Source organism: Roseovarius halophilus (ex Wu et al. 2025), from assembly GCF_047086965.1.
Genome location: NZ_JBKOTX010000004.1, coordinates 1 through 55306, shown reverse-complemented (window position 1 = coordinate 55306; position 55306 = coordinate 1). Strand labels below are relative to the sequence as shown.

The window sequence follows — 55306 nt, the reverse complement described above, 5'->3', positions numbered from 1 at the left end:
AGCGCGCCGGGGTCACACGCGCGGCCACGGCATTGAGGAATTTCGGACCCTCGTCCTGCGCAAGCTGGGCCGCCCCGTCCGAGATGCCGCGCATCTCGTCGTCCAGCCACTCGGCATCGGCCTTTGCGAAGTCGGACAGGACGAAGCCGGACACCTTGTTCTTGTCGCCGGGATGCCCGACGCCCAGCCTTACCCTGTCGTAATGTGGCCCGATGTGCTGGTGGATCGAGCGCAGCCCGTTGTGGCCCGCGTGCCCGCCCCCTGATTTCAGGCGCACCTTGCCCGGTGCCAGGTCGATCTCGTCGTGGAACACCACCACGTCTATGCTGTCGAGCTTGTAGAAGCGCATCGCCTCACCGACGGACTGGCCCGAAAGGTTCATGAAGGTCTGCGGTTTGAGCAGGATCACCTTTTCCGTGGCCAGCCGCCCCTCGGTCAGCTGGGCCCGAAACTTGGATCGCCAGGGCGCGAAGCCATGATCCTCGGCGATCCGGTCCACGGCCATGAAGCCGATGTTGTGACGGTTGCGCGCGTATTTCGCGCCGGGGTTTCCGAGGCCGACAAAAAGTTTCATGGCTGTCCTATAACGCGAGCTGCGCCCCATGCACAATTCAAACGAAGCGCACCTGAAACGCGCGGCGCGTCGGCGTGCAGCCGCCGCTAAAGTCGAACGGGGTCCTGCTTGGCCAGACCGTCGAAGCGCATCAGCGTACCGACGAGTGCCTCCATCCGGTCCACGGGGATCATGTTCGGCCCGTCAGAGGGGGCGGTGTCCGGGGCCTCGTGCGTTTCGATGAAGACGCCCGCCACGCCCAGGCTGACCGCGGCGCGCGCCATCACCGGGGCGAATTCACGCTGGCCGCCGCTGCTGCCGCCTTGCCCACCGGGCTGCTGCACCGAATGCGTCGCGTCCATGATCACCGGGTACCCGGTCGCCGCCATTTGGGGCAGGGCCCGCATGTCAGCCACCAGCGTGTTGTAGCCGAAGGAGGTGCCGCGTTCGGTCAACAGGACCCGGTCGTTGCCGGTGCTTTCGATCTTGGAGATCACATTGGGCATGTCCCACGGCGCCAGGAACTGCCCTTTCTTGACGTTGACCGCCGCCCCGGTTTCGCCGGCGGCCAGCAACAGGTCGGTCTGGCGACACAGGAAAGCGGGAATCTGCAGGATATCCGAAACCTCGGCCACGGGTGCGCATTGGGCTTCGGAATGGATATCGGTCAGGACCGGGCATCCGATCCTGTCCTTGACCGCCTCAAGCACGCGCAGGCCTTCGTCGAGGCCGAGGCCCCGCTTGCCGCCCAGGGAGGTTCGGTTCGCCTTGTCGTAGCTTGCCTTGAAGACATACTGCGCGCCGTGCGTTGCGCAAATCTGCGCCATGCGCTCGGCGATCATGAGGGCGTGGGACTCGCTTTCGAGCTGGCACGGCCCGGCAATGACCGTGAGCGGGAGATCGTTGGAGACCGTGAGGGCACCGATGGAGACGTCTTTCATCAGGAGCTGACCTGTTCGCGAAGGATGGAGGCGGTAAGCGAGATCATCAGGTAGATGCCCGAGAAGATCAGGAAGGACAACAGCGTGTTCTCGAAGGCGCGCGGATAGGTCGCTTCGTCCGGGGCCACGGGGGTGACCGAGACCGACAGGAAACGCACCTGACGGTTGGCCTCGATGCGGGCCTGGTCCATCGCGGCCTGTGCGGCGGTGACTCGCTCGATGGCGAAGGCGTAGTTTTCCTCGGCTTCGCGCAGTTTGGCGACGACCTCGGCCTGGCTCGGGCCGCCGTTGTCGCCCTGGGACAACTGGCTGCGCAGGTCGTCGATCTGGTTTCTGATCCGGTCGAGCTCGCCCTGCACGGCCGAGACCCGGGCCTGCTTGGGGCGCGCGTTGGATTGCAGGCTGGCCAGTTCGATCCGCTTCTCGTCCAGCCGCATTTCCAGCGCGCTGATCCGCTGCTGCAGCGCGGATACCGCGCTGGCAGGGTCCACGACCTCGGCCTCGCGCTGGATGCGCGTGAGGTTGCTCAGGGCCTCTTGCCGGTCGGCCTCGGCGGCCTCGTAGTTGGCGATGGCGTCGGCCATCTGGTCCGCGCGCATGCGCTGGGTCAGGTCATCGACACGGTCTTCGGTGTAGCGGATCAGCGCCTCGGAGAATTCCTGGCTGGTCTCCGGGTCGGCGGCGATGACCTCGAGGTTGACGACGCCCTCGGTGGGGTCATAGCCGACCTTTACGTGATCCTGGTAAAGATCATAGGCGTCCTCGTTCGTGGCGTCCGGCTCAAGCCGCTGGATCGCGTCGATTTCGGAGGTCTGGAAATGCGCCTTGAAGCCGTGATCCGCGTCCAGGCGCAACATGGCCTCGCGCGAGGTCAGGAAAGCTTGGGCGTTGACGGCCTCGGACTGTGTGGCAAGCCCGGTGCCCTGGAAAAGCCCGCCGAAACCGGAGCTGCCCTGGGCCTCGGCCTGCTGGATGACGAACTCCGAGTGGGTCGCATACATCGGCGTCGCGATGACGAAGAAATACCAGCCCATGGCAAGGGTCGGCAGCAAGACGAAGGCCGCCAGTCGGGCAAATAGCGCGAACAGCTTGCGGCGGCGGCGCCGGGCGATGTCGCGCTGCATCGCGCGAATCTCGCCCGCGCGCTGGTCCAGGCCCGAGGGTGCCTCCTTTTCGGATGCCGGCAGGTTGGATTTCTGCGAGACGGTCTGCGGCAAGCGCACACCGTCCGGCGCCGACCAGGCCCTGCCTTCGGCGGTCTTGTCCGTCGGCTTGTTCCCCGGCGTGACCAGTTCGAGCACGTTGTTGCGCTGGAAGGGGTCGATGCCGCGTTTGCGCAACTGCCGGACTGCATCAAAATCCGAGGTGACGGCCAGCCCGCATTTGTGGGCGACGCGCCGGGCCATGCGCAGTTGGCGGCCGGTGATGTCCTCCTGCCGGATCTTGTCGATGTCGGTTTCTGCCGCCGCGTCCGGGGAACCTGCGGCATCGGTCGCGGCCGATCCGGTGTCGGGGGGCGCCTGCCGGTCGGCACCCTGCTGCGGTCCGGCCGCCTGGTCGGGCGTGTCCGGCAGCGCCTGGGACGCCAGCGGCGCATCGCGGTGGATGCGATATTTCTTAGCCCTCGACTTGGTAGTCATAAAGCTGCTTCGCTTCTTCCAGAGTATCGAACATATGCAGTCGGCCATCGCGCAACACCGCCGCGGCGCTTGCGAATTTTTCCAGTGTTTCGGGCTGGTGGGACACGATGACCACCGTCGTGGTGGCCAGGCGCTCGCGCAGGATCTCGCCGGCCTTGCGGTTGAACTCGGCATCAGTGGAGCCGGGCATGCCTTCGTCGATGAGGTATATATCGAAATCCAGCGCCAGCATCAGCGAAAACGTGAACCGCGCTTTCATTCCCGACGAGTAGGTCCCCACCGGCATGTCGTAATATTCCGCGATCCCGGCCAGCCAGCGGGTGAAAGCCTCGATGTAGTCCGGGTCCAACCCGTAGAGCCGGGCAATGTAGCGCGCGTTCTCGCGCGCGGTGTGCCGGCCCACGACGCCGCCCATAAAGCCCAGGGGAAACGAGATCCGGCAGGTCCGGCGCACCTCGCCCTCGTCGGGTTTTTCCAGCCCGGCCATCATGTTGATCACCGTGGTCTTGCCGGTGCCGTTGGGGGCCAGAATCCCGAGCGACCGGCCCAGGTCGACCCGGAACGAGGCCCGGTCGAGGATGACCTTGCGTTGCGTCCCCGTCCAGAAGGACTTGCTGACGTTGTCGAATTCCAGCATCGACGCCTCGTTACCTGCGGCAGGCGCGGGGCAATCCGCGCGCGTCCGCGACTCTGCAGTGTGGCCACGCATGGGTCACTCTGGCGACACTATGTCGGATCGGTGAAGGGAATGACAACGGTTATCGCTCCGGTGCAGAACTGCGACGGTGCGGGACGCCCAGCGAAGAGAGGTGCGCGATGGACGAGACGACCGAGATCGACAGGGCCCATGCGGCCATGCAGGCGGCCCCCGAGGACGACACGGCCCGGCTGCGATTCTATGAACGGCTGGCAGATGGAGAGCTTTTCGTGCTGTTGCAGGAGGAGGCGGTGCAAGAGGCGGTCTCGCCCGAACTTGTCGAGGTCGAGGGGCAGTCCCATGTGCTGGTCTTCGACCGGATCGAGCGGCTCTCGGCCTTTGCCCGGGGCCCTGCGCCCTATGCGGGCCTGACCGGGCGCGATCTGGCCGTCATGCTGGCCGGGCAGGGCACGGGGCTGGCGCTGAACCTCGATGTGGCGCCCTCGGCCATGCTGATCGGGCCGGAGGGCCTGGACTGGCTGGCCCGCACGCTGGACGCGGCGCCGCAGCAGATCGAGGCGCGGCTGCGCGAGCTGACAGCCCCGACCGATCTGCCCAAGGGCCTGTTGCAGGCGCTGGACCGCAAGCTGGCCCGCGCTGCCGGCCTTGCCGACTGCGCCTACCTCGCCGGCGCGGTGCAGGAGGATGGCACGCGGGGCCTGCTGCTGGCCTTCGTCGGCACGGCGCCGGGGGCCGAGGCCGCCCTGGCGCGGGCCGTGGGCGAGGCGCTGACCTTCTCGGGGCTGGAGACGGGCGGCATCGACGTTACGCACCTTGAGGCAGATACCGAGATGTCGGCGCGCATCGCGCGGGTCGGCCTGCGATTCGATCTGCCGCAACCCGAGGCCCGCCCGGTGCCGGGCGCAGATCCCGGCATGGACCCGGACAAGCCGCCGAAACTGCGCTGACCCGGCGGAGTGGCTGCGCCACGCCGGTTTGTCTCGGCCCCGCCTGCGGCGTCGCCTCGGGATTGGTGAGGGCGGCGACTGTGGGACGCCTGTCAGTAGCCGTTTCCGCGATCCACGAGGTGCAGGAAGGGTGCGCCCGCCTCGCCGCGGCGGATGTTCTCGGCGATGACCTTGGCGGCGGTGGCCGGGCGGGTCGCCGAGGCGATATGCGGCGTCACCGTGACCTTCGGGTGCGCCCAGAAGGGGTGCTCGACCGGAAGGGGTTCGGTGTCGAAGACATCGAGCGTGGCATGGCCCATGTGGCTGTCCAGCGCCTCCAGCAGTGCCTGATCGTCGATCAGCGGCCCCCGCCCGGGGTTCAGCAGCGCGGCGCCCGGCGCCGGAAGGGCCAGCCGTTCGGCTGTCATGATGTGCCGGGTCTGCGCCGTCAGGGGCAACAGCAGCACGATGATCTGTGCGTCGCGCAGGGCCGTCTCGAGGGCGTCCTGCCCCGACAGGACCGAGACGCCCGAGATCTCTCGCTCGCGTCGGGCCCAGCCGCGCACCGGAAAGCCCAAGTTGGCCAGCGTGGTGGCGCAGGCGGCCCCGAGCGCGCCGAGGCCCAGCACGGTGACGGGCCGGTCCGCGGCCAGGGGGGGGACCTCGTTGCGCCAGATGCCGTCCTGGCCCATGATGTGTCGGTCCATCCCGAGGTGGTGGCGCAGGACATGGCCGGTGACCCATTCCACCATGCCGCGGGTCAGGCCGGGATCGACCATGCGCGCCAGCGGCTGCGTCAGGGTGGAATTGCCTGTCAGGTTCTCGACCCCCGCCCAGATGTTCTGGACCAGTTTGCAGCGGGTATAGGGGCCGTAATCCTGCACGTCCCCGTCGGGGGCCGTGACGATGTAGTCGACCGTCTCGGCGTCAGGGGCGCGCGAGAGGTCGGCCGTCAGCCCCTCTGCGGCCAGGGCGGCGGGCAGCACCTGCTCATATGCGGGCCAGGCGTCGGCCCCGGCAGCAAAAAGAACCCGGATCATGGTCTACCTCGGTTTGTGGACATGGGCCGATTGCACCAGCCCGAAGCCCATCATCAGCACGAGCATGGCCGAACCGCCGTAGCTGACCAGCGGCAGGGGCACGCCGACCACCGGCGCCAGCCCCGTTACCATGGCCATGTTGACCGCGAAATAGAGAAAGAAGGTCACCGCCACGCCCAGCGTCAGCAGCGCGGCGAAGCGGTCCTTGTTGGTCATGGCCGATGTGATGCAGAAGAGCAGGATCAGAGCATAGAGCAGCAGTAGCGTCGAGGCACCCAGAAAACCGAATTCCTCGGCCAGGGTGGTGAAGATGAAATCGGTGTGTTTCTCGGGCAGGAAGTTCAACCGGCTTTGCGTGCCCTGCATGTAGCCGCGCCCTGTCCAGCCGCCCGACCCCAGGGCGATCTTGGCCTGCATGATGTGATAGCCCGCGCCAAGAGGGTCCTGACTGGGGTCGAGGAAGGTATCGATCCGGGCATACTGATAGTCCTTGAGCAGTTGCCAAGGTGTCCCGCGTGAGACCAGCGCCGTGGTAACAAGGCCGATTCCCGCCGCGATGACGCTGGCGAAATAGGCCCAGTGGACGCCCGCCAAGAAAAGCACAGCGCCCCCGCCCATGACCAGCAGCAGCGTGGTGCCCAGGTCGGGTTGGCGCAGCACCAGCGCGGCGGGCAGGGCGATCATGATCAGCGGTATCGCGATCGAGACCGGGCGGCTGACCTTGTTGAGCGGCAGCCAGTCGTAATAGGCCGCCAGCAGCATGACCAAGGCGATTTTCATCAGTTCCGAGGGTTGCAGGTCCATTGGGCCGAGGTCCAGCCAGCGCTGCGAGCCGTTGCGTTCGACCCCGATGACTTCGACCAGGCCCAGCAGGATCAGCGAGACGCCATAGGCGACCAGCGCCATGTTGCGCCAGAACCAGATCGGCACCAGACCGATCCCGATCATGAGCACAATGCCGAGGCCGAAGCGCTGCATCTGCGACTCGGCCCAGGGCTGCATGCTGCCCCCGGCCACGGAATAGAGCGTCAGGAACCCGGTTCCGCAGACCGCCGAGACAAGGAAGATGATCGGCCAGTTGAGGTAGAGCAGCTTGCGCAGCCCTGTGGGGACATATTTGACCTGATATTCGAGATAACTCATGCCGCGAGCCTCAGGCCCGGTCCGCGCTGCGGCCGGGGCGGATGTCGCGCAGGTTGAGATCGCGCTGTTGCTGTTCGATGCGGCGATGGTCGGCGGTGGGATAGGACGACAGCGGTGGTGTGCCCCCGTGCAGCGCCTGGAGCATGATGTCGCGGGCGACCGGGGCGGCGGCGGTGGACCCGCCCCCGCCATGCTCCACGACCACGGCAACAGCGTATCTGGGGGTCTCGTAGGGCGCGAACGAGACGAAAAGCGCGTGGTCCCGGCGATGCCAGGGCAGGTCCTCGTTGCGCGATACGCCGCGGGCGCGTTCCTCGGCAGTGATCCGGCGGACCTGGCTGGTGCCGGTCTTGGCGGCCTGGCGCATGTCCTCGGCGACGATCCGGGTGCGGTAGGCCGTCCCGCGCCGGTGGTTCGAGACATCGTACATCGCCGCGCGGACGCGGCGCAGGTGATTTTCGTTCAGGCCCAGCGACTCGCCGCCGCCCGAGGGTTGCTCGACCCCGCCGATCGACTGCACCAGCCGTGGCGTGATCGCCCGCCCGGTGGCAATGCGCGCGGTCATCACCGCCAGTTGCAGCGGCGAAGCCAGCACGTAGCCCTGACCGATCGCGGCATTGACCGTGTCACCGATGCGCCAGGATTCGCCCCGCCGGGTGCGCTTCCATTGCTTGTCGGGGGCGATGCCCGGCGTGATCGCGGACATGGGCAGCTCGTGGCGCTGGCCAAGGCCCAGCCGCCGGGCCATGGCCGCGATCTTGTCGATCCCGACACGCTGGGCGACCTCATAGTAGTAGACGTCGCAACTCTGTTTGAGGCTCTCGTGCAGGTTCATGTTGCCGTGCCCGCCGCGTTTCCAACAGTGAAAACGAAGGTCCGAGACATCGAGGTGGCCCAGACAGCGCACGGTTTCCTCGGGGTCGATCACGCCGTCCTCCAGGGCGGCCAGCGCCACGACCATCTTGAAGGTGGAGCCGGGTGGATAGGCCCCCTGCACGGTCTTGGCCGCCAGCGGGCGGCGGTGGCTGCGCGGGTCCAGCCCGCGTTCGTTCAGCGCGTCCCAGTCGGCCTGAGATATCCCGCGCACGAACATGTTGGGATCGAACGCAGGCGCCGAGCCGATCGCGTCGATATCGCCCTTTTCCAGGTCGAGCACGACCGCCGCCGCGCTTTCGCCGCGCAACCGTTCCTGTACGTAGTTTTGCAACCGCGCGTCGACGGTCAGCTGCACATCCGCGCCCGGCTCACCCTCGGTGCGGTTGAGTTCGCGCATGATGCGGCCGGAGGCGTTCTTCTCGACCTCGAGCGTGCCGGCCTTTCCGCGCAGGACCCGTTCGAGCTTGTTCTCGACCATGGTCTTGCCGATCTGGAACCGCGGCATGCGCAACAGCGGGTCCTGGTCGTCGATCCGGTCCAGGTCGTAGTCGCTGACCGGGCCGACGTAGCCCACCACATGGGCCGTGTCCTCGGCCTGGGGGTAAAGGCGGCTCAGGCCCAGTTCGGCGCGCACGCCGGGAAGGGCCGGGGCATTGACGACAACGCGGCTGACATGGCGCCAGGCCACGCGCTCGGCCACGGTGACTGGGATGTCGCCGCGCACCTTGTCCAGTTCGGCGCGGGCGCGCGCCCGCTGAACCTCGGTCACCGGGATCAGCCGGGCCAGCTTGGCCAGAACGGTGTCCAGGTCCCCGGCGTCTTCGCGGGTGATGGTGATGTTGTAGAACTGTTCGTTCTCGGCCAGCACGACGCCATTGACATCGAAGATCAGCCCGCGGTCCGGGGGCAGAAGCTCGATATCGATGCGATTCTGCTCGGCCAGGCTGCGGTAAGTGTCGCCGTGGTCCACCTGGAGCGAACGCATGCGCCAGCCCAGCATGCCGATGACGCCCATCTGGGCACCGCCCAGCAGCAGCGCCCGCCGCGAGATGCGGCGCAGGCTGGTTTCGGTTTCCTTCGCTCCGCGCTTCATAGCCGGTTCCCGAATGAGTCGACTTCACCCTGGGCGGGGCGGCTGACGCCGAACAGCAGATGCGACAGGAGCGCCACGAGGGGGTAGGCCATAATGGTAAGCATCATTTGCGTCACTGTCAGCCCGAATGGGGCCTGCGGCACGCCCGTAAGCGACAGAACAAGCCTGTAGGCCAGCGTGATCGCCACGATTCCGGCGGTGACCCCGGCCCATTCCAGTGGAAAGGGCACCACCCGCAGCGACCGTGCGCGCGCCCGCAACACCTCGGTCAGGATCAACACCAGCGCGGTCCAGAGACCGGGCGGCCTGTGCAACAGCATGTCTGACAACAGAAACACGGCGGCAATCAGCACGGCCGGCACGTGGTCGGGCCGCCGCGCGGCCCAGGCCAGGGTTATGAGCAGCACGAAATCGGGGCTGCCCCAGCGCCGCGGCATGGTCTCCATCGGAAGCAGCTGAAGGAACAGGATTGCGGCGCATAGCAGGGCATAAAGCCCGCGCCCGAGCCAGATCCGGCGGCGCGAGCCCTCAGCCATCGCCGGGCGCCTCTGCCCCGGTGCGGTCTCCGGCGATCTCGGCGGGGGCGGGCTGGGCCTGGGGCTCTGGCGGGTCCACGGGGGCGATCAAGGCGCCGTTGGCGTCGATTCGCTCGGCCTTCTGGCTGCGCAGCACGCGCAGGAACTCCAGCCGCTCGAAATCGGCTGCCAGGCGCAGGCGCAGGCGGCGGTCGGTGCCGCGCACGACCTGCCCCACAAGGATGTCGGCCGGGAAAAGCCCGCCATCGCCCGAGGTCACCACCCGGTCGCCGGGGCGGGTGCTGTCGGGGTCCTCGATGAAGTCTAGCGGCGGCGTGATGGTGTTGTCGCCGGCCAGGACCGCGCGTTGTCCCGACGGCTGGATAGTGACCGGAATGCGGCTGGAGGTGTCTGTCAGCAGCAGCACTCGGCTGCTGTCCTGGCCAACGCCCGAGATGCGGCCGGCCAGGCCGATGCCGTCCATCACCGGCCAGCCGTCGAGAATGCCGTCGTGCGCGCCCACATTCAGCAGCACCGATTGCCGGAACGGCGAGCCGCTGTCGGCCAGCACTACGCCGGTCACCCAGGTCAGTTCGGGGTCCAGCCGTACGTTGTTGAGGTCGCGCAGCACCGCGTTTTCCTGTTCCAGCTGCAGCGCCGCCTCGCGCCAGGCCTTCATGTCTTGCAGTTCGCGGCGAAGGTCGCGGTTCTGCTCGGCCAACCGCTGGTAGGACTGGAAGTCCGACACCAGGTTGGCCACCCCGGTCACGGGCGCCATGGCCCACTCGAACGAGGGCACGACGCGGTCGATGATCTCCGCGCGCACCCGCTCCACGCGGGGGCTGTCGATCCGCCACAGCAGGAACAGACCCAGCAGCAACAGCACCAGCACCCCGATCAGCAGGCGCCGAACCGGGCTGACGTAGTCTTCGGACCGGGCTCTGTCCCTGGCCATGGGGCGTCATCCCCCGTTGAGCGATCAGCTTTCGTAGTCGATCACGTGGCGAAGCTGTTTTTCGTATTCCAGTGCCTTGCCGGTGCCAAGCGCGACGCAGGTGAGGCTCTCGTCGGCGACCGACACGGCAAGGCCGGTCTGTTCGCGCAGGGCGAGGTCCAGATGGCCCATCAGCGCGCCGCCCCCGGTCAGCATCACGCCGCGGTCGACGATGTCGGCGGCCAGGTCGGGCGGGGTGGCCTCCAGCGCGGTCATCACCGCCTCGCAGATCTGCTGGACCGGTTCGGCCAACGCCTCGGCCACCTGGGCCTGACTGATCTCGGTTTCCTTGGGCACGCCGTTGAGCAGGTCGCGGCCGCGGATCTGCATGGACTGGCCGCGCCCGTCGTCGGGCATCCGCGCGGTGCCGATCGAGGTCTTGATGCGTTCGGCGGTGCTGTCGCCGATCAGCAGATTGTGCTGGCGCCGCAGGTAGTTGATGATGGATTCATCCATTCGGTCCCCGCCGACCCGGACCGAGCGCGCATAGACGATGTCGCCCAGCGACAGGACCGCGACCTCGGTGGTGCCGCCGCCGATGTCGACGACCATGTTGCCGGTGGGATCGGTGATCGGCATCCCCGACCCGATGGCCGCGGCAATGGGTTCGGCGATCAGACCCGCGCGCCGGGCGCCCGCCGACAGCACCGACTGGCGGATGGCGCGCTTTTCCACCGGGGTCGCGCCGTGGGGCACGCAGACGATGATCTTGGGCTTGGAGAAGGTCGAGCGCTTGTGCACCTTGCGGATGAAGTACTTGATCATCTCCTCGGCGGTGTCGAAATCGGCGATCACGCCCTCGCGCATTGGGCGGATGGCCTCGATGGAGCCGGGCGTGCGCCCCAGCATGAGCTTGGCGTCCTCGCCCACGGCCAATACCTTCTTGACGCCGTTCTTGACGTGATAGGCTACCACTGATGGCTCGGACAGGATGACGCCGCGGCCCTTTACGTAGACGAGCGTGTTCGCCGTCCCGAGGTCGATCGCCATGTCCGACGAAAACAAACTTGCAAATCCAGCCATTCTGCGGCCCCGTCCCCCATTGGAAATTGGCCCGAGACTCCCGCTGGAACTCGAACTGTCCGTGCTTATAGGCGCGTGACCGGGCGGGGAAAAGGGGTCTTGGACGGCGGGGGCACTAATCCGCCGTGCCCTTTCCGGCCCCGAGGTCGCTCTGCGGGCCGGTCCGCAGGGCGCGTGCCGTGGCGCTCGGGCCCCGACCGAGCCTGTGCGCCGCGTTCATTCGCCCGCGTCGGTGTAGCGGATTTCCTTCACGTCGGCGCCCGGTGCGGTCTTTTCGCGGCGCACGATCAACCGGTTGAGCGCGTTGATATACGCCCGCGCTGAGGCCACGACCGTGTCGGTGTCCGCCGAGGAGCCCGTTGCGATGCGCCCGTCCTCGAAAAGGCGCACGGACACTGTGGCCTGTGCGTCTGTTCCTTCGGTCACGGCGTGGACCTGGTACAACTCCAGCCGCGCCGCGTTGGGCCAGATCGCGCGCACCGCCTTGAACGTGGCGTCCACCGGGCCGTCTCCGGTGTCGGTCACGGTGTGGCTGGTGCCCTCGACCTCCATGGTCAGGGTCGCCTCGGCCGGGCCGCCGGTGCCGCAGGTGACCTTGAGGTCGAGCAGTTTCAGGTGGTCCTCTGCGCCCTCGTTGATGCGCACCAGGGCGATCAGGTCGTCGTCGTAGACCTCCTTCTTACGGTCGGCCAGGTCCTTGAAGCGGGCGAAAATGTCCTTGACCTCGTTGTCGCCCAGATCGAAGCCCAGTTCGTCGAGCTTGGCCCGCATCGCCGCACGGCCCGAATGCTTGCCCAGGGGCAGCGAGGAGGCGGCCAGGCCGATGTCCTCGGGGCGCATGATCTCGAAGTTCTCGCGGTTCTTGAGCATCCCGTCCTGGTGGATGCCGCTTTCATGGGCAAAGGCGTTCTTGCCGACGATGGCCTTGTTGAACTGCACGGGGAATCCGGAAACCGTGCTGACCCGGCGCGAGATCGCCATGATTTTGGTGGTGTCGACACCCGTGTGAAAGGGCATGATGTCGCCGCGGGTGCGCAGCGCCATGACGACCTCTTCCAGCGCTGTGTTGCCGGCGCGTTCGCCCAGCCCGTTGATCGTGCATTCGATCTGCCGCGCGCCGCCCTCGACTGCCGCAAGGGCATTGGCCGTGGCCATCCCGAGATCGTTGTGACAATGGGTGGCAAAGACGACGTCCTCGCCCCCCGGCACCGCGGCGATCAGGCGGCGGATCAGGTCGGCGCTTTCGCCCGGGGCGGTGTAGCCGACGGTATCGGGGATGTTGATCGTCGTGGCCCCGGCCTTGATGGCGATCTCGATCACCCGGCACAGGTAATCCCCTTCGGTCCGGGTGGCATCCATGGGCGACCATTGGACATTGTCGCAAAGGTTGCGCGCGTGGGTGACCGTCTCGTGGATGCGCTCGGCCATCTCGTCCTGGGTCAGGTCCGGAATGGCCCGGTGCAGGGGCGAGGTGCCGATGAAGGTGTGGATGCGCGGCGACGCGGCGTGCTTCACCGCCTCCCAGCAGCGGTCGATATCGGTGACGTTGGCCCGGGCCAGCCCGCAGATCGTGGAGTCCCGGCTGCGCCGGGCGATCTCGGCCACGGCCTTGAAATCGCCCTCCGAGGCGATGGGAAAGCCCGCCTCGATGACATCGACGCCCATCTCGTCGAGCATATCGGCAATCTCCAGCTTTTCGTCATGGGTCATGGTCGCGCCCGGGGATTGCTCGCCGTCGCGCAGGGTGGTGTCGAAGATCAACACATGGTCGGTCATTGGGGTAAGGTCCTTGTTTTCCTTAGCGATGTTCTGGCTGGTGTCCGGCGCGTCATCCCCCCTGAGCGGTCGCGCCGAAAGGCACGCTCAGAGGCGGCTAAGGAGAAGCAGGCCGAGCAGGGCCGGGCGATGAGCGATGCGCGTCATGAGGCCGCACTATACGCCAGCGATTGCGTTTGGAAAGGGGGCGGTGACAAAATTGTGCGCGTCCGCGCGCTCTTTTTCGGCCAGTGGAGAGGTGACGCGCCAGGCCCGTCGCGCTGTTCGGGAGGCGGTGGCGGGCGCCTCGGGCGGCGGTCTTTTGCGCCAAGGAAGCCGGCGGTCAGATCCAGCTACGGCTGTCCGCGCGTTCGGGCGCGTCCAGGTGGGGAATGGCATTGAAACTGGACAGGAAGGTGCCGCTGTCCAGCACGCGGAAACGGTGGATCGAGGAGTTGTAGATCGGCAGAAGCACCTGGGCCAGGCGTTCGGTGTCCAGATCAAGGGCAAGTCGCAACGCCATGGCGATGACCCCGCCCGAGGTGACACAGAGCACACGGCGGCCCGGTTCGGCGGCCTCGACCAATACGGTGCGGATGCGGGCCTCGAAGCCCGCGAAAGGCTCGGCACCGGTGATCTCGGCGGCGTGCCAGGCCTTGAAGGTCTGCGGGATATGGGACGCGAAATCCTGTTCCGAGGCTGGCTGGGCCAGCCCATGCGTGATCTCGACGTCCCGCGCAAGGGCGAAATAGTCCAGCTCGTTGAGCCTGTCGTCCGCCTTGTCCGGCGTCACACCCATGCCCTGGGCAGTCTCGCGGTGGCGCCGCATGGTACCGCTGAGGACATGGTCGAAGGGGGTTTCGTGGCGGCGCATCCAGTCGCCCAGCCAGGCGGCCTGCTGGTGGCCCAGCGGCGAGAGGCGGTCGTACTCCGCCTCGCTGGTGGCACCCGAGTTGGCCTGCCCGTGCCGGACCATGACGATCTCGCCCATCTTCATCCCTTCCTTGTCGTTGCCGACGCTGGGTCGCACGCGGGCGGCGCCGAGACAACTGGAAAGGCGCGGCCCGCGTCCTATGCTTGGCGCATGAAACAAGCACTCGTCATAGGCGCCTCGGGCGGAATCGGCGCGGCCCTGGCCGCGGAGTTGAAAACACGCGGGTATGCCGTGACCGGATTGTCACGGTCCCGCGACGGGCTGGACGTGACCGACGCGGCGTCGGTCGCCCGGCATCTCGGGGCGCTGGAAGGCCCCTTCGAGGCGATCTTTGTCGCCACCGGCACGCTGGCCGCGGGTGCGAGGCCCGAGAAATCCCTTTCGGCCATCGCACCGGAACAGATGGCGAGGGTCGTCGCGGTCAATGCCATCGGCCCCGCGCTGGTGCTGGCCCAGGTCGAGCGGCTCTTGCCCCGCGAGGAAGGTTCAATGGTGGGCGTGTTGTCGGCGCGCGTCGGCTCCATAGGGGACAACCGGATGGGTGGCTGGTATTCCTACCGCGCCTCCAAGGCGGCAGCGAACCAGATGATCCACGGCGCGGCGATCGAGATCGGGCGCAAGCGCAAGGCGGCCGTGGTCGCCGCATTGCATCCGGGGACGGTCGAGACCGCCTTCACCGCCGGGCACCCGGGCCACGACAAGGTCACGCCCGAGGAGGCCGCGCGGCGGCTGTGCGACGTCATGGCCGGGCTGGAGCCCGCGCAGACGGGCCGGTTCTATGACTATGCGGGCCGGGAGATCCCCTGGTGACGCGGCTGGTCCTGGTCCTTGGCGACCAGCTGAGCGAGGGAGTGTCGGCGCTGCGTGCGGCGGACAAGGCGCGTGACGTGGTTGTCATGGCCGAGGTGGCCGACGAGGCGGGCTATGTGCCTCATCACCCCAAGAAGATCGTGTTTGTCTTCAGCGCGATGCGCAAGTTTGCCGCGCAGTTGCGCGCGGCGGGGTGGGACGTGCGCTATGGCCGCTTCGATGATCCGGAGACTGGCGGCAGCATCTGTGCCGAGCTTCTGCGCCGCGCCGACGAGGTCGGCGCAAGCGAGGTGCTTGCCACCGAGCCGGGCGAATGGCGCCTGATCAAGGCGCTAAGGGCCTGTCCGGTGCCTGTGGCGTTGCAGCCCGATGACCGGTTCCTGTGTTCGCATGGCGACTTCGAGGCCTGGGCCGAGGGGCGCAAGGCGCTGCGCATGGAATATTTCTATCGCGAGATGCGGCGCAAGACCGGCCTGCTGATGGAGGGCGGTCAGCCTGCGGGCGGGCAGTGGAACTTCGACCATGACAACCGCAAGCCCGCGCCGGGGGCGGTCGATTTCAGCGGACCGATGCGGTTCGAGCCCGACGAGGTGGTGCGAGAGGTGCTGGATCTGGTCGACGACAGGTTCGGCGACAACTTCGGCGATCTTGAGGATTTCTGGTTCGCCACGGACCGGGCGCAGGCGCAGCGCGCACTGGCGCACTGGGTCGCCTGGGGCTTGCCGAAATTCGGCGACTATCAGGATGCCATGCTGCGCGGCGAGCGGTTCCTCTGGCATGGCGTCATCTCGATGTATCTCAACGCCGGGCTGCTGGACCCGATGGAGGTCTGCACGGCGGTGGAACAAGCTTGGCAGGATGGCGCGGCCCCGCTGAACGCCACCGAGGGCTTTATCCGTCAGGTTATCGGGTGGCGGGAATACGTGCGCGGCATCTACTTTCTTGAGGGTCCGGACTACACTTCGAGGAACGCTCTGGGCCAGACCAGGGACTTGCCCGCGGTCTACTGGGGCGGCGAGACGAGGATGCGCTGCATGGGCGAGGCCGTTGCCCAGACCCGGGCCGAGGCCTATGCCCACCACATCCAGCGGCTGATGGTGACCGGCAATTTCGCGCTGCTGGCGGGGATTGACCCGGGCCAGGTGCATGAATGGTATCTGGCGGTCTATGCCGATGCCTATGAATGGGTCGAGGCGCCCAACACGATCGGGATGAGCCAGTTCGCAGATGGCGGCATCATCGCCTCGAAGCCCTATGTTTCAAGCGGCAACTACATCAGCAAGATGTCGGATTACTGCAAGGGTTGCGCCTATTCCGTGACTGCCAAGACGGGGCCGGGGGCCTGCCCGTTCAACCTGCTCTACTGGCACTTCATGGACCGCCACCGATCGCGCTTCGAAGGCAACCCGCGCATGGCGCAGATGTACCGGACCTGGGACCGAATGGATGTGGACAAGCGCGAGACGGTCCTGGGGGAGGCCGGTGAGCTATTGGCCCGGCTGGATGCAAGAGAAGCAGTGTAGTTTACGTTGATCTTGATGTCCACCAGATGCTCCTCTCTCAACCTATGTTCGCCACAATAGTCGCGGTTTTGTGGGAAGGCCGTTCATCCATTAGCTCGCTGTTCTTCGTCCGGAGCCGAACACGTCAGAGAGGCCCATGGAGGGTGCGTTCCCGGAGCTTCGCGCGCCAAGCTGCAATATAAAATAACATTCGAAATCCCAGTCCGCACAAGGACGAACCCGTCCACATTTCGTCAAATCGTTACGAAACTGCAGCCCGCCCGTCATGTCCCGCCCATAGACGTCGGAGCGCTCGCAACACAGAGGGACCACTCATGAAAACTTCCATGCTCGCCATCACCGCCACCCTTCTCGGGACGGGTGCGATGGCCCAGGACCTGCCGCAGGCCGACAGCGACTGGTTCACCGCCGCCCAGGAGCGTCTGCAAACGCAACTGGACGCGCAGCCCAACACCAACACCGCCAAGAACGTGATCATCCTGGTCTCGGACGGCAACGGTGTCGGCACCAACTACGCCTCGCGCCTCTGGGCCGGCCAGCAGGAAGGCGGTCTGGGCGACGACTACAACCAGCCGCACGACCTGTTCCCGAATCTGGCCCTGGTCAAGACCTACAACACCAACGCCCAGACCCCCGACAGCGCCGGCACCGGCACCGCCATGATGTCCGGCATCAAGACCAAGGCCGGGATCATCGGTGTCACCGAAGCCGTCAACCGCGGCGACTGCTCGACCCTGCCCGGCAACACCGTTGCCTCGCTGAACGAGATCATGACCGAGATGGGCAAGGAAACCGGCATCGTCTCGACCGCGCGTCTGACCCACGCCACGCCGGCCTCGGCCTATTCCAAGACCGTTGAGCGCGGCTTCGAAGCCTCGGTCCCCGAGGGCTGCGACACCCAGACCGACATCGCCACCCAGCTGATCGACGCCATGGAAGCCGGCACGATCGACCTGGCCATGGGCGGCGGCCGCCGCAACTTCATCGGTGAGGACATGGAAGTCGAAGAAGGCACCACCGGTCGCCGCGCCGCTGGCGAGAACCTGATCGCCCGCGCTCAGGAGCTTGGCGCCCAGTACGTCCACGACACCGAGACCTTCGAAGCCGCCGCCCTCGACGGCACGCCGATCCTCGGCCTCTTCGAATCCTCGCACATGCAGTACGAAGCCGACCGCGACAACGAGCCGAGCCTCGCCGAAATGACCGCCTCCGCGATCACCGCGCTGGAAGCCAAGTCGGCCGATAACGGCTTCTTCCTGCAGATCGAAGCGGGTCGCGTCGACCACGCCAACCACGCCGGCAACCTTGCCCGCGTCGTGCAGGACCAGAAGGCCTTTGCCGATGCCGTCGCCATGGCCGACGAGATGACCGATGACGAAGAGACCCTGATCGTCGTCACCGCCGACCACGAGCATGCCATCGCGTTCAACGGCTACTGTGGCCGCGGCTCGAACATCCTGGGCCTGTGCATGGGCATCAACGGCGAAGGCGTCGAGCACACCGGCGAAGCCGAACTGGCCTCGGACGGCAAGCCCTTCACCGTCGCCGGCTACCTGAACGGCGCCGGTTCGGTCCTGATCGAGCAGCCCGATGGCTCCTACTTCGGAACCCGTCCAAACGTGACCGAAGAAGAAGCCACTGACATCGACTACCCGCAACAGGCGCTGGTCCCCAAATCGTCGGAAACCCACTCGGGTGAAGACGTGGCAGTCTATGCCAAGGGCCCCTGGGCGCACCTGTTCAACGGCACCATAGAGCAGAACCTGATCTTCCACGTGATGCATCACGCTGCCACGGCCGAGTAATCGGATCGAAACTCCGGGAGGGGGCCGTCCGCGGCCCCCTTTCCTTGTTCCGGATCAACGCGAATCCGCCCGGCGTTTCTTATGAATGTTACATCATAACGCCACACTGACATCGGAGACCGCCATGCACCGTAGACAGTTCCTTACCCTTGCCCCCGCCCTGATTGCCGCGCCCGCCGTGCTGCGCGCGCAGGACGACACCCTCAAGCTGCGCGAGCTTTACGAGGGCCGGGATTTTTCCCCGCTCGCCCGTGACCTAGAAGGCACCACCATCGACGTGGACGGCTACATGGCCCCGCCGCTTCAGGCCGATTCCACTTTTTTCGTGCTGACCAAGATCCCCATGTCGGTCTGCCCATTCTGCGAAACCGAAGCGGAATGGCCCGATGACATCCTTGCCATCTACACCCGGCGCAAGTTCGACACTGTGCCCTTCAACCGCAAGATTGTCGTCACCGGCGCGCTTGCACTGGGCAGCTACCGCGACCCCGACACCGGGTTCCTGAGCATGGTGCGCCTGGAGAACGCGCGACTGCGCTTCGGATGACCGGGATCAGTCTGTCCATATCAGACCTCGAGGTGACGGGGCAGGGCGGCCGCCGCATCCTGTCCTTGCCTCGGCTGGAGGTGCCCGCCGGCACGGCCGTGGCCGTGCGCGGGCCATCCGGGGCCGGCAAGTCGACGCTGCTCTATGCCATGGCCGGGATCATCGCGCCCGCCCGTGGCCGCATCGCCTGGGGCGACACCGAGATCACCGGGCTTGATGATGGCGGACGGGCCGCGTTCCGCCGCCGCAGCGTCGGGTTCATCTTCCAGGAACACCTGCTGTTCGAAGAGCTGTCCGCGCGGGGCAACGCCGCGATCACCGCGCTCTATGCGCCCCGTCGTGACCGGCGCGGCATCCGCGACAGTGCCGAGGGCCTGCTGAGCCGTCTTGGCCTTGGTGCAAGCGCCGCACGTCGCTCTGATACCTTTTCCGGGGGCGAGCGTCAGCGCATCGCCGTGGTGCGCGCCCTAGCCGGGGATGCCCCGGTGATCCTGGCCGATGAGCCCACCGCGAGCCTCGACCGCCCCAATGCCGATGCGCTCGCCGATGACCTGATGCGGTTGGCCCGGGACGACGGGCGCACGCTTGTCACGGTCAGCCATGATCCGGCCCTGCATGACCGAGCCGATCATGTGATCGACGTGGTCGATGGCCGCGTCCAGACCCCCGAGGTGCTGAATGCCTGATCTCATCGCCGATCTGCTGGCCGGGCTACCGTTGTGGATGGAAAATGCCGTTATTCTGCTGGTCGCGCTGCTGCCGGTGCTGGTGATCGGTGTGCTGGTGCTGCGCGGCTTTTCCGTGGGCCCGTTGTTGTCGGCGCTGCTGCGGCGGCAGGCCTGGGTCAGCGTCGTATTTACCACGCTGATCGCGGTTTCCATCGGGCTGGGCGTCGGGTTGATCGCGCAGGAACGTGGCCTGCGCCAGGGCACCGCTCGCGCCGCCGACAAGTTCGAACTGGTCGTCGCCGCGCCGGGCAGCGAGATCACCGCCATGCTCGCGGCGGTCTACCTGCAACCCTCGGCGATCCCGCTGATCGACGGGCCGACCTATGCGCAGGTCGCGGACCACCCCAACGCCGAGTTGGTCGCGCCGCTGGCCTTTGGCGACAGCTACGAGAATGCCCCGGTTGTCGGGTCCACGCCTGCCTTCGTCGAGTATCTGTCCGAAGGGTTGGCCGAGGGCCGTCTCTTCCAGACCGAAACCGAGGCCGTCGCCGGCGCCCGCGCGCCGCTTGGCGTTGGCGACAGCTTCGCCCCCCAGCACGGGGTGGGCGACGCGGTCGAGGGCGCGCATGGCGGTTTCGAATACCAAGTTGTCGGGCGGATGCCACTGACCGGCTCGCCCTGGGATCAAGCCTACATCGTGCCCGCCGAATCGGTCTGGGCGGTGCACGGGCTGGCCAATGGCCACGGGCCGGAGTGGGACGGCCGCGTCGGCGCGCCGTTCGACGCGGACTATTTCCCCGGCACGCCGGCGGCGCTGGTCAAGGCCGACACGCTGGGCGGCGCCTATGTCATGCAGTCCCAGTTCAATACTGATCAGACCATGGCCCTGTTCCCGGGCACGGTGCTGTCGCGGCTGCACGCGCTGATGGGCGATATCCGGCAGGTCATGTCGATCCTGGCCATCGTCACGCAGGTGCTCGTGACCGTGGGTGTGCTGGCTGGCCTGATGATGCTGACGCGGCTGTTGTCGCGCCGTCTCGCCCTGTTGCGTGCCCTGGGCGCGCCGCGGCGGTTCAACTTCGCCCTGACCTGGTCCTATGCCGTCACCCTGATCGTGGTCGGCGCCGGGCTGGGGCTTGCGCTCGGGGTTCTGCTGACGCGGGCCATCTCGGGCGTGATCACGGCACGCACGGACATCCTGGTGACGGCGTCGCTGGGCTGGTCCGAACTGCACCTCGTCGGCGCTTTCGTGAGCCTGACGGCCCTGCTGGCGCTGATCCCCGCCTGGCTGACCATGACCCGACCTGTCGTGCGCGACCTGCGCGGCTGACCTGAAATGGAGAGTTCCATGACACCGAAGCACCTGATCCCCTTCGCTCTTCTGGCCGCCCTTGCCTGGCAGCCCGCCCTCGCCGCTGGCGACGACCATGACGCCGAGACCGCCGAGGCCCATTCTGACGACCGTGACCACGAAGCGGACCACGACGACGACCACGCAGCACACGAGGACGAATCCGGCGACACCGACCATTTGAGCACCATGGGCGATCTGCGCCTGTTGCATGGCTGGACCCGTGCCACCACGGACGACACCGCCCTGATCTTCGTCGAGATCAAGAACACCGGCGAGACGCCCGTTACCCTGACCGGGGGCGCTGCGGACCTGGCCGAAAGCGCGGCGCTGGTGGGCTTCACGCTCGAGGACGGAACGCCCGTCTATCCCGAACTGCCCGCCCTGCCCGTGGCCCCGGCCACCGAGATGGTGCTGGCCCCGCAGGGCGTCGCGCTGCGGCTGGATGGCCTGTCACGCGCCCTGGCCGAGGGCGAAAGCTTTGACGTGACCCTGGCCTTCGCCGAGGCCGAGGTGGCGGTGACCGTGGACGTCGAGGCCGCCGACGCCAGCCAGCACGGCCATGCCGGCCACGCACATTGACGCGCCGGGGTCGGCCTGCCGCGCTACTGGCGGCGATGCTTCTGGCCCTGCCCGCCGGGGCGCAGCAGGCCGAGCAGGGGGCCGGTCTGGACGACCTGTTGGTCGGCGAGATGGCCAGGCTTCAGGTTGGCACCCAGCCTGTCGCTTCGGCTGCTTTCACCGGGGCGAATGGTGCGCCGATGACGCTGGAGGACTTTGCGGGCAAGCATGTGCTGGTGAACTTCTGGGCGCCCTGGTGCGCCCCCTGCCGCGAGGAGATGCCTGAGCTTTCGGACCTGCAGTCCGAGCTGGGCGGCGAGGCCTTCGAGGTGGTCACCATCGCCGTGGGGCGAAACCGTCCGGATACGATGGCGCGGTTCCTCGACGAGGTCGGCGCGGGCAACCTGCCGCTGCACACCGATCCGGCAAGCCGTCTGTCGGGCGCGATGGGCGCGCTGGGCCTGCCGGTGACCGTTCTGGTCGACACCGAAGGCCGCGAGATCGCCCGGCTGCAGGGGGCCGCCGACTGGGCCAGCCCCGAGGCGCTGGCACTGATACGGCACTTGTCGGATCAATAGCGTCGATCGCCCTGGACGGCGGAGCGGGCGCGCGCCAGCGGGTGGTGGTATTTCGCGTCGCGCCGAAAATCCAGCGGGCCCACGCTCTGATAACCCTGTGCGGTATCAACCCTGCGCGGCTGTGAACAGCACCCCCCTGCCAGCGGCAAGACGTCGCCGTGCCGCACGCCAGGGGACCGGGTGTTGAAGACGATAGGGTGCAGATGCGATAATCGGACACGACATTCTTGCCGCCGTCGAAGGTCGTGCAGTCGATCATTCTTAAATTGATTAGCGTCGGGCCTTCCGAACTGCCTTCAACATAGTCGGCGGGATCGTTGCCCGCCGTCGGCGCGGGGTCGGTGATCGCGACGTTCTGAAACGACGCGGCCAGCCAGGCACCGCGCTCAGGGAGTACGGGTTTGTCGATGAACGCGATCTCTTGGACAACCAGGGTGCCCCCCCGTGCCATGACCAGACGTGCCCTGCACTGTGGCGCGTTCGACATGATTCACCCTTCGCGCGTCGTCGGCGGCGGTGTGGTGTTTTCTCAAGGCGGGGAACCCTGTAAGGCGATGCCATGAGGGTCAACGCTTGCCGCCGAAATCGGGTTCTTGCCGGGGTCGCGCTCGCGACGCTGGCGTCTGCGCTGGCCGCGCAGGACGCGCCGATCGCGACAGGCTTCAACAGCTATGGCCAGCCGGGTCTGATCGACATGCCGGTGGCCACGAGTCGACCGGACGGTGAGTTGGCCTTCACGACAAGCAGTTTCGCCGGGCAGACACCCGACGCCGGGGCAGGAACTGCCGCGCTTCGGGACGGCGGCGCTTGTGGTATCCTGCCAAAGTCTACGAAAACGGCGCAAGGCAGGGCATTGCGCCGTTCCATGCCGGGGTGGGCAGGGGCGTGGCGCGGCCCCCGCCGATAGAGGATCACTCCCAGCCGGCCTCGTTCAGCAACATCTGCGCCGCGGGAATGTTGTCGGCGATGACTGCTGCATCCAGGTCGTCGGGCTGGAAGAAGCCCAGTTCGGCCACGGACGGGCTGAGCGCGACGCCCGGCACGGCCGGGTATTCGTCGTTGCCGGCCGAGAAGTATTCCTGCGCCTGGTCCGAGGCGAGGTATTCGAGGAAGCGCACCGCGTTGTCGCGGTTCGGTGCATGGGCTGCCACGCCGCCGCCGGACAGGTTCATATGCGCGCCGGTGCTGTCCTGATTGGGGAAGACCCAGCCGATCATGTCACGGCTGTCGGACAGGCCGTCCACGTCCTTGCGGATCGCGCGGGCGAAGTAATAGGTATTCACCACGGCGATGTCGCACTCGCCCGAACCGATGCCGCGCAGCTGGTCGGTGTCGCCGCCCTGCGGGTCGCGGGCAAAGTTGGAAACGACGGCCTCGGCCCAGTCCCGCGTGGCCTCTTCGCCGAGATGCGCGATCAGCGCCCCTGTCAGCGTCTGGTTGTAGACGTTGGAGGATGACCGAATGCAGATCTGGTTCTCGTAGGCCGGATCGGCGAGATCCTGATAGGTGGCCGGCGGGGTGTCCACGTCGTTCTTGTCATAAAAGATGATGCGCGAGCGCTGCGAAAAGCCGAACCACTGGCTTTCGTCGTCCTGCGCATGGGCGGGGATGCGCGCCTCGAGGACCTCGGAGTCGACCGTCTGGAACAGGCCCGCGTCCTTGGCGCGTTCAAGCCGCGACGTGTCGACGGTCAGGAAGACGTCGGCAGGGCTGTTGTCGCCCTCGGCCTCCATGCGGGCGATCAACTCGTCGGCATTGCCCTCGATGCGGTTGATGGTGATCCCCGTCATCTCGGTGAAGTCGGAATAGAGCCGTTCGTCGGTATCGTAGTGACGCGACGAGTAGATATTGAGTTCGCCCTGGGCAAAGGCCGGCACCGCCATGGTGGCGGCCAGCGCGGTCATCAGCAAGCGGCTGCGAATCGAAGTCATCAGTGTCTCCTCGGGTTGGTTGAGCGTTTTTATCAGATACATCACGCAGCACAGCTGTCAAGAATTTCCGACAAAAAGAATAGGGAATTGGCGTCGTCGCGTGCGACGTTCGCCAACCAGCCGTCGATCAGGGAGGTGTCAGGTTGTGACGACGCTGGCGCGGCGCCAGTCGGCGATCTGCGCGCAAAGCAGGATCACCGGGATCAGCCCCAGACCGGCGATAATCAGGCTGGGCACCGCCGCGCCGGTCAGCCGCTCGTCCGAGGCCAGCCGGAAAGCCTGCACCGCCAGGGTGTCATGGTTGAAGGGCCGCAGGATCAGGGTGGCGGGCAGTTCCTTGACCGTATCGACGAAGACGATCAGCAGCGCCGTCAGCAGGCTGGGCCGCAGGATCGGCAGGTGGACCGACCGAACAGTGCCCATGGAACTGCGCCCCAGCACCCGCGCGGCGGCATCCACATTCGGCGTGACCGTGGTCAGCCCGCTGTCATAGGCCCCGATGGCCGCGGCCAGGAAGCGGATCATGTAGGCCGCGATCATCAGCCAGATCGACCCGGTGATCAGCAGTCCCGTCGAGATGTCGAACCAGGCCTCCATCCGGGCATCGAGCCAGTTGTCGAAGCCTGCGAAGGGCACAAGCAGCCCCACCGCGATCACCCCGCCGGGGACGGCATAGCCCAGACGCCCCACATACAGCGCGACCGTCGAGATACGGTTGGGATTGATCCGCCGGAAGGTGCCGATGAAGACCGCCGCCGAGACCGTGACGATCGCAGCGACGCTTGCCAGCTTCAGGGTGTTCTGCAGGAAATCCATGTAGCGCGGGCTGAAGATGTTCTGCTCGGACCGAAGGCCCATCGCGAAAAGGGCGACGGTGGGCACGATGACCCCCAGCAGCACCGGCAGTCCGCAGACCACCTGCGCCGCCAGGGCCTTGCCGCCCGCCAGGCGGTTGCGCGAGAAGGGCGCCTGCCGCCCCCGGAGCGCATAGGAAGCCGCGCCGCGGTTCTTCTGTTCGAGCACGGCCAGCAGCAGGGCGAAGGCCAGCAACCCGATGGCAAGCTGCGCCGCCGCGGCCCGGTCGGCCATGGAGAACCAGCTGGTGTAGATGCCCGTGGCGAACGTCTGCACGCCGAAATGCGCCACCGTGCCGAAGTCCGCGATGGTCTCCATGATGACCAGCAGGGCACCGGCCGCGATGGCCGGGCGCGCCATGGGCAGGGCGACGCGGAAGAAGGCCGCGGCGGGCGAGGACCCGAGCGAGCGGGCCGCGTAATAGGGGGCCTTGGCCTGCAGGCGAAAGGCCGCGCGGGCCAGCAGGTAGACATAGGGGTAAAGCACCAGCGTCAGCATCGCGGCCGCCCCGCCGATCGAGCGGATCTCGGGGAACCAGTAGTCGCGCGGGCCCCAGCCCGTCACGTCGCGCAGCAGGGTTTGCACGATCCCGGGATGGTCCAGGATATGGGTGTAGGCATAGGCCAGCACGTAGGCCGGGAAGGCCAGCGGCACCACCAGGGCGATTTCCAGCCAGCGGCGGCCACGGAACTCGGTCGTGACCACCAACCAGGCCGTCACCGCCCCGAACACAATGCTGCCCGCGCCCACCAGTGCGACCAGCACCAGCGTCGTCCAAGTGTAGCGCCAAAGCACCGTGTCGGCGAGGTGGCGCAGGGTGTCGAGATCGCCCAGCAGCGACGCGGCCACCACACCGACGATGGGCAGCAGGCAGATTGCCACCACTGCAAGCGCCACGCCGGAAATGAAATGCCTGTCCATCGGTGCAGGTGTCCCAAGGGTTGGTTCGTCGGGTATCTAGCGCGAATGCCGCGCAGGTGACAGGCCCGAATTCCGGGGGCGATGCCCCGCGTTCGTGCGTCTGCGCAGGCCGGGGTCTCGCTTTTCCTTTGGCTTTGGAAGGACTACTGTTAGCGCCAAAGGGGGCAGTGATGACCGATATCGTTCAAGTCCGGAATCTCAGGAAAAGCTATGACAACGGGTTCGAGGCCCTCTCGGGCGTCGACCTGACCATCCGCGAGGGCGAGATCATCGCGCTTCTGGGTCCCAACGGTGCCGGCAAGACGACGCTGATCTCGACGATCTGCGGCATCACACAGCCCACGTCGGGCACCGTCACCGTGGGCGGCCATGACATCCTGCGCGATTATCGCAACGCCCGGGCCATGGTCGGGCTGGTGCCGCAGGAAACCCATGTCGAATCCTTCGAAAAGGTCTTGAAGACGGTGCAGTTCTCGCGCGGGTTGTTCGGCAAGGGCCGGGACGATGCCAAGATCGAGGAGGTGCTGCGCAGCCTCTCGCTCTGGGACAAGAAGGACAACAAGCTGATGCAGCTCTCGGGCGGTATGAAGCGTCGGGTTCTGATCGCCAAGGCGCTGGCCCACGAGCCGCGCGTGCTGTTTCTGGACGAGCCGACTGCCGGGGTCGACGTCGAATTGCGCCGCGACATGTGGGAACTGGTCCGGGGCCTCAAGCAGCAGGGGGTGACCATCATCCTGACCACCCATTACATCGAAGAGGCCGAGGCCATGGCCGACCGCATCGGCGTCATCAACAAGGGCCAGATCCTGCTGGTCGAGGAAAAGGATGCGCTCATGCGCCGGCTGGGGCGCAAGACGGTCCAGATCGAACTGGCCGAGCCGGTGACGGCGGTGCCCGACGCGCTGGCGCACCTGCCGCTGAGCGTCGAGAACGGCCACCTCGTCTATTCCTACGACAGCCAGGCCGACAAGACCGGGATCACCGGCCTGCTCAATGACATCCGCGACGCGGGGCTTCACATGACCGATCTGCACACCCGGCAAAGTTCGCTCGAGGAGATCTTTGTCAGCCTCGTGAAGGAGGACGCATGAACCTGCATGCCATCAAGGCCATCTATGTCTTCGAGATGAGCCGGTTCTTCCGCACGCTGTGGCAGTCCATCGTCTCGCCGGTGGTCTCGACCTCGCTCTATTTCGTGGTCTTCGGTGCCGCCATCGGCAGCCGCATCGACCAGGTCGAGGGGGTCAGCTACGGGGCTTTCATCGTGCCGGGGCTTGTCATGCTATCGGTCATGACCCAGGCCACGACCAACGCCAGTTTCGGGATCTATTTTCCCAAGTTCATCGGCACGATCTTCGAGCATCTCTCGGCGCCGGTGAACTTCTTCGAGATCACCCTGGGCTATGTGGGCGCGGCGGCGACCAAGGCGCTGTTTATCGGGACAATCATCCTGCTGACCGCCTTTCTCTTCGTCGACATCGATATTCGGCACCCGATGGCCATGGTGGCCTTCCTGGTTCTTACCTGCACCAGTTTCGCGCTGCTGGGCTTCATCCTTGGCATCTGGGCGGGCAATTTCGAGCAGTTGCAACTGGTGCCGCTACTGGTGATCACGCCGCTGGTCTTCCTGGGCGGGTCCTTCTACTCGATCTCGATGCTGCCGCCGGTCTGGCAGACGATCACGCTGTTCAACCCGGTGGTCTACCTTATTTCTGGCTTCCGCTGGGCCTTCTTCGGGACAGCGGATGTGCCGGTGGGGCTGAGCCTGCTGGCCATCGCGGGGTTCACCGCGCTGTGCCTGGCCGTGATCGCCGGGATCTTCCGGACGGGATGGCGGCTGCGGGATTGAGGGAGGGCGCAGGGACGTTTGGTGCTCAAGCTGCCTTGTTCACATCGGCCCCGAAGCCTACATGTGAACGCATGAAACGCTGGATTCCCTTCCTGAAATCCGGTCCCGTCGTATCGGTCGTCCGCCTGCAGGGCACGATCGCGGCGAACGGGGCGCGCGGGCTCTCTGATCGGGGGCTGGCCGAGGCCATCGAAAAGGCCTTCAGTCGCGGCAAGCCCGCCGCTGTCGCGCTCGAGATCAACTCGCCCGGCGGCTCGCCTGTGCAATCGGCACTGATCGCAGCGCGGATCATGCGCCTGTCGCGCGAGAATGAGATCCCGGTCTACAGCTTCGTCGAGGACGTGGCCGCCTCGGGCGGGTACTGGCTGGCCACCGCGGGGCAGGAAATCCACGTCGATCGCGGCTCGCTCGTCGGCTCGATCGGGGTCATCGCCGCAAGTTTCGGCCTGCCCCAGGCGCTGGACAAGGTCGGTGTCGAACGCCGCGTCCACACCGCCGGGAAATCCAAAAGCTTCATGGACCCCTTCCAGCCCGAGAAACCCGAGGACATAAAGCGCCTGCGCGGGATGCTCGACGAGTTGCACGCCTACTTCAAGGACCATGTCACCGAGCGCCGGGCGGGAAAACTGGCCGAGGGTCAGGATCTCTTTACCGGGGATGTCTGGGTCGGGCGCCAATCCGTCGAGGTGGGCCTGGCCGACGGGCTGGGCCAACTAGTGCCGGTGATGCAGGATCGGTTCGGCGACAAGGTCCGCTTCCGCCGCTACGGGCAAAAGCGCGGCCTGTTCCAGCGGGTCGGCGCGGGGCTGGCCGCTGACGCCATCGCCGGCCTGGAGGAGCGGGCCGCCTACGCCCGTTTCGGCCTCTGACGTGATCTCCAAGATTGTCCTTCTCTTCCTCGTTTTCATCGGCGTGCTGGGCATGTTCGGCAAACTGCGTGCACCGCGCGTCGTGCGCCGGGCACAGGACAGGCTCTCGGCGGCCAAGTGCCGCAAGTGCGGCAAGTACACCTTTGGCAAATCCTGCGACTGCAAGGGGCGCAGCTGATGCTGGTGGACTGGGTCTATACCGGGCTGGGCCTGCTGATCCTGCTGCTGGCCGGCGACAGCCTGGTCAAGGGCGCGGTCAACATGTCCCTGCGCGTCGGCATCCCGGCCCTGATCGTGTCGCTGACCGTCGTCGCCTTCGGCACCTCGGCGCCCGAGCTGCTGATCTCGGTGCAGGCGATCCGGGAGGATGTCCCGGGGCTGGCGCTGGGCAACGTGGTCGGGTCGAACACCGCCAACGTTCTGATGGTGCTGGGGGTGCCGGCGCTGCTGGCGGTGATACACACGGGCGCGTGCAACGCGCGCGACAGCTACATGCAGATGATCGCCGCGACCGTCCTGTTCATCGTTCTGGCCTTTCGCGGGACGTTCGACTGGATATCGGGGCTGATCCTGCTGGCGGCGCTCGCGGCGATGCTGATCCACGCGGCGCGGGCGGCGAACAACCACCGCAAGGCCGACGCCGCGGCCCCTGCGAAGGACGCCGACGACCTGGAGGGTGCGGATCCCGACCTGCCCTGGCCCAAGATCATCCTGTTTCTTGCGCTGGGGCTGATCGGGCTGCCGCTGGGCGCGGACTTTCTGGTGGATGGGGCGAGCAATATCGCCCGAACATTCGGCGTTTCGGAAACCGCCATCGGGCTGACACTGGTCGCCGTGGGAACCTCCCTTCCGGAACTGGCGACCACGGTCATGGCGGCGCTGCGCCGGCAGGCGGATGTCGCGCTGGGCAATGTCCTCGGGTCCAACATGTTCAACCTTCTGGGGATCATCGGTGTGGCGGCACTGTTGGGCGATATCCCGGTCGGCCCGGAGATCCTGCGCTTCGACCTCTGGGTCATGCTCGGGGCGGCCCTGATCCTTGTGCCTTTCGTATTTTTCGGCATGAACATCAATCGGATATGGGGTATCGTCTTCAGCGTGCTCTACATTGCTTACGTATGGGTGGTTCTATGACGGGTGTGGCTTTGATCACCGGGGGCGGCAAGCGCCTTGGTCGTGCGATGGCGCTCTATCTGGCCGGGCGCGGGCTGGACGTCGCCGTGCACTACCACGGCAGCGCGCAGGGCGCCGAAGACGTCGTGACGCAGATCGAGGGGATGGGCCGCCGGGCCGTTGCCCTGCAGGCCGATCTGCTGTCCGAGGCTGACACGCAGGCGCTTTTGCCACGGGCGGCGCAGATGCTGGGGCCGGTGACTTGCCTTGTGAACAATGCCTCGATCTTCGAGTACGACGAGATCGACACGATCACCCGCGCAAGCTGGGACAGACATCTTGACTCGAACCTGCGCGCGCCGGTTGTCCTGACGCAGGCCCTGGCCGGGCAGGCGCCCGGGGCGGCCACGGACGCGCACGGCGAGCCGCAGGCGCAGGCCCTGGTGGTGAACATGGTCGATCAGCGGGTGCGCAAGCTGACCCCGGCCTTCATGAGCTACACCATTGCCAAGATGGGGCTCTGGGCCTTTACTCAGACGGCGGCGCAGGCCCTGGCCCCGCGGGTGCGGGTCAATGGCATTGGCCCAGGGCCGACCCTGCAGGGCGCGCGCCAGAGCGCCGAGCATTTCGCCCGCCAGCGCGCGGCCACCGTCATGGGGCGCGGCTCGAACCCCGAGGATATCACCGCGGCGCTGGGTTACTTCCTGGATGCCCCGGCGGTGACGGGGCAACTGCTGTGCATCGACGGCGGCCAGCACCTGGCCTGGCAGACGCCCGATGTCCTCGGGTCGGAGTAACCGCCGCCATCAGTTGTGCACGGGCCAAGCCGCGCGCTGCCGGGCCTTAATAATTTTGTAACAAACTCAGAGGCTTGCGATAGGTCTGGATATTTATATATTGTTTTCAAAGACCTGTGGTTTTGCCTAAAAATTGTGCAGGGTCACGAAGCTGTCATGACACAAGGAAAATTCCCGATGCCCAAAAGCTTGCCCACGGGGTTGTCCACAGGAATGGTGGGTATGTTCCCGCTTGATCCCCGTGGCGGGTCATTGCAGCCAAGCTAGGGAATCATAGGCTAGGCCCATGAGCGACGCGGAACAGCCCCCCAGGACCGGCGCGGCGGTCATCCAGTCCTACCTCAGGACGCTCGACTCCAGCCCCGGTGTATATCGGATGCTCGATGCTCAGAGCCAGGTCCTCTACGTGGGCAAGGCGCGCAACCTCAAGGTGCGGGTCGGCAATTATGCGCGGCCCACCGGGCATTCGCCGCGCATCGCACGGATGATCGACGAGACCGCCTCGATGATGTTCCTGACCACGCAGACCGAGACCGAGGCGCTGCTGCTCGAACAGAACCTCATCAAGCAGCTCAAGCCGAAATACAACGTCTTGCTGCGCGACGACAAATCCTTTCCGAATATCCTCGTGGCCAAGGACCATGACTTTCCGCGCATCGGCAAGCACCGCGGCGCCAAGAAACAGAAGGGCGCCTATTACGGCCCCTTCGCCAGTGCCGGGGCCGTCAACCGCACGCTGAACACGCTGCAGAAGGCCTTTTTGCTGCGCACCTGTTCGGACAGCGACTACGAGACCCGGACGCGGCCCTGCCTGTTGTACCAGATCAAGCGCTGCAGTGCGCCCTGCGTCGGCAAGATCAGCCAGGAGGACTACGCGGCGCTGGTGCGGGATGCCGAACGCTTCCTGCGGGGTAAGTCGACCGAGATGCAGGCGGCACTTGCCGCGCAGATGGAAGAGGCCGCCGCCGAGATGGAATTCGAGCGCGCCGCCGCCCTGCGCGACCGCATCCGCGCGCTGAGTTCGGTACAGACTGCCCAGGGCATCAACCCCCAGGGCGTGGCCGAGGCCGACATTATCGCCCTGCATGCGCAAGGCGGACAGGCCTGTGTGCAGGTCTTCTTCATCCGGGCGAACCAGAACTGGGGCAACCGCGACTACTATCCCCGCGTGACCGGTGAGGAGGACGCCGCCGAGGTCATGCAGGCCTTCGTCGCGCAGTTCTACGATCAGCGCGAGCCGCCGCGGCAGCTGCTGCTGTCGCACGGGGTGGATGATGCCGACTTGCTGGGGCGCGCCCTGGCCGAGAAGGCCGGCCGTAAGGTCGAGATCACGGTCCCGCAGCGCGGCGAAAAGGCCGAGCTGGTGGGCGGAGCCCTGCGCAACGCCCGCGAGAGCCTGGCGCGCAAGATGTCCGAGACGGCGACGCAGGGAAAGCTGCTCAAGGGTCTGGCCGAGGCCTTCGACCTGAGCCAGGTGCCCCAGCGCGTTGAGGTCTATGACAACAGCCACATTCAGGGCACGAACGCGGTGGGCGCGATGATCGTGGCCGGGCCCGAGGGCTTCGAGAAAGGCCAGTATCGCAAGTTCAACATCAAGGGCGAGGATCTGACCCCCGGCGACGATTTCGGCATGATGAAAGAGGTGCTGACGCGGCGCTTCAAACGGCTGCTGAAGGAAGACCCCGCGCGGACCTCGGGCCAGTGGCCGGGGCTGCTGCTGATCGACGGCGGCGCGGGCCAGGTCAGCGCCGTGCGTCAGATCATGGAGGAGCTGGGCGTGGGCGACGTGCCGATGGTGGGCGTGGCCAAGGGGATCGACCGGGACCACGGCAAGGAGGAGTTCCACCGCACCGGCAAGCGCGTGATGGCGCTGCGCCACAACGATCCCGTGCTCTATTTCATCCAGCGCCTGCGCGACGAGGCGCACCGTTTCGCCATCGGAACGCACCGCGCCAAGCGGGCCAAATCCGTGGGGGCCACCCCGCTGGACGACATCCCCGGCGTGGGCGCGGCGCGCAAGCGGGCGCTGCTGGCGCATTTCGGCTCGGCCAAGGCGGTCAGCCGCGCGGCGCTCGCCGATCTGAAAGCGGTTGACGGCATATCCGAGGCCATGGCCGAAACGATCCATGGCCATTTTCACGAGAAAGGCTGACCTGGTGGAGTGCCTGCGGCACGCTTGATATCTCGTCGGCGTGCCGCCGCCTGGGAGTTGGGGGGCAGCCCCCAAACCCCCGGGATATTTTTGGCCAGAAGATGCACGCGAATGTGGCACGGGGGCGGGATTGGCGCTAAGACGCGGGCATGAAATGGACTCTGCCCAATACCCTGACGGTGCTGCGGTTGCTGGCCGCGCCCGGCGTGGCGGTGCTGTTTCTCTATTTCACCCGGCCCTGGGCCGACTGGATCGCTTTGGCGCTGTTTTCCAGCGCCGCGTTGACCGACTGGATCGACGGCTATCTGGCCCGCGCCTGGAGCCAGGAGTCGAGGTTCGGCGCCATGCTGGACCCCATCGCGGACAAGGCCATGGTGGTGATTGCGCTGCTGGTGATCTGCGGGTTTTCGGGCATGGATCCCTGGATCCTGTTGCCGGCCACGCTGATCCTGTTCCGCGAAACCTTTGTCAGCGGGTTGCGGGAGTTTCTTGGCGAGACGGCCGGCACGCTCAGGGTGACGCGGCTGGCCAAGTGGAAGACGGCGGCGCAGATGACGGCCATCGCGGTGCTGTTCTCTACCGGGGCCTTCGAGACCTATTTCGCCATGCAGACCGAGGGGATGGACCCGGCGACGATCTTCGCTATTCTTGACGGGCAACTCCCGGATGAAAACGGCATCCTGTGGAAGTATTATGGAAGCATGTATAGCTGGTGGATCGGCATCCTGCTGCTCTGGGCGGCGATGGTGCTGACGCTTGTCACGGGCGGGGATTACTTTCGCAAGTCCCTGCCGCATCTGAGGGGGTAGCCATGCAGGTGCTTTATTTTGCCTGGGTGCGTGAACGCATCGGCCTGCCGCGCGAGGAGGTGCAGACCAGTGCCGCGACCGTGGCCGATCTGGTGGCGGAGTTGCGCGGGCGCGAGGCGCGCTATGAGGCCGCCTTTGCCGATCTGACCGCCCTGCGTGTCGCGCTGGACCAGGAGTTGTGCGCGTTCACGGATTCGCTGGACGGGGTGCGCGAGGTCGCCTTCTTTCCACCGATGACCGGGGGGTGAGGGCGTGACGATCCGGGTGCAGGCAGAGGGGTTTGATCCGGGGGGCGAGATGAACGCCTTTTGCGCGTCACTGGACGGTGCCGGGGCGGTCGTCAGCTTCTCGGGTCTGGTGCGGGATGTCGGTGGGGGCCTGAAGGCCATGGAGATCGAGCATTATCCGGGCATGACGGAAAAGGCGCTGGGCAAGATCCGGGACGAGGCCATGGGCCGCTGGGACCTGGCCGACGCCTTGATCGTTCACCGCCACGGCGCGCTGGCGCCGGGGGAGGTCATCATGATGGTCGCCACCGCCGCGCGCCACCGGCAGAATGCCTTCGAGGCGGCGGAGTTCCTGATGGATTACCTCAAGTCGCGGGCGCCCTTCTGGAAGAAGGAGCGCACCGAGGAGGGCGACGCCTGGGTCGCTGCCCGGGCAGAGGACGAGGACGCGCTGACCCGCTGGTGATCTCAGGGCAGGTGCCGGTCCAGCAGATCGTGCAGCGCCACGCGAGCGCCCAGCCGGGCGGCCAGCAGGTAGAGCCCGCCGATCTTGCGTTGCAGGAACAAGACGTCAGCTGGCGGTGCGGCAGGCGCGAGACCCTCTTGTGCGAGGGCCATCCCCTCGGCCTGAAGGGTCCGTGCAAGGCTTTGATCCGAGAAATCGTAGACCGGCTGCTGGCGCAGGTCGTCGAAGGCGGTTTCCATCATGGCGATGACGCGGGCGCGGTGGTCGGGGCGCAGGGTGTCGTCGAGTAGGCCCAGCGTTGTCGCCGCCGTGACCATGTCGTTGCGGGCCCCGGCCAGCCCCGCGCGGATCAGCATGCCATAGGCGGGCGCGATCCAGGGGGCCAGTGCGCGGGTCGCGCCGAAATCCAGCAGGGCGATGCGGCCGGTTTCGGCGTCGTGGCGGTAGTTGGCGAAATTGGGGTCGGTCTGGACCAGTCCGAAGGTGAAGATCTCGCGCAGCAGCAGATCGAAAAGGGCCTCGACCACCCGGTCGCGGGTGGCCTGCGGGGCCTCGGTGAGGTGTTCGATGGGCTGGCCGGGGAGGAAATCCATCGTCAGCACGGTCCCCTGCGTCAGTTCGGGCACCGGGCGGGGCAGGGCGAAGCGGGCGTCCTCTTCCAACAGGGCGGCGAAGCGGGTCATGTGCGCGGCTTCGGCGGCATAGTCCGTTTCCGCGTGCAGTTGCGCGCGCGCCTCGTCCATCAGCGCAGCCAGGTCCAGGCCAGTTGGGATCAGGCCCGACAGGCGGATCAGGCTGGCGACGTTTGCGACGTCACTGTCGATACTGCGGGCGATGCCGGGATATTGCACCTTGACGACGACGCTGCGCCCGTCCCGCAGCCGCGCCTTGTGGACCTGTCCGATCGAGGCCGCCGCGATCGGGCGCACGTCGAACTGTGCGAAGCGGCGCAGCCAGTCCGGACCCCAGGCCGCGGTCAGCACCGATTTCAGCTGTTTCGGCGGCATGAACTCGGCCTCGTCGCGCAGGCGGGCCATGATCTGCGCCAACTCGGGCGGCAGGACGGTGCCGCCGTCCATCGAAACCAGTTGCCCCACCTTCATGGCCGCGCCCCGCATCCGGGCCAATTCATCGGTGATGCGGTGCAGGTTGGCAGGGGTGAGCAACAGCGCGTGGGGGTCGGGACGCTCACCCCGACCGAGCCCAACAAGCCCGTCGCGCGCCATGCGGCCCGCCAGCCCCAGCGCCAGCCCGCCCATGCGCGCGTTGCGCCCCAGCCTGCGGCTGGGCACCGGCAGGCCGCCGGGGCGGCGTTTGGGCGGTATGGTCATGATCCGGCTCCTGTCCCGTGGCCCATGGCAGGTAGCAGGCGGCGACCACCGGGCAAGGTGCCCCCTCAGGCCATGGGCGCGCAGGACGCGCGGTGCGGGCAGGTGACAAGATGGTGGTTGACCTGTCCAGCCTCTGACGGCGCCGATCACATCCGCAAGGCCCCGGCATCGGGATCAGCCTGGCCCGACAGCCGGCGTTTGCCCCTGTCACACCCACCGAATAAACGAAGGCCGTACAACCTCAGGTTGTTAATTTATGATTGGTAAACGGTGCGGGGCGGCTCGACACGGTTTGGTCCTTTAATGGCGATCGAAGGATGACCGGGGTCGCGACGGGGCATTTATGAAGCTCAGCCTCTCAAGAGTGAGGAAAACATGGCAACCCGGATAGATAATGAACAGGTAGTGACCCTTTCCGACATCAACTTGGTCGACTTCAACTCATTTACAATCCGTAACACCGCGAACCTCGATCTGACCGCCGTTGTCGAGGATGACGATCCAAACTTTGTCGAGGACGCTGGCGACGAGATAATTGGATCAACCGCACAGACAGGAACAGTGACGGACACGTCATCCGGAACAGTTCTGAATAACGGAATTGTCGGGCACGAACGCCGGTTAGAGCTCGAGCATCCAACATCCAGAGAGACGCTGGTGGCGTCGGAAATCAGTTTTCCAACAAACCCTAGAACCGATAATGGCTTCGACGGGCGATACTTTATTTTCGACGGGCCGATCATTAAAGGCGTCACTTACACGATCACAGATTCGGATTACTATCCGACCTCGACCAACTACGAATACACCTATCAGGACAGTAATGTCGTCTGTTTTGTTGCTGGTGTCAGGATCCACACGCCTGATGGTCCGGTTGCCATAGAAGACCTGCAGGTCGGGGACATGGTCACGACGATGGATGGCGGGCCTCGACCCATCCGCTGGATTGGTCGACGCACCTTCGGCGCGATCGAACTCGCTGCCAATCCGAAGTTGCGTCCTATCATTTTATTCGCCGGAAGCTTTGGACACAATCTGCCCGAGACGGACATGGCGGTTTCGCGTCAGCACCGAATGCTGGTGCACTCACCCATTGCCCAAAGGATGTTCGGGCGCCAGCAGGTCCTGGTGCCGGCGATCAAGCTTACGAAGATTCCCGGCGTATGTATCGACGAGAAGACCGAGGCCGTCGAATATTTCCACCTCCTTCTCGATCAGCACGAAATCATCTACAGCGACGGGGCACCAACCGAAAGCCTTTTCACAGGATTGCATGCACTGAAATCTCTCAGCTACGACGCGCGCGAAGAAATTGCAACGATATTTCCAGAGATTGCAAAAAGGGATCATGCACCCAAGCCGGCAAGATACATTCCCGACGGAAAGAAGCAAAAACGTTTGATCGAGCGTCATTTGAAGACAAACAAATACTTGCTACACGAACAAGACACGTCGATTTGATCTGACCAGCGCGACTTTTGCACTTAGCCCCTTTACATTCCATATCTTGGACGTCAGCAAAGTTCCGGTCGGCAGCGCCGCAGCGACCCATGAGGCGATCTTTCTGCCGACAATTCAACGTAAACGACTCCGTTTTACCGGCCTTTAACGCCAGGACTGGCAGACCTCGAGGGTGACAACGGAGTAACCGATGCCCGCTTTTGATCTTTCCCGGTCCGCGCTTGACGATCAGGTGCCCAAGGATCCGCTGGACTATGCCGTCAGCGTCCGTGACAGGGATGTCATGGGCATGGTGCGCGATGCCCTGGCGCAGGGTCACTGCGCCCTGGCGTTTCAGCCGGTGGTGCTGGCGGGGCCGGGTGGCAAGGCGGCCTTTCACGAGGGGCTGATCCGCATTCTGGACGAGACGGGGCGCGTCATCCCGGCGGCGCAGTTCATGGACCGGATCGAGGAGGATGGCATCGGCCGCGACATTGATTGTGCGGCGCTCGACCTCGGCTTGTCGCGGCTGCGCGAGATGCCTGGCGTGCGGCTAGCGGTCAACGTCTCGGCCCGATCCCTCGGGGACGGGGCCTGGCGGCGGGTACTCGACCGCGCGTTGCACGACGACCCTGACCTTGGCCACCGCCTGATCCTCGAGATCACCGAAGGCAGCGCCATGCAACTGCCCGAGGTCGTGATCCGTTTCATGGAAGAGATGCAGCCCCTTGGCGTGGCCTTCGCGCTTGACGATTTCGGGTCCGGGCTGACCGCCTTTCGCCATCTCAAGGATTTCTTCTTCGACCTGGTCAAGGTGGACAGCTGCTTTGTCAGGGCGATCGACGAGGACCCGGACAACCAGGTGATCGCCGAGGCGCTGATCACCATCGCCCATCAGTTCGAGATGTGCGCCGTGGCCGAGGGGGTGGAAACCGCCCGCGAGGCCGAGGTCGTGACCGGTTTCGGGGTCGATTGCCTTCAAGGATACTATTACGGCGTACCGCGCTTTCGTATATGAACCGATCCGGCCCCGGTTTTGAAACAAGATTACCCAACCGCGCCGCAAACCGTGTTGCAGTGGCAGAATGGACCGCCTATGAAGTGGGAAGATGGCGGGTTCGGGCCCGCGTGATTCCGCGTCCGGCTCCTGCCCGCCAAACCTGACGGATCACGAGAGGACTCATTCATGACCAATGTCGTTATCGCATCGGCCGCCCGCACCGCCGTGGGCAGCTTCGGCGGCTGCTTTGCAAATACCCCGGCCCATGACCTTGGCACCGCCGTGCTGGAGGCTGTCGTCGCACGGGCCGGTGTCGACAAGGGCGAGATCTCCGAGACCATTCTTGGCCAGGTGCTGACGGCCGCGCAGGGCCAGAACCCCGCCCGGCAGGCGCACATCAACGCTGGATTGCCGCAGGAAAGCGCCGCCTGGGGCATCAACCAGGTCTGCGGTTCGGGCCTGCGGGCCGTGGCGCTGGGCGCACAGCACATCATGCTGGGGGATGCCAGCATCGTCGCCGCCGGCGGGCAGGAGAACATGTCGATGTCGCCCCATGCGGCCAACCTGCGCCAGGGCCACAAGATGGGCGACATGAAATACATCGACACAATGATCCGTGACGGGCTGTGGGATGCCTTCAACGGCTATCACATGGGCCAGACCGCCGAGAATGTCGCCGAGAAGTGGCAGATCAGCCGCGAACAACAGGACGAATTCGCCCTGGCCAGCCAGAACAAGGCGGAGGCCGCGCAGACCGCCGGCAAGTTCGACGACGAGGTGGTGGCCTACACCATCAAGACCCGCAAGGGCGATATCGTCGTCGACAAGGACGAGTACATCCGCCACGGTGCCACGATCGAGGGCATGGAAAAGATGCGCCCGGCCTTCACCAAGGACGGCTCGGTCACCGCGGCGAATGCCTCGGGGCTCAACGATGGCGCCGCGGGGGCGCTGCTGATGAGTGCCGACGAGGCCGAGAAGCGCGGCATCGAGCCTCTGGCCCGCATCGCGAGCTATGCCACCGCCGGGCTGGACCCCTCGATCATGGGCGTCGGCCCGATCCACGCCAGCCGCAAGGCACTGGACAAGGCCGGCTGGTCGGTCAGCGACCTCGACCTCATCGAGGCGAACGAGGCCTTTGCCGCCCAGGCCTGTGCCGTCAACAAGGACATGGGCTGGGACCCCGAGATCGTGAACGTGAACGGCGGCGCCATCGCCATCGGCCACCCGATCGGCGCCTCGGGCGCGCGGGTTCTCAACACCCTGCTTTTCGAGATGAAGCGCCGCGACGCCAAGAAGGGCCTCGCGACGCTTTGCATCGGCGGCGGGATGGGCGTGGCGCTCTGCGTCGAGCGCTGAGGACATCGACAAGGAAAATGGGGGCGCCGGGAGGGCGCCCCGAACCAGCCCCTGAAGGAGGAGAAAGACCATGGGACGTGTTGCACTGGTGACAGGGGGCAGCCGCGGGATCGGCGCCGCCATTTCCAAGAAGCTCAAGGAAGAGGGCTACGAGGTCGCCGCGACCTATGCCGGAAATGACGAGGCAGCCGCGAAGTTCACCGAGGAAACCGGGATCAAGACGTACAAGTGGAACGTGGCAGACTACGACGAGTCCAAGGCCGGCATCGAAAAGGTCGAGGCGGATCTTGGCCCCGTCGAGGTGGTCGTGGCCAATGCGGGCATCACCAAGGATGCCCCCTTCCACAAAATGACCCCCGAGCAATGGTCCCAGGTGATCGACACCAACCTGACTGGCGTCTTCAACACCGTGCATCCGGTCTGGCCCGGCATGCGCGAACGCGGCTTCGGCCGGGTCATCGTGATCTCCTCGATCAACGGTCAGAAGGGCCAGTTCGCGCAGGTCAACTATGCCGCCACCAAGGCGGGCGATCTGGGCATCATCAAGTCGCTGGCCCAGGAAGGCGCGGCCAAGGGCATCACCGCCAATGCCGTCTGCCCGGGCTATATCGCGACCGAGATGGTCATGGCCGTGCCCGACAAGGTGCGCGAGGCCATCATCAGCCAGATCCCGGCCGGCCGCCTGGGCGAGCCCGAGGAAATCGCCCGCTGCGTGGCCTTCCTGGCCTCGGACGACTCGAGCTTCGTCAACGGCTCGACGATTTCCGCCAACGGCGGACAGTTCTTCGCGTGACAGGACAAAGGCCGCCACCGGGGCGGCCTTTCCGTTTCAGCCCCGTTTCGCCCTGTCGGGGCTTCAGGCCCGCTCTTCGAGGCGGGCGATCTCTTCCTTGAGCTGCAGCTTCTGTTTTTTCAAGCGCGCGATCTCCAGGTCGTCGCTCCCCGGGGCGCGCTGGGCGGTCTCAACGGCTTCGGACAGTTGGTCGTGCTTTCTCTTGAGCTCTTGCAGGTGCGACGTAATGCTCATGTGAGTCCTCCATGCGGTTGAGTTGTAGCATCAGTGCATCATACCTTTCGGTGTCTGTCACGCTGTGGGGCCGAAAATCGGTCCGCCTGCGCGCCTTTCCGCAGGAAAACTGCGCCTCCTTCCAGAAAGGTTAACCGACCATTGGCAAGGCAGCGCCGTCGCGCAGCACGGCGCGGATCTGCGCGGTGTAGTCCTCGGCATCGCTGCCATGGGCCGCGCCCGCGTGCAGAATCAGCGGGGCACGCAGCCGGAACGGCGCGCGCCCCTCCTTGCGGGCGCAGACCAGCACGCGGTCGGCGGCGCGCCCGGCGCGGCCCGCAACGGGCCAGACCGTGACGCTGCCCAGCCGGTGATCCATGGCCCCCAGCAGCTCGGGCAGGCGGTCGGCCTTTTGCACCAGCGTCAGGTAGCCCTTTGGGGCCAGCCGCCGGGTCGCCGTCTCGATCCAGTCGGCCAGCGGCGTGTCGCCGCCGAAGGCCGTCTCGCGCCCTGCCGCGCCCGAGGCGGTGCCTTGGCGACGATCGAAGTAGGGGGGGTTGGCAATCACCTGCTCGAAGGCCCGGTCGCGCAGAGCGCGGGGCAGGGCGCGCAGGTCGGCCGCCTCGATCCGGGCGGCGATGCCATTTTCTGCGGCGTTGTCTCGTGCCAGCGCGGCATAGTCGGGCTGCAATTCCACGCCGGTCAGGTCCAGTCCGGGCACCCGGGCGGCCAGGCAGAACAGGGCTGCGCCCACCCCACAGCCCAGGTCGAGCACCGATTGGCCGGGCCGCGCGGGTGTGGCCGCCGCCAGCAAGACCGGATCGACCCCGGCCCGGTAGCCGCGTGCGGGCTGGCACAGGGTCAGACGGCCCCCGAGGAAGGCGTCGCGGGTCACCCCGGTTGCGCCGCAGGGGCCGGGATCACTGGCCCAGGTCGATGTCATTGTCCAGCAGGATGGCGGCGGCCATGAAATGGTCCGATGTCCGCACCATGATCCGGCGCGGCAAAATGCCGATGCTGCCTTCGAGGACGCTCATGTTTACGTCCAATTCGAAGACCTCTATACCCTCTCCGGCCAACAGGGCCTTGGCAAAGGCGATCACGGTCGGGTCGTTGCTGCGCAAAAGTTCCTTCATCCACCCGACCTAAGGCGAAACCCCCGCCTTTGTCGAGCATCTGACGGAGAGTTCATGACCCTAGATGCCGCCACCAAACCGCAGGAGCGCCTGGCCGGGGCGCTGGCGCATGACATGGACCTGGTCAACGTGTTGATACGTGAGCGCATGGCCTCGGAGCATGCGCCCCGCATTCCCGAGGTCACGTCGCATCTGGTCGAGGCCGGCGGCAAGCGCCTGCGCCCGCTTCTGACGCTCGGCGCGGCGCGGATGTGCGGCTATGACGGGCCGTACCATGTGCACCTGGCCGCGACGGTCGAGTTCATCCACACGGCCACCCTGCTGCACGACGATGTGGTCGACGAAAGCGCGCAGCGGCGTGGCCGTCCCACCGCGAACCTGCTGTGGGACAACACCTCCAGTGTTCTGGTGGGCGACTACCTCTTTGCGCGGGCCTTCCAACTGATGACCGAGACCGGCTCGCTGCGGGTGCTGCGCATCCTGTCGAATGCCGCCGCGACCATCGCCGAGGGCGAGGTTCTGCAACTGACCGCCGCGCGCGACCTGGCCACCAGTGAAGAGACCTACCTGAAGATCGTGCGCGGCAAGACCGCGGCACTTTTTTCGGCGGCGATGGAAGTGGGCGGCGTGATCGCGGCGCAGGACGAGGCGCGGGTCCGTGCCATGTTCGACTATGGCGACGCGCTGGGGATCGCCTTCCAGATGGTAGACGATATCCTCGACTACGCGGGCAGCGCGGCCACCGGCAAGAACATCGGCGACGATTTCCGAGAGCGCAAGCTGACCCTGCCGGTGATCAAGGCCCTGGCCGCAGCCGATGCCGAGGAACGCGAATTCTGGCAGCGCACGATCGAGAAGGGACGCCAGGAGGCGGGCGATCTGGACACCGCGATGGCCCTGCTGGACCGGCACGGTGCCATCGCGGCCACCCGCAATGAGGCTCTGGCCTGGGCCGACCGCGCCAAGACTGCGCTGGCCGATTTGCCGGACCATGCGATCCGCGAAATTCTGGTGGATCAGGCCGACTACGTCGTCGCGCGGCTGCGTTGAGCGCGGACGTTGCGTCGACGCGCCGCGTGGCCTTCATGCAGACCGAAGGCTTGTCGCCATGACCCACCAGCCGGGGTGTGCGCGGTGCAGCGACTCGGCCGCCGCATCCCGCCGGGCCGTTTCCGCGAAAAGCGCGAAGCAGGTGGCGCCCGAGCCGGACATGCGCGCCAGCCGAACCCCCGGCAGGACCGAGAGCGCCTCGAGCACCCGGCCGATCACCGGTTCCTCGGCGATGGCAGGTGCGGTGAGATCGTTGCGCTGGCGCGCCAGCCAGGCCACCCATGCCGCGGTATCCGACGAGGCGGGCATGGCGTCATCCATCTGCGCGTTGGTCTTCGGCGCGAGCGCGCCGAAGATCCCGGGCGTCGAGACCGCCACGCCCGGGTTGACCAGCAGCAGCGGCAGCGGGGACGGGTCCTGGAGGCGCGCCAGCTCTTGGCCGATGCCGCGCATCCGAAACAGGCCCGGCGTCAGGCAGGCGGGCACATCGGCCCCCAGCGTCAGGGTCTGCGCCGCTTCGGGCAGCGGCCGTTCCCAGAGCCGGGAGAGCGCCCGCAGGGTCGCCGCCGCATCGGCCGATCCGCCGCCGATCCCGGCGGCCACCGGCAGGGCCTTGTGCAGGTGGATATGCGCGCCACGCTGGGGGTCCAGCAGCCGTGCCGCGCGCAGAACCAGATTTTCCGACTCCGAGGACAGGCCGGCGGCAAAGGGCCCCTCGATGCTCAGGCTCAGCCTGTCGGCTGGGGTCACGGTGACACGGTCGCCGACCTCGGTGAAGGCGACCAGCGAATCGAGCAGGTGATACCCGTCGGCGCGTTGCCCGGTGACATGCAGGCAGAGGTTCAGCTTGGCCGGGGCAAGTTCCGTCAGCGGCGCCGCCTCAGTCGGTGTCATAGGCCATGTCCGCCGGGGTCTGCCCCTCCTCGTGCATCACCTCCTCGAGGCCGACCTCCAGCTTGCGGCGAATGCGCTCTGCCAGCTCGGGGTCGGGGTCGAAGGACAGCGCGCGGCGCCACTGGAAGCGCGCCTCGACGGCGCGGCCCACCATCCAGTAGGTGTCGCCCAGGTGGTCGGTCACGACAGGGTCCACCGGCTCCAGCTCCACCGCGCGCTCCATATGCGTCACCGCCTCGTCGTAGCGGCCCAGCTTGAACAGGACCCAGCCCAGGCTGTCGATGATCGCGCCGCTGTCGGGGCGCGCCGCGGCGGCCTCCTCGATCATGGCCAGCGCCTCGTCCAGGTTCTCGCCCATCTCGACCATGGAATACCCAAGGTAGTTCAGCACCGAGGGCTGACCGGGTTCGAGCCGCAGCGCCGCGCGAAAATCCGCCTCGGCGCTGTCCCACTGGTCCATCCGTTCGTGGGTGATTCCGCGGGCATAGGTGACCCACCAGCGCGAGGGGTGATCCGGCCCATAGAGCGACAGCGCGGTGTCATAGGCGGTATTGGCCGCGGCGTAGTCCTCGGCCTCGCGGTGGATGTCACCCAGCGAGGCATGCACCAGCGCCACGTCGTCATGGCCGCGGGCCAGTTGCGAGAGCACCTCGATCGCGGCCTCGGTGCGTCCTTGGGCGCGCAGGGCCTCGGCGCGGCCAAGCTCGGCGGTCAGGAAGGCGGGGTCGGCAGGATCGACCCGCGCGAAGGTGGCCGCGGCCAGATCGTGCTGGCCGATCTCGTCCAGCAGCCGTGCGGCCATCACATGCGCGCGGGCCAGATCGGGGTCGATATAGGCGGCCGCCTGTGCATACATCAACAGGTAGGACGGTTGGGCCTCGCCACCTTGCAGCGCCTCTGCCAGGCTCAGGAACAGATGCGCGACGGCAGCGCGCGGGGTGTCGGCCATCCCTGCCCCCTTTGGAACGACGCCGTCGGCGACCTGCGCGCGAATCGCGCGCAGCTCTGGCGCCGGGTTCGGGCCGAAACCCTCGTCGAGCACCTCTTGCGCAGGCTCGAACCGGCCCAGCCGGGCGAGGACCTGCACATGGGTCAGCACCGAGGCCCTGCTGGGCACCACGCCTTGCTCGGGCGGGCGCGACAGGATATCATCGGCGGCGTCCAGGTCGCCCACCTGGGCCAGGGCCGCAGCCTTGTGAAGGTAGCCAAAAGAACGCAACCCGGAGGTCTCGACCATCTCGTCGAAGGCCTCCAGTGCGACGTCCATCTGCCCCTTGCCGACGAAGGCCCAGGCCTGGGTCAGCCCGTCGATCATGGGACCGACCTCCAGACCGGCCTCCATCAGGTCCACGACGCGGTCCCAGTCCTCGGTCCGTGTGGCCTCGGCCAGCAGCACCAGGTTGGCCATCTGACCGTTCTGCCCCTCGGCCAGCATGGCCTGCGCCACGGGCAGGGCGTTCTCGACCCGGCCCACGGCGATCTGCGCGGTTAGGGCGTTCTCGCGCAGGGCCGGGTTGCTGGGGTCCCGGGTCAGGGCCTTGCCGAAATAGGTGGCGGCGGCGTCGTAATCCTGGGTCAGCCCGGCCTGGCGCGCGGCCAGATAGGCGCCCAGGTCCGGGTTGGCGGCGACCGGTCCGGACAGGGCGATCGCGGCGATCAGGGCAAGGCTGAGGGGTCTGGGCACGGCAGTCTCCGGATATCTTGACACGCCATGAGTATAGCGCGGCCCCGCCGGGGGCAAATCACAAGCGATGCCCGTGGCAGCGGGCTGCGCATTGGCTCGGGTAGGGCGTGAACACTGCCCGAAATCCGGGCACATCGACAGCGGGGCCTGTCACATGTTCGGGTAATTCGGCCCGTCGCCGCCCTGTGGCACCGTCCAGTGGATGTTCTGGCTGGGGTCCTTGATGTCGCAGGTCTTGCAGTGCACGCAGTTCTGGAAGTTGATCACGAATTTCTGTTCGCCGTCCTTCTCGACCACCTCGTAGACGCCGGCCGGGCAATAGCGCTGGGCCGGTTCGGCGTATTTCGGAAGGTTCACGGAAATCGGCACGCTGGCATCCCCGAGCTTCAGATGCGCGGGTTGGCTTTCCTCGTGATTGGTCATGGAATAGCTGACGTTGGTCAGCCGGTCGAAGCTGAGCTTGCCGTCGGGTTTGGGGTAGTCGATGGGCTGATGTTTGTCGGCGGTTTCGGTGGCCTCGGCGTCCGACTTGCCGTGCGTCATGGTGCCGAACAGGCTCTGCCCCAAGAGGGTATTGGTCCACATGTCGACCCCGCCCAGGGCGAGCGAGGCCTTCAAGCCCCACTTGGACCACATCGGTTTGACGTTGCGCACCTTCCCGAGGTCGCGGCCGATGGCGCCGGTGCGCACCTCGTCTTCGTAGGCGGTCAGTTCGTCGCGCGCGCGGTCGGCCTTGATCGCGTCAACAGCGGCTTCGGCGGCGGCCTTGCCGGACAGCATGGCGTTGTGATTGCCCTTGATGCGGGGCACGTTGACCATGCCCACGGAGCATCCCAGCAGCGCCACGCCGGGCGCCACCATCTTGGGCATCGACTGATAGCCGCCCTCAGAAATCGCCCGCGCGCCGTAGGCCACGCGCTTGCCGCCTTTCAGCAGGTCGGCCACCATCGGATGATGCTTGAAGCGCTGGAACTCCATGTAGGGGTACAGGTGCGGGTTGCGGTAGTTCAGGTGCACCACGAAGCCCACGTAGACCTGGTGGTTGTCCAGGTGATAGATGAACGACCCGCCACCCGCGTTGCCGTTCAGCGGCCAGCCCATGGTGTGCGTCACCGAGCCCTCGCGGTGCTTGTCCGGGTCGATTTCCCAGATTTCCTTCATGCCCAGGCCGTATTTCTGCGGCTCTTTCCCGGCGCGCAGATCGTATTTTCCGATAACCTCCTGGGACAGCGAGCCGTGCACGCCTTCGGACAGGAAGACGTAACGCCCATGCAGTTCCATTCCCGGTTCGGTGTTCTCGCCGTAGGAGCCGTCGGGCTCCAGGCCGAAGACCCCGGCGACAACGCCCTTCACCTCGCCGGTCTCACCGTAGACCAGTTCGGAACAGGACATGCCGGGGAAGATCTCTACGCCCAGTTCCTCGGCCTGTTCGGCCATCCAGCGGCAGACATTGCCCATGCTGACGATGTAGTTGCCGTGGTTGTTCATCAGCGGCGGCATCGGCCAGTTCGGCACGCGCACCTTGCCGGACTCGCCCAGCATGTAGAAGTTGTCGTCGCGCACCGGCGCGTTGAGCGGGGCGCCCTTTTCCTTCCAGTCGGGGATAAGCGCGTCCAGGCCGCAGGGGTCCAGCACCGCGCCGGACAGGATATGCGCGCCCACCTCGGAGCCCTTTTCCAGGACGACGACCTCGAGATCGGCATCCAGCTGCTTGAGCCGGATCGCGGCCGACAGGCCCGCGGGTCCCGCCCCGACGATGACGATGTCATAGTCCATGGATTCGCGTATCACTTCGGCCATGTCCGGGCCTCCTCTGTCCTTGCGCGCCCTTACATGTCTTAGGTATCGGACCAGCCTGCCCTGAGCAATCGAGACACGACGTTAAATTGTCACGCCGCGACCTGTGCCGGGGCTTGCGGTGGCGTCGTGACCTCATATTGTCGGGGACGGGGACGCCGATGGTGTCTTCCCTTGAGGCCCGGCGGCCTAGGGGGTTATGAACACTTACTGCAAGTTTCACGCTTTTCAGGACGAACCGATGGACAAGATACCGCTGACCCGCGCCGGTTACGCCAAGCTCGAGGCCGAGCTCAAGCAACTCAAGAGCGAGGAGCGCCCCGCCATCATCAAGGCGATCGCCGAGGCCCGCGAACATGGCGACCTGTCCGAGAACGCCGAGTATCATTCGGCAAAGGAAAAGCAGTCCTTCATCGAGGGCCGCATCAAGGAGCTTGAAGGCGTAATGTCTCTGGCCGAGGTGATCGACCCGGCGAAGATGTCCGGCGCGATCAAGTTTGGAGCCACGGTCGGGATCGTGGACGAGGACACCGACGAGGAAAAGAGCTACCAGATCGTCGGCGAATACGAGGCCGACCTCGAAGCCGGCCGGCTGAACATCAAGTCGCCGTTGGCCCGGGCCCTGATTGGCAAGGAAGAGGGCGACAGCGTCGAAGTTCACACACCCGGCGGGGACCGCAGTTACGAGATCCTCAGCATTTCCTGGGCCTAGGGCCGGAGGCCAGCAGCATGGCAAACCGCCCGACCCAGGCCGACGCCGCCCTGCAAGCGCGGGACAGGCCGGCGGGGCCGCGCGTCTCGGCGGTCGAGATCACGGCCGGGGTGATCAGCCTGGTCTGGTTGGCAGCCGCGGCCCTTGTTTTTGTCGTGGGGCCGGCGGACGACGGTGCCGACAGGGTCGGTTTCGCGGTGACGCTGTTGGCGGTGGTCCTGCCCCTTGCGGTGATCTGGGTGGCGGCCATTGCAATGCGCTCGGCCCGCATCGTGCGCGAGGAATCGCGTCGCTTGCAGGCGGCGGTCGATGCCATGCGTCAGACCTATATCGCCGACCGCCAGGCCCGCGGGGCCGCCGGTATGGACCCTGCTGTAGAAAGAAAACTCGACGAGATCGCCCGGGCTGCGCAGCAGGCCGGAGCGACCCCGACGTCCACTGCCGAGCGATCGGGTGGCCTGACTGCGCCGCAAGGTCCCGAGCCGCCCGCGGGCAGCGGTGATCAGCCCGCCCTGGCGCTTGGCACCGGCCCCGAGGACATGCCCCCGCCGGTACAGCGGTCCGATCTGATCCTTGCGCTGAACTTTCCTGATACCGAGGACGACGCGGTCGGCTTTGCCGCCCTGCGCCGCGCGCTCAAGGACCGCGACGCGCGCCAGTTGATCCAGGCCAGCCAAGACGTGCTGACGCTGCTCAGCCAGGATGGCGTTTACATGGACGACCTGCACCCCGACCGGGCGCGCCCTGAATTCTGGCGCCGCTTCGCCCGCGGCGAACGCGGCAGGGCCGTGGGTGCCCTGGGCGGGGTGCGCGCCCCCGAGCCGCTGGCCCTGGCCGCCGGCCGGATGCGCGAGGACACGATCTTTCGCGACGCCGCACACCATTTCCTGCGCAAGTTCGACCAGATGCTGGAAGGCTTCGAGAAAGAGGCCACCGACGAGGAGATCGCCGCCCTGTCCGAAACCCGCACCGCCCGCGCCTTCATGCTGCTGGGCCGGGTCACCGGGGCGTTTGACTAGGATGCGACTGGACAGCAGGGACCGGGTGGCAGCGGCGGGCCGAACACTCGTTCATCTTCCTTGGCCAAGCGCGTCGGATGACGGGTGTCAGCCCAGGGCGGATATTGAGAGCAAGTCGCGCGATGGCCAGCCCGCGGGATGGCGATCGGCCCTTTGAGCGAGGCACTTTATCCGACCAAATCCGCAAAACATCCGAACGGGGTGCCAAGCCCCACCAAATCGCCAGCCCGGGGGGCGGGCTGGCGATCGCGCGGCGCCTTCGGCGCTATTCGCGCGGATAAGGGCGTCGATGACAGCTCTGACCCTGCATAGGGGGGATCGGGAAACAGCTATGAATTTGCAGCCCCCCTCCCTGCGCAAAGCTGTCGTTCGGGCAGGCTGGTTGGTGGCGACCGGTCTGGCCATGACGAGGGCGTTCGCGCCATAATCGGCACGGCGGCGCGTCCGGCTGTTCGGGGGGCAGGGGCGGCGTCGGCGGCTCAGGCGACGCGGCGGATCATCGTCGTGGCGCAGCGAAAGCCGAAGACGTGCCGCAGCAGGCCCAGGCGGTGCTCTCCCCCGGCCACGAAGCCCTGCCGTTCGTAAAGCGCCCGGGCCCGCGGGTTGCTGTCGATCACGTCGAGCCGCAGTTCCGAGAAGCCCCGGTCGGCGGCCTCCTGCGCGATGGCCTCCAGCAGCGCCGTCCCGATGCCCTGTCCGCGTGCCTCGGGCGCGACGATGATCCCGTCCATGACGAAGCGGTGGTTCTCGACCTCGCGTTCCAGTAAGCTCAGCGCGCCGGCGCGCAGGGCGCCGCCCAGCCGACCGTAGTGCCGGATCATGTCGCTCATGTGCCCGCCCACCAGGGCGCCGCGGTAGGTCTTGAACCCCACCAGGCCCTGGATGCGGCCCGCCGCGTCGCGCATGGTCAGCGCGTGGGTCGGGTCCATCACGTCCCCAAGAAAGGCGAGCGCCCGGCGGCGCGGCCCCATGACCCGGCCCAGTTTGCCGCCGAAGGCCCCCCAATAGAGCGCGGCGACCCGTGGTCGCTCGACCTCGGAGAAACCGCGTGCCGGGGTCATTCCGGGGCGGCCAACGCCGCCTCGGCCCGCGCCAGGTCCTCGGGCCGGTTCACGTTGAGAAAGGACGAGGGCACAGTCGTCGGGAAATAGGCTCGCGCCGCGCCGTACTGGTCTGTCCAGTCGGTGACCTTGCGCACCCCGTCCGCCAGCGCCGTGGTCAGCTCCGGGCGCAGGTCCACCGGCCAGAGACCGAAGGTCGGGTGCAGGCCGTCCTCGGCCGCCGCGATGGCCAGGCCCACCGGGTGGCTTTCGCCCGCCAGCAAAAGCTGCGGGACGAGGTCGCAGGGAAAGAAGGGCACGTCCACGGGCACGGTCACCACATGCCGCGCCCCCATGGCCGCGCCCCAGTCCAACGCAGCCAGAACGCCTGCCAGCGGTCCGGCGTGGCCTGCAATGCTGTCGGGCACCTGCGTCAACGTGGTGTCGAGCGTGGTATTGGTGTTTACCGCCAGCGCGGCGACCTGCGGGCCCAGCCGCCCGGTGGCGCGCTGCAGCAGGCTTTCGCCTCCGAGCATCACCATGGCCTTGTTCCGGCCACCCATCCGGGTGCCGCGCCCGCCTGCCAGTATCACGCCCAACGGCTGTGTCATTGGTTGCCATGCTCCCCCTGGCGCGGTACGCGATCCTCTCCGACCAGAACCTTAGGTCAGTCCCGTGGCCCGATCCAAGCCGAAAAACACCTATCTGATGGGCCTGCGCGATGCGCTGCCCTTCCTGCTGGTTGCGGGGCCCTTCGGCCTGCTCTTCGGGGTGGTGGCCGCCGAGTCGGAGCTGAGCGTGCCGCAGGCCATGGCCTTTTCCACCGTGGTCTTCGCCGGGGCGGCACAGTTGGCGGCCCTGCAACTGATGGTGGACAACGCGCCGGTCCTGATCGTCGTGGCCACCGCCCTGGCGGTCAACCTGCGCATGGCGATGTACTCGGCCTGGTTGGCGCCCTGGCTGGGGGGTGCCCCCCTGTGGCAGCGGGCGCTGGCGGCCTATGTGAACGTTGATCAGAGCTTTGCCTGCTCGGCGATACGCTTTGAGCAATACCCCGACTGGTCCGTGGCCCAACGCATGGCATTCTTCTTTGGCGTGGTCACGCCCATCGCGCCCGCCTGGGTGGCCATGACCGCGCTGGGGCTCTGGCTGGGCGAGGGCATCCCGGCCTGGCTCGCGCTGGATTTCGCCATGCCGGTCTGTTTCCTGGCCCTGATCGGGCCGATGATGCGGACGGCGGCGCACCTGGCGGCGGCCTTCGCCTCGGTCGCGCTGGCACTGTTGCTAGCGGGGGTGCCCTACAACCTTGGCCTGCTGGTCGCGGCGCTGGTGGCCATGGCCGTGGGCGCCCGGGTCGAACTGTGGCAGACCCGGAGGGCCGCGCCATGAGCGACGCGACCATCTGGATCATCATCCTGGCCACCGGGATCGGCACCTTCCTGCTGCGGTTTTCCTTTCTGGGGGTGCTGGGCGGGGCGACCCTGCCCGACTGGGTTCTGCGGCACCTGCGCTATACCGCGGTGGCGGTGCTGCCGGGGCTGGTGGCGCCGCTGGTGCTCTGGCCCGAGGCGACGGGCGCCCAGCCCGACGGCCCGCGTTTTGCCGCGGCCGTGGCGACGGTGGTGGTGGGATATTTCACGCGCAACGTGCTGGGGGCGATCGCCGCCGGGGCGGTCACGCTCTATGCGCTTCTGTGGTTTACGGGTCTGTCGATCTAGCCGCATCGAATTGCGCGGCGGCGACCGACTTGTCGGCGCTGTCGGACTCACGATAGGTGCGAGTCGTCACCCCGGGCAGCCGCGCGAACTGCTCGGCCAGGGTGTCCGGGAAAAGCGTGGTGTGGATGTCCTCGAACCCCGGCAATTTCCCCAGCATCCGCGACGTATGGATGGTGCAGAGCGATTTGGGCGTCGCGCCGTTCTCCTGCACCAGGCGCAGGGCAAGCTCGGCGGTGGCGGGCGGAATTTCGACGCGCTGGATTTGCATGTAGTAGGTGACCCGTGAATGATACGAGGTGTAGAACTGCGCGATCCGCGGGGTGATCCCGAAGTGGACATCATTGCGTTCGGGGATCGTGTCATGCCCAAAGGTGCCCGCCGGGTCCCAGATCACGCGCTGGCTGGCGTTGATCATCAGTCCCGTGTGGGCGCCGTTGTCGGTGCCGGTGTTGCGCATAGTGAAAAGCGTCAGCGCCTTGGGGCCGGGATGCGCATAGGCCTTGGCTGCGACGAACTCGTCCGGTGCCCATTCCGGTGTGGCTCCGCAGGCCACCAGGGCCAGCGGGGCACAAAGCAGGAACGTGCGGCGGTCCATGAGAGCCCCGTGCGCTCAGGCACCGATCAACGCGAGGAAGATCAGGATGACGATGATCGCGATGGTGCTCCGAACCGTGAAGGTCACGAACCCCTCGAAGGTCTTTTCCTGTTCGCTGGTGTCCATCTCACCGTGCTTGTGCTCTGCCATGTCGTGTCCTCGGGTGTGCAACTGCGATCGTGACATGACGTAGCCCATTCGCGGGGCCCTGTCAGCCCCGTTCGAACCGCGCAGGGGGGCACCTGCCGATTTGACGCACGCGCGTATGCGGTCTCAGCGGGCCTGGAACCACCAGGCGCCATCCTCTCGCAGCTCGCGGGTGGCGCGGCCGGTCTGGTAGAGATGGTTGAGATGGGCCAGCGCCTCGACCAGGGCCAGGCCATACTGGCCGCCGGAAATCTCGCGCTTGAAAATCGGCAGGAAACAATCGCCTGCCCGGCGCGGCTCGGACAGGTGGCCCATAAGCCGTTGCAGCGCACCGTGGTGGTTCTCGATCAACTGGGTCAGGCGCAATGGCAGCCCGGTGAAGGGCAGCTTGTGCCCGCCCAGCACGAGGTGGCGATCCTCGGCAAGCGGCTGGAACCGCGCACAACTGTCCAGCCACTCGGCCAGCGGGTCGGCCTCGGGTTCGGTGGGGTAGACGCCGATGTTGGGGCTGATCGAAGGCAGCAACTGGTCGCCCGCCAGCACCAGGTCGTCATCGCAGGACCAGAAGGTGGCCTGTTCCGGCGCGTGGCCGTTGCCCATGCGAATGTCCCAGTCGCGCCCGGCCATGCGGATCATCTGGCCCTCTTGCAGGCGGGTGAACCCCAGGGGAAGCGGGTGGGTGCAGTCAGCGAAATTGAATGGGCGTTCGGCGCGGCGGGTCTTCAGCACCTCGGCGTCCATCCCGGCACGCTGGTAGAAGGTGATCGAGCGGGCCGGGTAGGCGGGCTGTTCGTCCAGTTGCAGCATCCGCGCCATGAGCCAGCCGGTGCGCGGCATGGCCAGCTCTGCGTCCGCCTCCTGGAACCAGCCGGCCAGGCCCATGTGGTCGGGGTGATGATGGGTGCAGATGACGCGGGTGACGGGCTTGCCTGCCATCTGCCCGGCCAGCGCCGTCTCCCAGATGGCGCGTGACTTGCGACTGTCAAAGCCGGTGTCGATCACCGTCCAGCCGTCGCCATCATCCAGCGCGTAGACATTCACATGATCCAGCGCCATTGGCAGAGGCAAGCGCAGCCAGAGCACGCCGTCGGCGATCTCGCGCGCCGCGCCATGATCGGGCGGCGTCTCCCACGGGTATCTGATGCCGGTCGTGGCTCTGTTCATGGCCCGCCTCTGACCATCACGCGCCCAGGTCGTCAAGCGTCAGCGCCATCAGGCCCTCGGCCCCGGCGCGGGCCGCGGCCAGCTGGGCGGCATGCTCGGGCAGCAGGCGGGTGATATAGAACCGGGCCAGCCGCGCGTGGCTGGCGTTGCCCTGTCGGACGGCGCGCAGGTGATAGTGCCCGCCCAGCACCCGCGCAAAGCCCATCAGAAAGGGCACGGCCCCGGCCAGCCGGTCTTCCATGTCGCGCGCGACCAGCCATTCCACGGCGTCGCGCAGTGTCTCGGCCGCCTCGTAGACGTCCCGGGCCAGATCGGGCAGGGCGCCCTTGGCGGCATCGGCCCCCTCGCAAATCTCGTCGATCAGGGCGATGGCGGCCTCGCCCCCGTCGGCCATCTTGCGCCCGACAAGGTCGATGGCCTGGATGCCGTTGGTGCCCTCGTAGATCGCCGAGACGCGCACGTCGCGGTAATACTGCGCGGCGCCGGTTTCCTCGATGTAGCCCATGCCGCCATGGACTTGCACGCCCAGGTCGGCCACGCGGATGCCTGTCTCGGTGCCGAAGGCCTTGGTGATCGGCGTCAGCAACGCGGCGCGGGCGGTCCAGGCGCTGTCGCCGGTGGCCTGGCCGAGGTCGATGGCCACGGCATTGGCAAAGGCGATGGCGCGGGCAGCGAATGTATCGGCCTTCATCGTTGCCAGCATCCGGCGGACGTCGGGGTGCTCGGCGATCGCACCCGTGCCGCCTGCCTTGCCTTGCTTGCGGTCCAGCGCATGGGTCAGGGCCTGCTGATAGGCGCCCTCGGCCACGCCGATCCCGTGGGTTCCGACGCCGAGGCGCGCGTTGTTCATCATGGTGAACATGGCCGCCATGCCGCCCTGCGGTTCGCCTACAAGCCAGCCGGTCGCGCCGTCGTATTCCATCACGGCAGTGGGCGAGCCGTGCAGCCCCATCTTGTGTTCCAGACTGACCACGCGCAGGGCATTGCGGTCTCCGGGCGTCCCGTCCTGGTCGGGGATCAGCTTGGGCACCATGAACAGGCTGATGCCCTTGGTGCCCGGCGGGGCGTCCGGCAGGCGGGCCAGCACCAGGTGGCAGACGTTCTCGGCAAAGTCGTTGTCGGCCCAGGTGATGTAGATCTTCTGGCCGGTGATCGCGTAGCTCCCGTCGCCCTTCGGCTCGGCGCGGGTGCGCAGGGCGCCGACGTCGGATCCGGCCTGCGGCTCGGTCAGGTTCATGGTGCCGCACCAGTCGCCCGAGATGAGCTTCGGCAGGTAGAGCGCCCTGATCTCCTCGCTGGCGTGGTGTTCCAGCGCCTCGACCTGGCCCTGGGTCATCAAGGGATTCATCTGCAGCGCGAGGCAGGCGCCGCACATCATGTCGTTCACCGCGTTGGTCAGCGTCATCGGCAGGCCCAGCCCGCCATTGTCGGGATGCGCCGACATGCCGATCCAGCCGCCCTCGGCGATGGCGCGATAGCCTGCGGCAAAGCCCGGCGGCGTGCGGACAACGCCGTTGTCCAGTGTCGCGGGGTACTGGTCGCCCGCCCGTTGCAGCGGGGCAAGCACCTCGTCGCACATGCGGCCGGCCTCGGTCAGGATCGCCTCGACCATGTCGGGCGTGGCCTCGGAGAAACGGTCCGTGGCGCGGACCGCCTCGAAGCCCGCCACCTTGTCGAGGAGAAAGCGCATGTCCTGGACGGGGCTGTAATAGGGCATCGGGACCTCCCTGCGATGATGCTTGGATTCGCGGCGGGGGCCGGGTAAGGCGACCGGACCCTCGCGATACGCTAATGCGCAGGTGCCCTGTCGCAACCGAAACGCCACGTCATGACCGCCCAGCCAGCACAGACCAAGACCGAGCCCCTGACCGCCGACGCCGCCGGGCTGGACCGTGCTGCGGCACTGCTGGCAGCGGGCGGGCTGGTGGCGATCCCCACCGAAACGGTCTATGGGCTGGCGGTCGATGCAACCGACGACGACGCCGTCGCCCGGTTGTATCAGGCCAAGGGGCGGCCCGCATTCAATCCGTTGATCGTGCATGTGGCGGATGTCGATCAGGCGCGCGCGCTGGTCGAGATGGCGCCCGGGGCCGACCGCCTGGCGCAGGCCTTCTGGCCCGGTGCGCTGACGCTGGTCCTGCCGCTACGGGACGGCACGGGGATTTCGCCGCTGGTCACGGCCGGGCTCGAAATGGGGGATCATGTGGGGGATGCGCTTACTCCCTCCAAAAAATTTTTATTTATATACAATTGTTTAATCCATTTGATTGGCGGAGGAGGTGGGATTCGAA

General features: G+C 66.6%; 56 protein-coding genes (1 of these 56 cut by a window edge). 29 read left to right on the top strand and 27 right to left on the bottom strand.

Annotation, left to right across the window (positions count from 1 at the left end; all coding sequences use genetic code 11):
- The 4 genes from pth to ACH107_RS01475 all read right to left on the bottom strand — a co-directional run.
- On the bottom strand, positions 1–574 hold the 5' portion of the coding sequence (pth, locus tag ACH107_RS01490; protein WP_412504335.1) for an aminoacyl-tRNA hydrolase. 107 nt of this gene lie to the left of the window's left edge; 574 of the gene's 681 nt are visible here — the first part of the coding sequence; the start codon lies at positions 572–574; its stop codon lies off the left edge, out of view.
- A gap of 86 nt (positions 575–660) precedes the next feature.
- On the bottom strand, positions 661–1494 hold the full coding sequence (gene kdsA / locus ACH107_RS01485) for a 3-deoxy-8-phosphooctulonate synthase (protein ID WP_310691021.1): 834 nt from the start codon (positions 1492–1494) through the stop codon (positions 661–663).
- On the bottom strand, positions 1494–3134 hold the full coding sequence (locus ACH107_RS01480) for a capsule biosynthesis protein (protein WP_412504334.1): 1641 nt from the start codon (positions 3132–3134) through the stop codon (positions 1494–1496). Before ACH107_RS01480 ends, kdsA begins: the two co-directional genes overlap by 1 nt.
- Positions 3112–3771, bottom strand: coding sequence for an ABC transporter ATP-binding protein (locus ACH107_RS01475; RefSeq protein WP_310691020.1), 660 nt, complete (start codon positions 3769–3771; stop codon positions 3112–3114). Before ACH107_RS01475 ends, ACH107_RS01480 begins: the two co-directional genes overlap by 23 nt.
- A gap of 179 nt (positions 3772–3950) precedes the next feature.
- Between ACH107_RS01475 and ACH107_RS01470 the strand changes: the two genes are divergently transcribed.
- Positions 3951–4739, top strand: a complete 789-nt coding sequence (locus ACH107_RS01470) for an SseB family protein (RefSeq protein ID WP_412504333.1) — start codon at positions 3951–3953, stop codon at positions 4737–4739.
- A gap of 92 nt (positions 4740–4831) precedes the next feature.
- Here the strand turns inward: ACH107_RS01470 and ACH107_RS01465 are convergent, their stop codons facing one another.
- The 8 genes from ACH107_RS01465 to ACH107_RS01430 form a co-directional block, all read right to left on the bottom strand.
- Positions 4832–5758 carry a 2-hydroxyacid dehydrogenase gene (locus ACH107_RS01465; RefSeq protein ID WP_412504332.1) on the bottom strand — a complete coding sequence of 309 codons (927 nt, stop codon included), beginning with the start codon at positions 5756–5758 and terminating at the stop codon, positions 4832–4834.
- 3 nt (positions 5759–5761) lie between these two features.
- On the bottom strand, positions 5762–6901 hold the full coding sequence (gene rodA, locus ACH107_RS01460; RefSeq protein ID WP_412504331.1) for a rod shape-determining protein RodA: 1140 nt from the start codon (positions 6899–6901) through the stop codon (positions 5762–5764).
- A 10-nt stretch (positions 6902–6911) separates the two neighbouring features.
- Positions 6912–8870, bottom strand: coding sequence for a penicillin-binding protein 2 (gene mrdA / locus ACH107_RS01455; protein WP_310691016.1), 1959 nt, complete (start codon positions 8868–8870; stop codon positions 6912–6914).
- Positions 8867–9406, bottom strand: a complete 540-nt coding sequence (locus tag ACH107_RS01450) for a rod shape-determining protein MreD (RefSeq protein ID WP_412504330.1) — start codon at positions 9404–9406, stop codon at positions 8867–8869. Before ACH107_RS01450 ends, mrdA begins: the two co-directional genes overlap by 4 nt.
- Positions 9399–10340: a rod shape-determining protein MreC gene (gene mreC / locus ACH107_RS01445; protein ID WP_310691014.1), complete on the bottom strand. Its 942-nt coding sequence runs from the start codon at positions 10338–10340 to the stop codon at positions 9399–9401. Before mreC ends, ACH107_RS01450 begins: the two co-directional genes overlap by 8 nt.
- Positions 10341–10364: 24 nt before the next feature.
- Positions 10365–11402 (bottom strand): rod shape-determining protein, encoded by a 1038-nt coding sequence (locus ACH107_RS01440; RefSeq protein ID WP_310691013.1) that lies wholly within the window; start codon positions 11400–11402, stop codon positions 10365–10367.
- Between the two features lie 216 nt (positions 11403–11618).
- Positions 11619–13178, bottom strand: coding sequence for a 2-isopropylmalate synthase (locus tag ACH107_RS01435; RefSeq protein ID WP_412504329.1), 1560 nt, complete (start codon positions 13176–13178; stop codon positions 11619–11621).
- 322 nt (positions 13179–13500) lie between these two features.
- A complete protein-coding gene (locus ACH107_RS01430) occupies positions 13501–14187 on the bottom strand; it encodes a histidine phosphatase family protein (protein WP_310691011.1) in 687 nt (228 codons plus the stop codon).
- Between the two features lie 54 nt (positions 14188–14241).
- On the opposite strand from ACH107_RS01430, the gene ACH107_RS01425 reads away from it, so the two are divergent.
- From ACH107_RS01425 to ACH107_RS01390, 8 genes are all read left to right on the top strand, one after another.
- Positions 14242–14901, top strand: a complete 660-nt coding sequence (locus tag ACH107_RS01425) for an SDR family NAD(P)-dependent oxidoreductase (RefSeq protein WP_412504328.1) — start codon at positions 14242–14244, stop codon at positions 14899–14901.
- Positions 14898–16424, top strand: coding sequence for a cryptochrome/photolyase family protein (locus tag ACH107_RS01420; protein ID WP_412504327.1), 1527 nt, complete (start codon positions 14898–14900; stop codon positions 16422–16424). Before ACH107_RS01425 ends, ACH107_RS01420 begins: the two co-directional genes overlap by 4 nt.
- A 314-nt stretch (positions 16425–16738) precedes the next feature.
- Positions 16739–18229, top strand: a complete 1491-nt coding sequence (locus ACH107_RS01415; protein WP_412504326.1) for an alkaline phosphatase — start codon at positions 16739–16741, stop codon at positions 18227–18229.
- A 124-nt stretch (positions 18230–18353) separates the two neighbouring features.
- Positions 18354–18776, top strand: coding sequence for a hypothetical protein (locus tag ACH107_RS01410; RefSeq protein WP_412504325.1), 423 nt, complete (start codon positions 18354–18356; stop codon positions 18774–18776).
- Complete coding sequence (locus tag ACH107_RS01405) at positions 18773–19462, top strand: ABC transporter ATP-binding protein (protein WP_412504324.1); 690 nt, start codon at positions 18773–18775, stop codon at positions 19460–19462. The genes ACH107_RS01410 and ACH107_RS01405 overlap by 4 nt, the downstream gene beginning before the upstream one ends.
- A complete protein-coding gene (locus tag ACH107_RS01400) occupies positions 19455–20774 on the top strand; it encodes an ABC transporter permease (protein ID WP_412504323.1) in 1320 nt (439 codons plus the stop codon). Before ACH107_RS01405 ends, ACH107_RS01400 begins: the two co-directional genes overlap by 8 nt.
- 18 nt (positions 20775–20792) lie before the next feature.
- A complete protein-coding gene (locus ACH107_RS01395) occupies positions 20793–21377 on the top strand; it encodes a copper chaperone PCu(A)C (protein WP_412504322.1) in 585 nt (194 codons plus the stop codon).
- The gene (locus ACH107_RS01390; protein ID WP_412504321.1) at positions 21374–21934 is read left to right on the top strand and encodes a TlpA family protein disulfide reductase; all 561 of its coding nucleotides are present in this window, start codon (positions 21374–21376) and stop codon (positions 21932–21934) included. The genes ACH107_RS01395 and ACH107_RS01390 overlap by 4 nt, the downstream gene beginning before the upstream one ends.
- A 911-nt stretch (positions 21935–22845) precedes the next feature.
- Here ACH107_RS01390 and ACH107_RS01385 read toward each other — a convergent pair.
- Positions 22846–23865, bottom strand: coding sequence for an extracellular solute-binding protein (locus tag ACH107_RS01385; protein WP_412504320.1), 1020 nt, complete (start codon positions 23863–23865; stop codon positions 22846–22848).
- Positions 23866–24003: 138 nt separating this feature from the next.
- Complete coding sequence (locus ACH107_RS01380; protein WP_412504319.1) at positions 24004–25641, bottom strand: ABC transporter permease; 1638 nt, start codon at positions 25639–25641, stop codon at positions 24004–24006.
- A 170-nt stretch (positions 25642–25811) separates the two neighbouring features.
- On the opposite strand from ACH107_RS01380, the gene ACH107_RS01375 reads away from it, so the two are divergent.
- The 10 genes from ACH107_RS01375 (at position 25812) to ACH107_RS01330 (ending at position 33923) form a co-directional block, all read left to right on the top strand.
- Positions 25812–26732, top strand: a complete 921-nt coding sequence (locus ACH107_RS01375; RefSeq protein ID WP_310691000.1) for an ABC transporter ATP-binding protein — start codon at positions 25812–25814, stop codon at positions 26730–26732.
- Complete coding sequence (locus ACH107_RS01370; RefSeq protein WP_412504318.1) at positions 26729–27490, top strand: ABC transporter permease; 762 nt, start codon at positions 26729–26731, stop codon at positions 27488–27490. The genes ACH107_RS01375 and ACH107_RS01370 overlap by 4 nt, the downstream gene beginning before the upstream one ends.
- Before the next feature lie 71 nt (positions 27491–27561).
- Positions 27562–28359 carry a S49 family peptidase gene (locus ACH107_RS01365; RefSeq protein ID WP_310690998.1) on the top strand — a complete coding sequence of 266 codons (798 nt, stop codon included), beginning with the start codon at positions 27562–27564 and terminating at the stop codon, positions 28357–28359.
- Between the two features lies 1 nt (position 28360).
- Positions 28361–28537, top strand: a complete 177-nt coding sequence (locus ACH107_RS01360; protein ID WP_310690997.1) for a hypothetical protein — start codon at positions 28361–28363, stop codon at positions 28535–28537.
- On the top strand, positions 28537–29493 hold the full coding sequence (locus ACH107_RS01355; protein WP_412504317.1) for a calcium/sodium antiporter: 957 nt from the start codon (positions 28537–28539) through the stop codon (positions 29491–29493). The genes ACH107_RS01360 and ACH107_RS01355 overlap by 1 nt, the downstream gene beginning before the upstream one ends.
- Complete coding sequence (locus ACH107_RS01350) at positions 29490–30269, top strand: SDR family oxidoreductase (RefSeq protein ID WP_412504316.1); 780 nt, start codon at positions 29490–29492, stop codon at positions 30267–30269. The genes ACH107_RS01355 and ACH107_RS01350 overlap by 4 nt, the downstream gene beginning before the upstream one ends.
- A gap of 286 nt (positions 30270–30555) precedes the next feature.
- On the top strand, positions 30556–32421 hold the full coding sequence (gene uvrC, locus ACH107_RS01345) for an excinuclease ABC subunit UvrC (protein WP_412504315.1): 1866 nt from the start codon (positions 30556–30558) through the stop codon (positions 32419–32421).
- Positions 32422–32570: 149 nt separating this feature from the next.
- Positions 32571–33230, top strand: a complete 660-nt coding sequence (pgsA, locus tag ACH107_RS01340; protein ID WP_310690994.1) for a CDP-diacylglycerol--glycerol-3-phosphate 3-phosphatidyltransferase — start codon at positions 32571–32573, stop codon at positions 33228–33230.
- Positions 33231–33232: 2 nt separating this feature from the next.
- Positions 33233–33478, top strand: a complete 246-nt coding sequence (gene moaD / locus ACH107_RS01335) for a molybdopterin converting factor subunit 1 (RefSeq protein WP_310690993.1) — start codon at positions 33233–33235, stop codon at positions 33476–33478.
- A 4-nt stretch (positions 33479–33482) separates the two neighbouring features.
- Positions 33483–33923, top strand: a complete 441-nt coding sequence (locus ACH107_RS01330; RefSeq protein WP_310690992.1) for a molybdenum cofactor biosynthesis protein MoaE — start codon at positions 33483–33485, stop codon at positions 33921–33923.
- 2 nt (positions 33924–33925) lie between these two features.
- Here the strand turns inward: ACH107_RS01330 and ACH107_RS01325 are convergent, their stop codons facing one another.
- Positions 33926–35254: an ABC1 kinase family protein gene (locus ACH107_RS01325; RefSeq protein ID WP_412504314.1), complete on the bottom strand. Its 1329-nt coding sequence runs from the start codon at positions 35252–35254 to the stop codon at positions 33926–33928.
- A 405-nt stretch (positions 35255–35659) separates the two neighbouring features.
- Here ACH107_RS01325 and ACH107_RS01320 point away from each other — a divergent pair, with 405 nt between their 5' ends.
- From ACH107_RS01320 to phbB, 4 genes are all read left to right on the top strand, one after another.
- Positions 35660–36715, top strand: a complete 1056-nt coding sequence (locus ACH107_RS01320; protein ID WP_412504313.1) for a Hint domain-containing protein — start codon at positions 35660–35662, stop codon at positions 36713–36715.
- 190 nt (positions 36716–36905) lie between these two features.
- On the top strand, positions 36906–37712 hold the full coding sequence (locus tag ACH107_RS01315) for an EAL domain-containing protein (protein WP_412504312.1): 807 nt from the start codon (positions 36906–36908) through the stop codon (positions 37710–37712).
- Positions 37713–37880: 168 nt separating this feature from the next.
- Complete coding sequence (locus tag ACH107_RS01310; RefSeq protein WP_310691316.1) at positions 37881–39053, top strand: acetyl-CoA C-acetyltransferase; 1173 nt, start codon at positions 37881–37883, stop codon at positions 39051–39053.
- 70 nt (positions 39054–39123) lie between these two features.
- On the top strand, positions 39124–39846 hold the full coding sequence (gene phbB / locus ACH107_RS01305) for an acetoacetyl-CoA reductase (protein WP_310691315.1): 723 nt from the start codon (positions 39124–39126) through the stop codon (positions 39844–39846).
- Positions 39847–39909: 63 nt separating this feature from the next.
- On the opposite strand, the gene ACH107_RS01300 is transcribed toward phbB, so the two are convergent.
- The 3 genes from ACH107_RS01300 to ACH107_RS01290 form a co-directional block, all read right to left on the bottom strand.
- Positions 39910–40080: a YdcH family protein gene (locus tag ACH107_RS01300; protein ID WP_310691314.1), complete on the bottom strand. Its 171-nt coding sequence runs from the start codon at positions 40078–40080 to the stop codon at positions 39910–39912.
- Positions 40081–40210: 130 nt separating this feature from the next.
- Positions 40211–41002 carry a tRNA1(Val) (adenine(37)-N6)-methyltransferase gene (locus tag ACH107_RS01295; RefSeq protein WP_310691313.1) on the bottom strand — a complete coding sequence of 264 codons (792 nt, stop codon included), beginning with the start codon at positions 41000–41002 and terminating at the stop codon, positions 40211–40213.
- Entirely contained in the window at positions 40980–41195 is a 216-nt protein-coding gene (locus ACH107_RS01290) for a DUF2007 domain-containing protein (protein ID WP_310691312.1), read from the bottom strand. Before ACH107_RS01290 ends, ACH107_RS01295 begins: the two co-directional genes overlap by 23 nt.
- Before the next feature lie 54 nt (positions 41196–41249).
- On the opposite strand from ACH107_RS01290, the gene ACH107_RS01285 reads away from it, so the two are divergent.
- Positions 41250–42245 (top strand): polyprenyl synthetase family protein, encoded by a 996-nt coding sequence (locus ACH107_RS01285; RefSeq protein WP_412504311.1) that lies wholly within the window; start codon positions 41250–41252, stop codon positions 42243–42245.
- Positions 42246–42278: 33 nt separating this feature from the next.
- Here ACH107_RS01285 and ACH107_RS01280 read toward each other — a convergent pair whose 3' ends face one another.
- From ACH107_RS01280 to ACH107_RS01270, 3 genes are all read right to left on the bottom strand, one after another.
- Entirely contained in the window at positions 42279–43139 is an 861-nt protein-coding gene (locus tag ACH107_RS01280; RefSeq protein ID WP_412504310.1) for a 4-(cytidine 5'-diphospho)-2-C-methyl-D-erythritol kinase, read from the bottom strand.
- On the bottom strand, positions 43126–44823 hold the full coding sequence (locus ACH107_RS01275) for a tetratricopeptide repeat protein (RefSeq protein ID WP_412504309.1): 1698 nt from the start codon (positions 44821–44823) through the stop codon (positions 43126–43128). Before ACH107_RS01275 ends, ACH107_RS01280 begins: the two co-directional genes overlap by 14 nt.
- Positions 44824–44973: 150 nt before the next feature.
- Positions 44974–46623, bottom strand: a complete 1650-nt coding sequence (locus ACH107_RS01270; protein WP_412504308.1) for an electron transfer flavoprotein-ubiquinone oxidoreductase — start codon at positions 46621–46623, stop codon at positions 44974–44976.
- 238 nt (positions 46624–46861) lie between these two features.
- Here ACH107_RS01270 and greA point away from each other — a divergent pair, with 238 nt between their 5' ends.
- Positions 46862–47332 (top strand): transcription elongation factor GreA, encoded by a 471-nt coding sequence (gene greA / locus ACH107_RS01265; RefSeq protein WP_310691308.1) that lies wholly within the window; start codon positions 46862–46864, stop codon positions 47330–47332.
- Positions 47333–47349: 17 nt separating this feature from the next.
- Positions 47350–48351, top strand: coding sequence for a hypothetical protein (locus ACH107_RS01260; protein ID WP_310691307.1), 1002 nt, complete (start codon positions 47350–47352; stop codon positions 48349–48351).
- A 479-nt stretch (positions 48352–48830) separates the two neighbouring features.
- On the opposite strand, the gene ACH107_RS01255 is transcribed toward ACH107_RS01260, so the two are convergent.
- Together ACH107_RS01255 and mobA are read right to left on the bottom strand one after the other, a co-directional pair.
- Positions 48831–49412, bottom strand: a complete 582-nt coding sequence (locus ACH107_RS01255) for a GNAT family N-acetyltransferase (protein WP_412504307.1) — start codon at positions 49410–49412, stop codon at positions 48831–48833.
- On the bottom strand, positions 49409–50002 hold the full coding sequence (mobA, locus tag ACH107_RS01250; RefSeq protein WP_310691305.1) for a molybdenum cofactor guanylyltransferase MobA: 594 nt from the start codon (positions 50000–50002) through the stop codon (positions 49409–49411). Before mobA ends, ACH107_RS01255 begins: the two co-directional genes overlap by 4 nt.
- Positions 50003–50066: 64 nt before the next feature.
- On the opposite strand from mobA, the gene ACH107_RS01245 reads away from it, so the two are divergent.
- Both ACH107_RS01245 and ACH107_RS01240 read left to right on the top strand, forming a co-directional pair.
- Positions 50067–50780, top strand: a complete 714-nt coding sequence (locus ACH107_RS01245; protein WP_412504306.1) for an AzlC family ABC transporter permease — start codon at positions 50067–50069, stop codon at positions 50778–50780.
- Positions 50777–51109, top strand: a complete 333-nt coding sequence (locus ACH107_RS01240; protein ID WP_412504305.1) for an AzlD domain-containing protein — start codon at positions 50777–50779, stop codon at positions 51107–51109. The genes ACH107_RS01245 and ACH107_RS01240 overlap by 4 nt, the downstream gene beginning before the upstream one ends.
- Here the strand turns inward: ACH107_RS01240 and ACH107_RS01235 are convergent.
- The 4 genes from ACH107_RS01235 to ACH107_RS01220 all read right to left on the bottom strand — a co-directional run bounded on the left by ACH107_RS01235 (position 51090) and on the right by ACH107_RS01220 (position 54732).
- A complete protein-coding gene (locus ACH107_RS01235) occupies positions 51090–51704 on the bottom strand; it encodes a hypothetical protein (protein WP_412504304.1) in 615 nt (204 codons plus the stop codon). The genes ACH107_RS01240 and ACH107_RS01235 overlap by 20 nt on opposite strands.
- 15 nt (positions 51705–51719) lie before the next feature.
- Complete coding sequence (locus ACH107_RS01230) at positions 51720–51854, bottom strand: aa3-type cytochrome c oxidase subunit IV (RefSeq protein WP_412504303.1); 135 nt, start codon at positions 51852–51854, stop codon at positions 51720–51722.
- 123 nt (positions 51855–51977) lie between these two features.
- Complete coding sequence (locus ACH107_RS01225) at positions 51978–53015, bottom strand: MBL fold metallo-hydrolase (protein WP_412504302.1); 1038 nt, start codon at positions 53013–53015, stop codon at positions 51978–51980.
- A gap of 16 nt (positions 53016–53031) precedes the next feature.
- On the bottom strand, positions 53032–54732 hold the full coding sequence (locus ACH107_RS01220) for an acyl-CoA dehydrogenase (RefSeq protein ID WP_412504301.1): 1701 nt from the start codon (positions 54730–54732) through the stop codon (positions 53032–53034).
- Between the two features lie 111 nt (positions 54733–54843).
- Between ACH107_RS01220 and ACH107_RS01215 the strand changes: the two genes are divergently transcribed.
- Positions 54844–55306: L-threonylcarbamoyladenylate synthase (locus tag ACH107_RS01215; RefSeq protein WP_412504300.1), on the top strand; the 463-nt coding region annotated here is incomplete at its 3' end.

Bases quoted from the DNA above. Each gene is read 5' to 3' on its own strand.
- ACH107_RS01385 (WP_412504320.1), bottom strand. From the start codon at position 23,865: ATGACTTCGATTCGCAGCCGCTTGCTGATGACCGCGCTGGCCGCCACC.
- ACH107_RS01465 (WP_412504332.1), bottom strand. From the start codon at position 5,758: ATGATCCGGGTTCTTTTTGCTGCCGGGGCCGACGCCTGGCCCGCATAT.
- ACH107_RS01450 (WP_412504330.1), bottom strand. From the start codon at position 9,406: ATGGCTGAGGGCTCGCGCCGCCGGATCTGGCTCGGGCGCGGGCTTTAT.
- ACH107_RS01470 (WP_412504333.1), top strand. From the start codon at position 3,951: ATGGACGAGACGACCGAGATCGACAGGGCCCATGCGGCCATGCAGGCG.
- ACH107_RS01475 (WP_310691020.1), bottom strand. From the start codon at position 3,771: ATGCTGGAATTCGACAACGTCAGCAAGTCCTTCTGGACGGGGACGCAA.
- uvrC (WP_412504315.1), top strand. From the start codon at position 30,556: ATGAGCGACGCGGAACAGCCCCCCAGGACCGGCGCGGCGGTCATCCAG.
- ACH107_RS01405 (WP_412504324.1), top strand. From the start codon at position 18,773: ATGACCGGGATCAGTCTGTCCATATCAGACCTCGAGGTGACGGGGCAG.
- ACH107_RS01310 (WP_310691316.1), top strand. From the start codon at position 37,881: ATGACCAATGTCGTTATCGCATCGGCCGCCCGCACCGCCGTGGGCAGC.
- ACH107_RS01325 (WP_412504314.1), bottom strand. From the start codon at position 35,254: ATGACCATACCGCCCAAACGCCGCCCCGGCGGCCTGCCGGTGCCCAGC.
- ACH107_RS01270 (WP_412504308.1), bottom strand. From the start codon at position 46,623: ATGGCCGAAGTGATACGCGAATCCATGGACTATGACATCGTCATCGTC.
- ACH107_RS01365 (WP_310690998.1), top strand. From the start codon at position 27,562: ATGAAACGCTGGATTCCCTTCCTGAAATCCGGTCCCGTCGTATCGGTC.
- ACH107_RS01285 (WP_412504311.1), top strand. From the start codon at position 41,250: ATGACCCTAGATGCCGCCACCAAACCGCAGGAGCGCCTGGCCGGGGCG.
- ACH107_RS01410 (WP_412504325.1), top strand. From the start codon at position 18,354: ATGCACCGTAGACAGTTCCTTACCCTTGCCCCCGCCCTGATTGCCGCG.
- ACH107_RS01220 (WP_412504301.1), bottom strand. From the start codon at position 54,732: ATGCCCTATTACAGCCCCGTCCAGGACATGCGCTTTCTCCTCGACAAG.
- ACH107_RS01235 (WP_412504304.1), bottom strand. From the start codon at position 51,704: ATGGACCGCCGCACGTTCCTGCTTTGTGCCCCGCTGGCCCTGGTGGCC.
- mobA (WP_310691305.1), bottom strand. From the start codon at position 50,002: ATGACACAGCCGTTGGGCGTGATACTGGCAGGCGGGCGCGGCACCCGG.
- greA (WP_310691308.1), top strand. From the start codon at position 46,862: ATGGACAAGATACCGCTGACCCGCGCCGGTTACGCCAAGCTCGAGGCC.
- ACH107_RS01400 (WP_412504323.1), top strand. From the start codon at position 19,455: ATGCCTGATCTCATCGCCGATCTGCTGGCCGGGCTACCGTTGTGGATG.
- pgsA (WP_310690994.1), top strand. From the start codon at position 32,571: ATGAAATGGACTCTGCCCAATACCCTGACGGTGCTGCGGTTGCTGGCC.
- mreC (WP_310691014.1), bottom strand. From the start codon at position 10,340: ATGGCCAGGGACAGAGCCCGGTCCGAAGACTACGTCAGCCCGGTTCGG.
- rodA (WP_412504331.1), bottom strand. From the start codon at position 6,901: ATGAGTTATCTCGAATATCAGGTCAAATATGTCCCCACAGGGCTGCGC.
- ACH107_RS01230 (WP_412504303.1), bottom strand. From the start codon at position 51,854: ATGGCAGAGCACAAGCACGGTGAGATGGACACCAGCGAACAGGAAAAG.
- moaD (WP_310690993.1), top strand. From the start codon at position 33,233: ATGCAGGTGCTTTATTTTGCCTGGGTGCGTGAACGCATCGGCCTGCCG.
- ACH107_RS01480 (WP_412504334.1), bottom strand. From the start codon at position 3,134: ATGACTACCAAGTCGAGGGCTAAGAAATATCGCATCCACCGCGATGCG.
- phbB (WP_310691315.1), top strand. From the start codon at position 39,124: ATGGGACGTGTTGCACTGGTGACAGGGGGCAGCCGCGGGATCGGCGCC.
- ACH107_RS01300 (WP_310691314.1), bottom strand. From the start codon at position 40,080: ATGAGCATTACGTCGCACCTGCAAGAGCTCAAGAGAAAGCACGACCAA.
- ACH107_RS01370 (WP_412504318.1), top strand. From the start codon at position 26,729: ATGAACCTGCATGCCATCAAGGCCATCTATGTCTTCGAGATGAGCCGG.
- mrdA (WP_310691016.1), bottom strand. From the start codon at position 8,870: ATGAAGCGCGGAGCGAAGGAAACCGAAACCAGCCTGCGCCGCATCTCG.
- ACH107_RS01290 (WP_310691312.1), bottom strand. From the start codon at position 41,195: ATGAAGGAACTTTTGCGCAGCAACGACCCGACCGTGATCGCCTTTGCC.
- ACH107_RS01440 (WP_310691013.1), bottom strand. From the start codon at position 11,402: ATGGCTGGATTTGCAAGTTTGTTTTCGTCGGACATGGCGATCGACCTC.
- ACH107_RS01350 (WP_412504316.1), top strand. From the start codon at position 29,490: ATGACGGGTGTGGCTTTGATCACCGGGGGCGGCAAGCGCCTTGGTCGT.
- ACH107_RS01395 (WP_412504322.1), top strand. From the start codon at position 20,793: ATGACACCGAAGCACCTGATCCCCTTCGCTCTTCTGGCCGCCCTTGCC.
- ACH107_RS01375 (WP_310691000.1), top strand. From the start codon at position 25,812: ATGACCGATATCGTTCAAGTCCGGAATCTCAGGAAAAGCTATGACAAC.
- ACH107_RS01355 (WP_412504317.1), top strand. From the start codon at position 28,537: ATGCTGGTGGACTGGGTCTATACCGGGCTGGGCCTGCTGATCCTGCTG.
- ACH107_RS01225 (WP_412504302.1), bottom strand. From the start codon at position 53,015: ATGAACAGAGCCACGACCGGCATCAGATACCCGTGGGAGACGCCGCCC.
- kdsA (WP_310691021.1), bottom strand. From the start codon at position 1,494: ATGAAAGACGTCTCCATCGGTGCCCTCACGGTCTCCAACGATCTCCCG.
- ACH107_RS01240 (WP_412504305.1), top strand. From the start codon at position 50,777: ATGAGCGACGCGACCATCTGGATCATCATCCTGGCCACCGGGATCGGC.
- ACH107_RS01260 (WP_310691307.1), top strand. From the start codon at position 47,350: ATGGCAAACCGCCCGACCCAGGCCGACGCCGCCCTGCAAGCGCGGGAC.
- ACH107_RS01380 (WP_412504319.1), bottom strand. From the start codon at position 25,641: ATGGACAGGCATTTCATTTCCGGCGTGGCGCTTGCAGTGGTGGCAATC.
- ACH107_RS01295 (WP_310691313.1), bottom strand. From the start codon at position 41,002: ATGACATCGACCTGGGCCAGTGATCCCGGCCCCTGCGGCGCAACCGGG.
- ACH107_RS01425 (WP_412504328.1), top strand. From the start codon at position 14,242: ATGAAACAAGCACTCGTCATAGGCGCCTCGGGCGGAATCGGCGCGGCC.
- ACH107_RS01415 (WP_412504326.1), top strand. From the start codon at position 16,739: ATGAAAACTTCCATGCTCGCCATCACCGCCACCCTTCTCGGGACGGGT.
- ACH107_RS01435 (WP_412504329.1), bottom strand. From the start codon at position 13,178: ATGACCGACCATGTGTTGATCTTCGACACCACCCTGCGCGACGGCGAG.
- ACH107_RS01255 (WP_412504307.1), bottom strand. From the start codon at position 49,412: ATGACCCCGGCACGCGGTTTCTCCGAGGTCGAGCGACCACGGGTCGCC.
- ACH107_RS01315 (WP_412504312.1), top strand. From the start codon at position 36,906: ATGCCCGCTTTTGATCTTTCCCGGTCCGCGCTTGACGATCAGGTGCCC.
- ACH107_RS01280 (WP_412504310.1), bottom strand. From the start codon at position 43,139: ATGACACCGACTGAGGCGGCGCCGCTGACGGAACTTGCCCCGGCCAAG.